The 57,671-nt window shown below is 40.3% G+C and carries 60 protein-coding genes, 1 tRNA gene and 1 pseudogene (2 of these 62 cut by a window edge); 54 read left to right on the forward strand and 8 right to left on the reverse strand.

The window, feature by feature from the left end:
* Positions 1-1,306, reverse strand: the 5' portion of a protein-coding gene (gene acsA, locus ERX40_RS02270; RefSeq protein ID WP_133416878.1) for an acetate--CoA ligase. The gene continues 407 nt to the left of window position 1, outside the view; only the first 1,306 of its 1,713 coding nucleotides appear in the window; it begins with the start codon at positions 1,304-1,306; its stop codon lies off the left edge, out of view.
* Positions 1,307-1,408: 102 nt separating this feature from the next.
* On the opposite strand from acsA, the gene ERX40_RS02275 reads away from it, so the two are divergent.
* From ERX40_RS02275 to ERX40_RS02330, 13 genes are all read left to right on the forward strand, one after another.
* Entirely contained in the window at positions 1,409-2,041 is a 633-nt protein-coding gene (locus tag ERX40_RS02275; protein ID WP_133416879.1) for a GNAT family N-acetyltransferase, read from the forward strand.
* Positions 2,042-2,051: 10 nt separating this feature from the next.
* Entirely contained in the window at positions 2,052-2,687 is a 636-nt protein-coding gene (locus tag ERX40_RS02280; protein WP_133416880.1) for a CBS and ACT domain-containing protein, read from the forward strand.
* Positions 2,684-3,823 (forward strand): acetoin utilization protein AcuC, encoded by a 1,140-nt coding sequence (locus tag ERX40_RS02285; RefSeq protein ID WP_133416881.1) that lies wholly within the window; start codon positions 2,684-2,686, stop codon positions 3,821-3,823. The genes ERX40_RS02280 and ERX40_RS02285 overlap by 4 nt, the downstream gene beginning before the upstream one ends.
* Before the next feature lie 414 nt (positions 3,824-4,237).
* Positions 4,238-4,320 (forward strand) — tRNA-Leu (locus ERX40_RS02290).
* A gap of 111 nt (positions 4,321-4,431) precedes the next feature.
* Positions 4,432-4,584 carry a hypothetical protein gene (locus tag ERX40_RS11165; protein WP_165980625.1) on the forward strand — a complete coding sequence of 51 codons (153 nt, stop codon included), beginning with the start codon at positions 4,432-4,434 and terminating at the stop codon, positions 4,582-4,584.
* 107 nt (positions 4,585-4,691) lie between these two features.
* On the forward strand, positions 4,692-5,219 hold the full coding sequence (locus ERX40_RS02295; protein ID WP_133416882.1) for a tyrosine-type recombinase/integrase: 528 nt from the start codon (positions 4,692-4,694) through the stop codon (positions 5,217-5,219).
* 11 nt (positions 5,220-5,230) lie between these two features.
* Entirely contained in the window at positions 5,231-7,567 is a 2,337-nt protein-coding gene (gene mbhE / locus ERX40_RS02300; RefSeq protein WP_133416883.1) for a hydrogen gas-evolving membrane-bound hydrogenase subunit E, read from the forward strand.
* Positions 7,554-7,979, forward strand: a complete 426-nt coding sequence (locus tag ERX40_RS02305; RefSeq protein ID WP_133416884.1) for a monovalent cation/H+ antiporter subunit B — start codon at positions 7,554-7,556, stop codon at positions 7,977-7,979. Before mbhE ends, ERX40_RS02305 begins: the two co-directional genes overlap by 14 nt.
* Positions 7,976-8,305 (forward strand): Na(+)/H(+) antiporter subunit C, encoded by a 330-nt coding sequence (locus tag ERX40_RS02310; protein ID WP_133416885.1) that lies wholly within the window; start codon positions 7,976-7,978, stop codon positions 8,303-8,305. Before ERX40_RS02305 ends, ERX40_RS02310 begins: the two co-directional genes overlap by 4 nt.
* Positions 8,298-9,743: a proton-conducting transporter transmembrane domain-containing protein gene (locus tag ERX40_RS02315; protein ID WP_165980626.1), complete on the forward strand. Its 1,446-nt coding sequence runs from the start codon at positions 8,298-8,300 to the stop codon at positions 9,741-9,743. Before ERX40_RS02310 ends, ERX40_RS02315 begins: the two co-directional genes overlap by 8 nt.
* A complete protein-coding gene (locus ERX40_RS02320; RefSeq protein ID WP_133416887.1) occupies positions 9,743-10,228 on the forward strand; it encodes a Na+/H+ antiporter subunit E in 486 nt (161 codons plus the stop codon). Before ERX40_RS02315 ends, ERX40_RS02320 begins: the two co-directional genes overlap by 1 nt.
* Positions 10,225-10,509, forward strand: a complete 285-nt coding sequence (locus tag ERX40_RS02325) for a Na(+)/H(+) antiporter subunit F1 (protein WP_133416888.1) — start codon at positions 10,225-10,227, stop codon at positions 10,507-10,509. Before ERX40_RS02320 ends, ERX40_RS02325 begins: the two co-directional genes overlap by 4 nt.
* Complete coding sequence (locus ERX40_RS02330) at positions 10,487-10,831, forward strand: Na+/H+ antiporter subunit G (protein ID WP_133416889.1); 345 nt, start codon at positions 10,487-10,489, stop codon at positions 10,829-10,831. The genes ERX40_RS02325 and ERX40_RS02330 overlap by 23 nt, the downstream gene beginning before the upstream one ends.
* Positions 10,832-10,894: 63 nt before the next feature.
* On the opposite strand, the gene nagA is transcribed toward ERX40_RS02330, so the two are convergent.
* Positions 10,895-12,043 carry an N-acetylglucosamine-6-phosphate deacetylase gene (nagA, locus tag ERX40_RS02335; protein WP_133416890.1) on the reverse strand — a complete coding sequence of 383 codons (1,149 nt, stop codon included), beginning with the start codon at positions 12,041-12,043 and terminating at the stop codon, positions 10,895-10,897.
* A 120-nt stretch (positions 12,044-12,163) separates the two neighbouring features.
* On the opposite strand from nagA, the gene nagE reads away from it, so the two are divergent.
* The 8 genes from nagE to ERX40_RS02375 all read left to right on the forward strand — a co-directional run bounded on the left by nagE (position 12,164) and on the right by ERX40_RS02375 (position 20,200).
* The gene (gene nagE, locus ERX40_RS02340) at positions 12,164-13,606 is read left to right on the forward strand and encodes an N-acetylglucosamine-specific PTS transporter subunit IIBC (protein ID WP_133416891.1); all 1,443 of its coding nucleotides are present in this window, start codon (positions 12,164-12,166) and stop codon (positions 13,604-13,606) included.
* Positions 13,607-13,800: 194 nt separating this feature from the next.
* Entirely contained in the window at positions 13,801-14,076 is a 276-nt protein-coding gene (gene rpsP, locus ERX40_RS02345; RefSeq protein ID WP_133416892.1) for a 30S ribosomal protein S16, read from the forward strand.
* Between the two features lie 5 nt (positions 14,077-14,081).
* The gene (locus tag ERX40_RS02350) at positions 14,082-14,309 is read left to right on the forward strand and encodes a KH domain-containing protein (protein ID WP_133416893.1); all 228 of its coding nucleotides are present in this window, start codon (positions 14,082-14,084) and stop codon (positions 14,307-14,309) included.
* A gap of 41 nt (positions 14,310-14,350) precedes the next feature.
* Entirely contained in the window at positions 14,351-14,851 is a 501-nt protein-coding gene (gene rimM, locus ERX40_RS02355; protein ID WP_133416894.1) for a ribosome maturation factor RimM, read from the forward strand.
* A complete protein-coding gene (gene trmD, locus ERX40_RS02360; RefSeq protein ID WP_133416895.1) occupies positions 14,848-15,573 on the forward strand; it encodes a tRNA (guanosine(37)-N1)-methyltransferase TrmD in 726 nt (241 codons plus the stop codon). Before rimM ends, trmD begins: the two co-directional genes overlap by 4 nt.
* A 133-nt stretch (positions 15,574-15,706) precedes the next feature.
* The gene (gene rplS, locus ERX40_RS02365) at positions 15,707-16,054 is read left to right on the forward strand and encodes a 50S ribosomal protein L19 (RefSeq protein ID WP_133416896.1); all 348 of its coding nucleotides are present in this window, start codon (positions 15,707-15,709) and stop codon (positions 16,052-16,054) included.
* A gap of 139 nt (positions 16,055-16,193) precedes the next feature.
* Positions 16,194-18,386 (forward strand): ABC transporter ATP-binding protein, encoded by a 2,193-nt coding sequence (locus ERX40_RS02370; protein ID WP_133416897.1) that lies wholly within the window; start codon positions 16,194-16,196, stop codon positions 18,384-18,386.
* Positions 18,383-20,200 carry an ABC transporter ATP-binding protein gene (locus ERX40_RS02375; protein WP_133416898.1) on the forward strand — a complete coding sequence of 606 codons (1,818 nt, stop codon included), beginning with the start codon at positions 18,383-18,385 and terminating at the stop codon, positions 20,198-20,200. Before ERX40_RS02370 ends, ERX40_RS02375 begins: the two co-directional genes overlap by 4 nt.
* A gap of 39 nt (positions 20,201-20,239) precedes the next feature.
* Here the strand turns inward: ERX40_RS02375 and ERX40_RS02380 are convergent, their stop codons facing one another.
* Genes ERX40_RS02380 through ERX40_RS02395 form a run of 4 tightly spaced genes read right to left on the reverse strand, consistent with a single transcriptional unit; the run spans position 20,240 to position 26,726 of the window.
* Entirely contained in the window at positions 20,240-22,843 is a 2,604-nt protein-coding gene (locus tag ERX40_RS02380) for a YfhO family protein (RefSeq protein ID WP_133416899.1), read from the reverse strand.
* Positions 22,840-25,425 carry a YfhO family protein gene (locus ERX40_RS02385; RefSeq protein WP_133416900.1) on the reverse strand — a complete coding sequence of 862 codons (2,586 nt, stop codon included), beginning with the start codon at positions 25,423-25,425 and terminating at the stop codon, positions 22,840-22,842. Before ERX40_RS02385 ends, ERX40_RS02380 begins: the two co-directional genes overlap by 4 nt.
* On the reverse strand, positions 25,412-25,798 hold the full coding sequence (locus tag ERX40_RS02390) for a GtrA family protein (protein ID WP_133416901.1): 387 nt from the start codon (positions 25,796-25,798) through the stop codon (positions 25,412-25,414). Before ERX40_RS02390 ends, ERX40_RS02385 begins: the two co-directional genes overlap by 14 nt.
* Positions 25,791-26,726 (reverse strand): glycosyltransferase family 2 protein, encoded by a 936-nt coding sequence (locus tag ERX40_RS02395; RefSeq protein ID WP_133416902.1) that lies wholly within the window; start codon positions 26,724-26,726, stop codon positions 25,791-25,793. The genes ERX40_RS02390 and ERX40_RS02395 overlap by 8 nt, the downstream gene beginning before the upstream one ends.
* Before the next feature lie 84 nt (positions 26,727-26,810).
* Here ERX40_RS02395 and ylqF point away from each other — a divergent pair, with 84 nt between their 5' ends.
* The 17 genes and pseudogenes from ylqF (at position 26,811) to ERX40_RS11535 (ending at position 38,898) form a co-directional block, all read left to right on the forward strand.
* On the forward strand, positions 26,811-27,686 hold the full coding sequence (gene ylqF / locus ERX40_RS02400; protein WP_133416903.1) for a ribosome biogenesis GTPase YlqF: 876 nt from the start codon (positions 26,811-26,813) through the stop codon (positions 27,684-27,686).
* Positions 27,673-28,428 carry a ribonuclease HII gene (locus tag ERX40_RS02405; protein ID WP_208001641.1) on the forward strand — a complete coding sequence of 252 codons (756 nt, stop codon included), beginning with the start codon at positions 27,673-27,675 and terminating at the stop codon, positions 28,426-28,428. The genes ylqF and ERX40_RS02405 overlap by 14 nt, the downstream gene beginning before the upstream one ends.
* An 82-nt stretch (positions 28,429-28,510) precedes the next feature.
* Positions 28,511-29,680, forward strand: a complete 1,170-nt coding sequence (gene sucC, locus ERX40_RS02410) for an ADP-forming succinate--CoA ligase subunit beta (protein WP_133416905.1) — start codon at positions 28,511-28,513, stop codon at positions 29,678-29,680.
* 17 nt (positions 29,681-29,697) lie between these two features.
* Positions 29,698-30,606 (forward strand): succinate--CoA ligase subunit alpha, encoded by a 909-nt coding sequence (gene sucD / locus ERX40_RS02415; protein ID WP_133416906.1) that lies wholly within the window; start codon positions 29,698-29,700, stop codon positions 30,604-30,606.
* A gap of 157 nt (positions 30,607-30,763) precedes the next feature.
* Positions 30,764-31,513: a DNA-processing protein DprA gene (locus ERX40_RS02420; protein WP_165980627.1), complete on the forward strand. Its 750-nt coding sequence runs from the start codon at positions 30,764-30,766 to the stop codon at positions 31,511-31,513.
* Positions 31,514-31,675: 162 nt separating this feature from the next.
* Positions 31,676-31,951: a hypothetical protein gene (locus ERX40_RS02425; RefSeq protein WP_133416908.1), complete on the forward strand. Its 276-nt coding sequence runs from the start codon at positions 31,676-31,678 to the stop codon at positions 31,949-31,951.
* Positions 31,951-32,181 (forward strand): hypothetical protein, encoded by a 231-nt coding sequence (locus ERX40_RS11170; RefSeq protein ID WP_165980628.1) that lies wholly within the window; start codon positions 31,951-31,953, stop codon positions 32,179-32,181. The genes ERX40_RS02425 and ERX40_RS11170 overlap by 1 nt, the downstream gene beginning before the upstream one ends.
* 339 nt (positions 32,182-32,520) lie before the next feature.
* A pseudogene (locus ERX40_RS11620) lies at positions 32,521-32,655 on the forward strand (hypothetical protein); the annotation flags it as partial.
* Positions 32,656-33,109: 454 nt separating this feature from the next.
* A complete protein-coding gene (locus ERX40_RS02435; protein ID WP_133416909.1) occupies positions 33,110-33,406 on the forward strand; it encodes a DUF2726 domain-containing protein in 297 nt (98 codons plus the stop codon).
* Positions 33,407-33,689: 283 nt separating this feature from the next.
* On the forward strand, positions 33,690-33,893 hold the full coding sequence (locus tag ERX40_RS02440; protein ID WP_133416910.1) for a hypothetical protein: 204 nt from the start codon (positions 33,690-33,692) through the stop codon (positions 33,891-33,893).
* A 17-nt stretch (positions 33,894-33,910) separates the two neighbouring features.
* Positions 33,911-34,102, forward strand: coding sequence for a hypothetical protein (locus ERX40_RS02445; protein ID WP_133416911.1), 192 nt, complete (start codon positions 33,911-33,913; stop codon positions 34,100-34,102).
* A gap of 404 nt (positions 34,103-34,506) precedes the next feature.
* Complete coding sequence (locus ERX40_RS02450) at positions 34,507-35,961, forward strand: hypothetical protein (protein WP_133416912.1); 1,455 nt, start codon at positions 34,507-34,509, stop codon at positions 35,959-35,961.
* A gap of 171 nt (positions 35,962-36,132) precedes the next feature.
* Positions 36,133-36,729 carry a hypothetical protein gene (locus ERX40_RS02455; RefSeq protein WP_133416913.1) on the forward strand — a complete coding sequence of 199 codons (597 nt, stop codon included), beginning with the start codon at positions 36,133-36,135 and terminating at the stop codon, positions 36,727-36,729.
* Positions 36,730-36,789: 60 nt separating this feature from the next.
* Positions 36,790-38,208, forward strand: coding sequence for a hypothetical protein (locus ERX40_RS02460; RefSeq protein WP_133416914.1), 1,419 nt, complete (start codon positions 36,790-36,792; stop codon positions 38,206-38,208).
* Positions 38,186-38,566 carry an HNH endonuclease gene (locus tag ERX40_RS02465; protein ID WP_133416915.1) on the forward strand — a complete coding sequence of 127 codons (381 nt, stop codon included), beginning with the start codon at positions 38,186-38,188 and terminating at the stop codon, positions 38,564-38,566. The genes ERX40_RS02460 and ERX40_RS02465 overlap by 23 nt, the downstream gene beginning before the upstream one ends.
* Positions 38,567-38,588: 22 nt before the next feature.
* Positions 38,589-38,747, forward strand: a complete 159-nt coding sequence (locus ERX40_RS11175) for a hypothetical protein (protein ID WP_165980629.1) — start codon at positions 38,589-38,591, stop codon at positions 38,745-38,747.
* A gap of 16 nt (positions 38,748-38,763) precedes the next feature.
* On the forward strand, positions 38,764-38,898 hold the full coding sequence (locus ERX40_RS11535; RefSeq protein WP_279487830.1) for a hypothetical protein: 135 nt from the start codon (positions 38,764-38,766) through the stop codon (positions 38,896-38,898).
* Positions 38,899-38,961: 63 nt separating this feature from the next.
* On the opposite strand, the gene ERX40_RS02470 is transcribed toward ERX40_RS11535, so the two are convergent.
* Both ERX40_RS02470 and ERX40_RS02475 read right to left on the reverse strand, forming a co-directional pair.
* A complete protein-coding gene (locus tag ERX40_RS02470) occupies positions 38,962-39,609 on the reverse strand; it encodes a hypothetical protein (RefSeq protein WP_133416916.1) in 648 nt (215 codons plus the stop codon).
* A complete protein-coding gene (locus ERX40_RS02475; RefSeq protein WP_133416917.1) occupies positions 39,610-40,032 on the reverse strand; it encodes a hypothetical protein in 423 nt (140 codons plus the stop codon). It lies immediately after the preceding gene.
* A 326-nt stretch (positions 40,033-40,358) separates the two neighbouring features.
* On the opposite strand from ERX40_RS02475, the gene ERX40_RS02480 reads away from it, so the two are divergent.
* The 16 genes from ERX40_RS02480 to ERX40_RS02550 all read left to right on the forward strand — a co-directional run.
* Positions 40,359-40,862, forward strand: coding sequence for a P27 family phage terminase small subunit (locus ERX40_RS02480; protein ID WP_133416918.1), 504 nt, complete (start codon positions 40,359-40,361; stop codon positions 40,860-40,862).
* Positions 40,859-42,601, forward strand: a complete 1,743-nt coding sequence (locus tag ERX40_RS02485; RefSeq protein ID WP_243712896.1) for a terminase large subunit — start codon at positions 40,859-40,861, stop codon at positions 42,599-42,601. The genes ERX40_RS02480 and ERX40_RS02485 overlap by 4 nt, the downstream gene beginning before the upstream one ends.
* Positions 42,602-42,949: 348 nt before the next feature.
* Complete coding sequence (locus tag ERX40_RS02490; RefSeq protein ID WP_133416919.1) at positions 42,950-44,182, forward strand: phage portal protein; 1,233 nt, start codon at positions 42,950-42,952, stop codon at positions 44,180-44,182.
* Positions 44,175-44,762 carry an HK97 family phage prohead protease gene (locus ERX40_RS02495; protein ID WP_133416920.1) on the forward strand — a complete coding sequence of 196 codons (588 nt, stop codon included), beginning with the start codon at positions 44,175-44,177 and terminating at the stop codon, positions 44,760-44,762. The genes ERX40_RS02490 and ERX40_RS02495 overlap by 8 nt, the downstream gene beginning before the upstream one ends.
* A gap of 36 nt (positions 44,763-44,798) precedes the next feature.
* On the forward strand, positions 44,799-46,073 hold the full coding sequence (locus tag ERX40_RS02500; RefSeq protein WP_133416921.1) for a phage major capsid protein: 1,275 nt from the start codon (positions 44,799-44,801) through the stop codon (positions 46,071-46,073).
* A gap of 47 nt (positions 46,074-46,120) precedes the next feature.
* Positions 46,121-46,345 (forward strand): hypothetical protein, encoded by a 225-nt coding sequence (locus ERX40_RS02505; protein WP_133416922.1) that lies wholly within the window; start codon positions 46,121-46,123, stop codon positions 46,343-46,345.
* Between the two features lie 2 nt (positions 46,346-46,347).
* Positions 46,348-46,659, forward strand: a complete 312-nt coding sequence (locus ERX40_RS02510; RefSeq protein WP_133416923.1) for a head-tail connector protein — start codon at positions 46,348-46,350, stop codon at positions 46,657-46,659.
* Complete coding sequence (locus ERX40_RS02515; protein WP_133416924.1) at positions 46,649-46,975, forward strand: phage head completion protein; 327 nt, start codon at positions 46,649-46,651, stop codon at positions 46,973-46,975. Before ERX40_RS02510 ends, ERX40_RS02515 begins: the two co-directional genes overlap by 11 nt.
* Positions 46,976-46,977: 2 nt before the next feature.
* Entirely contained in the window at positions 46,978-47,373 is a 396-nt protein-coding gene (locus ERX40_RS02520) for an HK97-gp10 family putative phage morphogenesis protein (protein WP_133416925.1), read from the forward strand.
* On the forward strand, positions 47,374-47,763 hold the full coding sequence (locus tag ERX40_RS02525) for a DUF3168 domain-containing protein (protein ID WP_133416926.1): 390 nt from the start codon (positions 47,374-47,376) through the stop codon (positions 47,761-47,763).
* Positions 47,764-47,787: 24 nt separating this feature from the next.
* Entirely contained in the window at positions 47,788-48,372 is a 585-nt protein-coding gene (locus ERX40_RS02530; protein ID WP_133416927.1) for a major tail protein, read from the forward strand.
* Between the two features lie 111 nt (positions 48,373-48,483).
* Entirely contained in the window at positions 48,484-48,816 is a 333-nt protein-coding gene (gene gpG, locus ERX40_RS02535; RefSeq protein WP_133416928.1) for a phage tail assembly chaperone G, read from the forward strand.
* Positions 48,817-48,875: 59 nt separating this feature from the next.
* A complete protein-coding gene (locus ERX40_RS11180) occupies positions 48,876-49,028 on the forward strand; it encodes a hypothetical protein (protein WP_165980631.1) in 153 nt (50 codons plus the stop codon).
* Between the two features lie 59 nt (positions 49,029-49,087).
* Positions 49,088-53,539: a peptidoglycan DD-metalloendopeptidase family protein gene (locus tag ERX40_RS11540; RefSeq protein WP_133416929.1), complete on the forward strand. Its 4,452-nt coding sequence runs from the start codon at positions 49,088-49,090 to the stop codon at positions 53,537-53,539.
* A gap of 34 nt (positions 53,540-53,573) precedes the next feature.
* Positions 53,574-55,112 (forward strand): distal tail protein Dit, encoded by a 1,539-nt coding sequence (locus ERX40_RS02545; protein ID WP_133416930.1) that lies wholly within the window; start codon positions 53,574-53,576, stop codon positions 55,110-55,112.
* 17 nt (positions 55,113-55,129) lie between these two features.
* Positions 55,130-57,671 carry the 5' portion of a phage tail spike protein gene (locus ERX40_RS02550; RefSeq protein WP_133416931.1) on the forward strand. The gene runs 1,130 nt beyond the window's last position, so 2,542 of the gene's 3,672 nt are visible here — the first part of the coding sequence; it begins with the start codon at positions 55,130-55,132; its stop codon lies beyond the right edge, outside the window.

The raw sequence follows: 57,671 nt of genomic DNA on the forward strand, positions 1-57,671 counted from the left end.
AGATATACCAGTCACCGGGCAGGAAGTATGACTCATATTTCGCCTCGTTATTCCAGATGGTGCGCATCATAGACGGCCATCCTTTTTTCATCGCCAGGTTACCCATGCGGTTCGGGGGCAGCTCGTTGCCGTCATTGTCGACGATAGCAGCGACAACGCCCGGCAATGGTTTGCCCATTGAACCTGACTTGATCTTCATGCTCGGGAAGTTGACAATCATATGAGCGCCTGTCTCAGTCATCCACCAGGTATCATGAATCCGTTTGCCGAAGACTTTGTAGCCCCATTTGATGACTTCAGGATTCAGTGGCTCACCGACTGACAGAATATGACGGAGACTGGATAGATCATGGTTCTTGATCATCTCATCACCGGCACTCATCAGCATCCGGAAAGCGGTAGGGGCAGAGTACCAGATGGTCACCTTGAAGTCTTCGATCGTCTTGTACCAGCTCTCAGGTGAGAAGCGGCCGCCTGCGATGACGTTAGTCACCCCGTTCAGCCACGGCGCAAAGACACCGTAACTTGTGCCTGTGACCCAGCCTGGATCAGCCGTGCACCAGTAGACGTCATCTTCTTGCAGGTCAAGTACGTAACGGCCGGAAATATAGTGCTGGATCATGGCGTTCTGTACATGCAGCACTCCTTTAGGCTGTCCTGTAGAGCCTGATGTATAATGCAGGATCAGTCCGTCTTCACGGTCCAGCCATTCGATATCGAACTGTTCGTCTGCTTTATCATATAAAGCATGGAAGTCGATATGACCTTCTTCGACATCCTCATCAACGATAAAGATATGCCTTAAGTGCGGCAGTTCATCGACCGGGATCCGTCCGACCAGGCTCTTTGTCGTCACGATGACGCTTGCTTCACTGTTCTCAAGTCGGTCCTTCACTGCCTTTTCCATGAAGGCTTCAAATAATGGGCCGACGATTGCACCGATTTTAAGCGTGCCCAGCAGCACGAAGTAAAGCTCCGGTGAACGTGGCATGAAGATGAAGACACGGTCCCCTTTTTTGACGTCCGCCGCTTCTTTCAGCACGTTCGCTGCTTTATTCGAATTTATTTTCATGTCATGGAAAGTGTACTGTTCATTACGGTCCTTGTCCTTATAGTAGAGTGCGACTCTATCCCCTTTGCCGTCATCCACATGACGGTCGATGCATTCATAAGCCATGTTGACCCGGCCTGTCTGATGCCACGAAAATGCCTGTTCAACTTCTTCCCAGTTGAAATCTGCATAAGTCTGGTCATAATCCTCAAGATGATATTGCCCCGGTTCCACTTCATAGATTTCAGTTTTCATTCAAACATCCCCTTTGTATGCGTTTTCATATTTCATTGACTATTATATAATAAAAAAGAGTGAGTTTTCAAAAAAATTAAAAAATTGATGAAGGAGTTGTATATGGAACATAAAAAAAGGTATTTCAGACATGACTATCATCAAAATGACAGACATATTATTGTTGAGGGACCTCTGAATGGAGAAACACTGGCTGCGTTTACGTTTGACGAGGGGCTCACTGCTTTCAGACGGCCTGATGAACAATTTGAAGCGATCAAGGAGATCGCCGACCTGCCGGAGGGACGCATCATCATCTGTCGTGACGGCCAGCACATCATCGGCTACGTGACATTCCTTTATCCTGACCCGCTGGAGAGATGGAGCGCAGGAAACCTGCCTTTTCTGATCGAGCTCGGTGCGATAGAGGTCTCGCTCGACTACAGAAGTCTCGGACTCGGCAAGGAGATGCTGAAGCTTGCGATGCTGGATGACCAGGTGGAAGACTACATCATTATCACGACAGAATATTACTGGCACTGGGATCTGAAGAACAGCGGGCTTAATGTCTATGAGTATAAGGAGATCATGAAGAAGATGATGGAAGCAGGGGGGATGGAGGAGTTTCAGACCAATGACCCTGAGATCACGAGCCATCCGGCCAACAGCCTGATGGCGCGCATCGGCAGCCGTATCACGAATGAACAGATTGATCAGTTTGATAAGATCAGATTTATGAACCGATTCTTTATATAGGGGTGAATGTATGTTAGTTGAACGTATTATGACCAGTCCTTGCATTACTATACACGAAGAAAAGACGATTGATGACGCCTTTACATTGATGACAGAGGAAGACATCCGACATCTGCCGGTGGTGGACGACAGAATGGTCGTGAAAGGTATCATCTCTGACCGTGACGTCAATCTGGCGCTGCCGTCCATGCTGGGGGAGAACGCGGTGAAGCTGAACGCATCGGTGACTGAGATTATGAGCCGGAATGTCATGACCTGTCATCCGCTTGATTTCGTGGAGGATATCGCCGTGGATTTCTATGAACTTGCGATCGGCTCCATTCCTGTTGTCAGAAACGGCCGGTGTGTCGGCATCGTCACGCAGAAAGATATGCTGAACACATTCCTTGAGCTGACAGGGGTGATGACACCGGGCTCGGTTATTGAGGTTGCCGTTCCTGATGTGGCAGGAATCATGCATGAAGTCACGAAAGTCTTCCAGGTGCACCAGACCAGTATTGAAAGTATTCTGGTCTACCGTGACAAGGAGAATAAGGATCAGAAACTCGTCCTGGTCCGCATGCAGTCCATGAATCCCGGTCCAATCATCGATGCCCTGGATGCGGCAGGATACAAAGTCAGAACACCCCTGGATATGCGCCTATGAGCGGTTATGTCTATTCAGGCGAATTACTGAAATACCGGTTCTCAGATCAGCATCCATTCAACCAGATGCGCTTTCTGCTGACGACGGATCTGCTGAAGAAAATGGGTGTGCTGACCGAAGATGAGATAGTACCGGGAAGAAAGGCGACAGATGAGGAGCTGGCACTCATCCATCATCAGGATTATATAGAAGCGGTCAAGCTCGCAGGACAGAATCAGCTCCCTACGGATAAATGTGAAAGTTATGGACTGAACTCTCCGGACACACCGAACTTCAGCGGGATGCATGACAGTGCCGCCTGGCTGGTCGGCAGTACACTGACGGCCTGTGATATCGTGATGACAGGCGCAGCTGCGCGTGCCTGCAATATCGGCGGCGGACTCCATCACGGATTCAGGGGTCGTGCTTCCGGCTTCTGTATTTATAATGACAGTGCGGTCGCCATCCAGTATATGAAGCAGAAATACGGTGCACGTGTCCTATATGTCGATACGGATGCCCATCACGGGGACGGTGTCCAGTTCTCCTTCTATGATGATCAGGATGTCTTTACCTATTCTATTCACGAGACTGGCCGCTATCTGTTCCCGGGAACGGGCAATATCAATGAGAAGGGTGAGGGTGAGGGTTATCTCTGCAGTATGAATCTGCCGGTTGATGCCTATACAGAAGACGAATCATTTCTCGAATGTTTTCAGCAGAGTCTCGCAGTCGCGTGCAGGTTCTTCAAACCTGACGTGATTCTCAGCCAGAACGGCGCAGATGCGCATTACCTGGATCCACTGACGCATCTGCACTGCACGCATCGCATCTTTGAGCAGATTCCGCGCATCGTCAAATCTCTGGCCGATGAATACTGCGGCGGCAGGTGGGTGGCAGTCGGGGGAGGGGGCTACAATATCTTTCAGGTTGCACCGCTTGCCTGGAGTCAGGTCTGGCTTGCGATGAAAGAAATTGATATACCGACAGGTGAACTGCCGGCTGACTGGATTGAAAAGTGGCAGCCCGAGACGAAACTCGAACTGCCACTGACATGGGATGCTGATTTAAGGGGTTATCAGGAGATCCCGAGAAGAGCAGAGATCACGGAGAAGAATCAGGTGATGCTTGAGCGGGTGATTCAGCATTATGAATAGGATGATTCCGCTGTCGGCTGTGTGATCTGAAGGTTTCTGACAAAGAGAGGGCCTGATAGAGACCGTTTATATCCTGCGACCATCGGAATCGCCTGCAGCGGCAGGGCGCCGAAACTGATAGCTGCTTTTTATTCTGCCCATCCATGTTTTCAGACGGAATGTTCAGCATGAAATGCTTCAGCGCTCGATTCAGCCCTGTCAGATTCGGTTCCTTGAGTTGATAGTGCCTTCTATCTTCTCTTGTCTTGATCAAAGTCATCACGATTCTTTCAGTTGACGCCATTACAGATGATACTTTCCTGAAAGAAAACGAAGCCTCTTTAATGTTGATTTGGTAATTTACAAATTTAATATAACTTTTACACAAAGGCTTTTCTTTTCTGAAATTACTGTTATAATTAATTTATTGCTTGAGCGGTCGTGGCGGAATGGCAGACGCGCTAGCTTCAGGCGCTAGTGCCCGCAAGGGCGTGGAGGTTCAACTCCTCTCGGCCGCATACCAGAGCTTCTGATTTTTCAGAAGCTCTTTTTTTATTACTGATTCCTGATGAGCCGACCCGCTATCTTGATGTTGAGATGCAGCTCTGAAGGCACTCGCTATTGTGATGATGGTGCTGCCTGAAATCGTGCTGAATCGTATATCAATACTGGCTCTTTTCGGGCTGCTCTTCTGCTCAGCGGGCTACCTGCTGAAGCCGCACTTTGAACTGGTCAAGCTGAGAATGATTCGAATATCAGGGGAGAGCACTATCGTAGATTAGGAGAAACCGGACTACACGGCGTAGTCCGGTTTTTTTGATGAGCAGAACGATAGAATGTGACTCAAATATATATTACTATGAATAAGTAAAGTCGAAAGGAGGCGCCTATGCTTAAGGTGGAACCGCTTAAGGATGTGCTTGTGATCGAGCGGCTGAAGGTACATCTGAGGCGACGTCACATCAAATACTATCTTCTCTTTGCGGTCGGTATCAATGCGCCGCTGAAGACTGAGGAGCTTGTCCGGCTGACGGTCCGGGATGTCAAGCCGCCGGTCTTTCGTGCTGTCAATGGTTTTCAGATTGTGCTCCCGGATTATCTGAGGGCGGAACTGGATGCATTTATTCAGTCGGAGAACCTGCAGCAGGGTGACCATCTGTTCACATCGGACCGTACAGGCAAGCCCTATACCCGTCAGCAGCTGCACCGCACGTTATCTGAGGCTGCTCAGGCGCTGGATATTCGGCTGAATATCGGCATGCAGTCCCTGAAGAAAACTTTTGCTTATCATCTCTATGAAAGTGGTATGGATATAACTGATCTGCAGCACCTCCTCGGTCATCAGTCCAAAAAGATGACCTATCATTTCATTGATGTACCGCAGCTGCCATCATCTTGCATTACATTGAATCTATAAGGAAGTGAATTATGTTAGCTTTATTTCTGCTGACCGGATTTGTCATCATGGGACTTATCTGGCTGCATCATCATTCTGTGAAACGGGTGCCGCTCGGCGTGACAGCCGCTCTCTATCCCTTGATGGGGTCAGCACTCAGTCTCTATGCTCTTGCAACCAGGCAGACGTTCAGGCAGACTGTGCCGTGGATTCCTGCCCTCGATGTCAATTTTTCGTTCAGGCTCGACAGCCTGAGCCTGATTTTCTTTGCATTGATCTCGTTCATCGGTGTTCTTGTCGTTATCTATTCCGTCTTCTATTTGTCGAAGCACGAGAATCTCCCTAAGTTCTACAGTTACCTGCTGCTCTTCATGACGGCGATGTACGGGGTGGTCCTGTCGACAAACTCCATTGTTCTCTACGTCTTCTGGGAACTGACTAGTATCTCCTCATTTTTACTCATCAGTTTCTGGTATAAGAAGAAGGCGGCCCGTTCAGGTGCCCTGAAGTCCTTTCTGATCACAGTCTTCGGCGGTATGATGATGCTGATGGGCTTTATTGCGCTCTATATCATCACAGGGACCAACGACATCATGCAGATTGCCGCCCGGCTCGACGGGCAGGGGAAATCCTCCCTCTATTATTTCGCAATGGGGGCCATTCTGCTTGGTGCATTGACAAAATCAGCGCAGTTCCCGTTCCATATCTGGCTGCCGGATGCGATGGAGGCGCCGACGCCGGTCAGTGCCTATCTCCACTCGGCGACGATGGTTAAAGCGGGAATCTATCTTCTTTTGAGATTGTTTCCTATCTTCAGCGGTGAACCGGTCTTTCAGTGGATTCTCATCATTGACGGCCTGCTCACAATGCTGGTCGGCAGTCTCTTCGCAGTCAGACAGAGTGATCTGAAAGGCCTGCTTGCCTATTCCACGATCAGTCAGCTCGGCATGATTGTCTCCATGATCGGTCTCTCTGCCTTTGACGGGTCCCGTGAGGCGCTGAGACCTTTCATAGTCATCACGCTGACCGGTGCACTGCTGCACATCATCAATCACGCGCTTTTTAAGGCGGCTCTTTTCATGGGAGCGGGCATTGTCGATCACATCACTCATACACGCGACCTTTCAAAGCTCGGAGGTCTGAGGCAGCTGCTGCCTGTCACATTCACGGTCATGACCATCGGTGCGCTGTCGATGGCGGGGCTGCCTTTCTTGAACGGCTTCCTCACTAAGGAGATGTTCCTGACCGCGCTCGTTGACTTCGAAGGGCGTTACGCAGTGTGGCTGACTTCAGCGGGTGTCATCGCCAGTATCGGGACCTTTGTCTACAGTCTGATTGCCATTGTCCGGACCTTCTTCGGTGAGCGTTCAGTTGAAGTGGATCACGAGGAGTCGCGGGGCATCCTGATTTCACCGGTCATTCTGGCGGCGCTTGTGATCCTGTTCTTCTTTGTGCCGAATGTGCTGCTCTATGCCCTTATCGCACCGGCCCTCGGTGTCGTGCTGATGTTTGATCCGGCGGCCTACATAAAGCCGGTCCATGCCTGGCACGGCTTCAATGTGACGCTTCTTCTGACCGTCATCATCGTCGGCAGCGGTGGGCTGATCGTCGCAAGTGGCGTCTACCGCAGGCTCTTTCCGAAATATAAGGAGATGCCGCTGAATATACTCTACCATAAGAGTATGAAAGGGCTGGATGCCGTCAGCCAGAAAGTCATCAGACGGATTATGACGGACCGCTTGAACCACTATCTGATGTTTCTGTTCGCGTTCATCCTGCTGACCAGCCTGCCGCTCAGTCTCGCGGTCATGTACGATGTCTATCCGGCATTCGAACTGTCCGAGATGGATTACTATACGACATTACTGGCAGGCTTCATTGTCGCTGCTTCCTATGCCATGATGAAGGTGCAGTCGAGGATGACGGCCACCTTGCTCACCGGTGCAATCGGCTACGGCACCTCAATGATCTATATCCTGATGTTTGCGCCTGACCTCGCGCTGACTCAGTTCGTCATTGAGACGATCACGACTGTACTCTTTCTCAGCTGTTTCTATCATCTGCCTAACCTTGAGCGGGAGAATAAAAGCAGGCTGAACAGAGTCGTCAGCATGACGATTGCAGGGGGGATGACCTTGCTCGTCCTCTCGATGATGGTCATCTCGCAGTCAGCGGAACTCTACAGCTCAATCTCTGAATACTACGAGAAGGCCTATGATCTGACAGGCGGAAAAAATATCGTCAATGCGATACTCGGTGACTTCCGGGCATTTGATACCTTGCTGGAAGGGGTTGTCCTTATGATCACGGGACTCGGTATCTACGCATTGATCACACGAAAAGGAGGGGCGGAGCATGAGAGAAAATGACGTCATGCTTGAGACGATCTCAAAGATCGTCATCCTGATTATTCTGACGTTCGGTTTCTATATCTTCTTCAGCGGTCATAACGGGCCGGGCGGAGGCTTCATCGGCGGTCTGGTGTTCGCCTCCGCCTTCATTCTGATGTTCCTGACATTCGATGCCGAGAAAATCAGGCAGATATTGCCGTTTGACTTCACTTATCTCATTGTCGGCGGTATCCTGATCTCACTATCGACACTCTTTCTGCCGCTTTTCTTCGGTGATGACTGGCTGACGCAGTACGATCAATATTTCAGGCTGCCCTTGATCGGCAAACTGCATATAACAACGGTCACGATTTTTGAGTTCGGCATTCTTCTGACCGTCCTCGGCGTCGTGATGACGATACTTCTAACGATTAGTGGTGATACGAAGTGAATTTACTGATAATGATAATAACAGGGACGCTGACTTTCACAGGTGTCTATCTCGTCCTGTCAAAGAACCTGATACGGATTGTACTCGGCACAAGTCTTCTCAGCCATGCTTCGAATCTGTTCCTTCTCTCCATGAGCCGGGCAGGACAGAACGTGCCGATCATCGGTAACGGCGATGAGTATGTGGATGCGGTACCGCAGGCGCTGATACTGACGGCGATCGTCATCAGTTTCGCAATCACTGCTTTCCTGCTCGTCATCGTCTACCGCACATACCGTCATACGAAGCACAATCATATCGATGCACTGGGAGGTCATGATGAGTAATTTAATTATTCTTCCTATGCTTCTGCCGCTGCTTGCGGGTGTACTGACGGTCATCATCAGGCAGTATAGAAGGGAGATTGCGATCAGCGCGACCGCTGTTGCGTCTGTCATCGCTTTCACACTTGCCTATTTCTCGACGGAGCAGATCTTCGTCATCAACTTCGGCGGCTGGCGCCCACCTTACGGCATACAGTTCGCCGGTGATTTTCTGAGTCTCTCGTTATCGGGCATCAGTCTCATGCTGACCTCGCTGATTCTTCTATTCGGTCTGCACCGGCCGGCCGCTGAGAGTATCAAGCTGCCATTTGTGCTTTTTCTGCTCGTCGGTGTCAACGGCTCATTTCTGACGGCTGATGTCTTCAATCTCTTCGTCCAGTTCGAAGTCATGCTCCTTGCTTCCTTCGTTCTGATGGCTATCGGCAACAGGGCAGTGCAGTTCAAGGCTACTGTGCCGTATGTTGTCATCAATGTAGTCGGCTCCTGGCTTTTCCTCGTGGCGATTGCGATGACCTACAGCCTGTACGGCACACTCAACTTTGCGCATCTTTCGCTCAGAGTGCAGGATCACGGGATGACGAGTCATGCACTGCTCATTGCGGTGCTCTATCTGCTCGTCTTCGCCTTGAAGTCAGCGCTGATTCTGTTTATGTGGCTGCCGAAGTCCTATGCTGTACTCTCGACAGAGAACTCGGCTATCTTCAGCGCCTTACTGACGAAAGTCGGCGTCTATGCGATGATCCGCTTTGCGACGGTCATCTTTTCTGTTCATGCGCCCATCACCCACAATCTGATCATCTCAGGCAGTATCTTCACGATGCTGATCGGCTGTATCGGGGTTGTCGCTTACCGCAGTATCAAATATATGATCTGCTATCAGATCATTCTTTCAATCGGCATCGTCATCTTCGGCCTGGCGACAGATACACAGGCAGGGCTGCAGGGTGCAGTGCTCTATCTGATGAATGATATGGTCATCAAGAGTCTGCTCTTCCTGCTGTCAGGTGTCATCATCCGTGAGCTCCATATCCGTTCCATCAATCAGAACCATGGTCTGATCAAGCATTATCCGGCACTTGGCATCCTTTTTCTGCTGGTCACGCTGACCATCGGAGGTGTACCGCCGTTCGGTGGGTTCGCAGGGAAGCTGATGATCATCAAGGGCGGACTGCAGGACGAGGCGTATATCGGTACGGTTATTCTGGTGCTGTCCAGTCTCGTCGCCATGTATGCTTTGCTTCGCATGTTCCTCCGGGTCTTCTTCGGTGAACCGTTGTCTGAGAAGCGGAAGCAGGTCCATATGCATCAGTACCTGGCGATGACGTTGCTCTTTGTGCTGTCACTTCTTGTCTCACTGGCTGCACAGCCGCTTCTTGACATGATTTCTCATCTGAATGTCGCTGATTATATCGAGACATTGATGAACGGGGGTGAACGTTAATGGCACAGTTCCTGCTGAATATTGTCATCGCCTTTCTCTGGATGCTCTTCGGTGATCAAGAACGTTTCTATTTTTCGACATTTATCAGAGGTTATATCATCGGTCTCATCATCGTCTGGCTCGTCCATCAATTTTTCGGCGGCAAGTTCTATCTTTATAAGCTCTGGGCCATCTTCAAGCTCTTCGTGGTCTTTAATGTGGAGCTCGTGACGTCCAGTTTCACGACGAGTGACTATATTCTGTTCAGACCGGAGGAGGTCAACCCGGGTGTGGTCTGCTACGAGACGAACCTGCAGGTGGGCTGGCAGGTCACATTGCTGACCATGCTGATCATACTGACACCAGGTTCAGTCGTGCTGAAGATTTCAGACGACAACCGGCTGCTCTTTATTCATGCGCTTAACCAGACGGAGAATGAGAATATGAAGCTGCTCAAATCGATAGAGAACTATGAACGACTGATCAAGGAGGTTGTGTATTCATGAGTATGCTGATCATTAAACTGGCACTGATTATATACGGCATCGCGATGAGTCTCGCACTCTACCGTCTGCTGAGCGGTCCGTCTCTACCGGACCGGGTCGTCGCCTTCGATACCATCGGCGTCATCATCATGTCATCGGTCGCTATTATCGGCGTCCTCTTTCACACACAGGTCTATCTAGAGGCTGTGATCATCATCGGGGTCCTTGCCTTCATCAGCACGATAGCGACTTCGCGCTTCATTGAGAGGGGGATCATCTTTGAACGTAAGCGAAATAAGTAACCTGATTGCGGCTCTTATCATTCTGCTCGGCAGCCTGATGGCACTCATCAGCTCAATCGGTCTCGTCAGGTTTCAGGATGTCTACACGAGAAGTCATGCGGCGACCAAGAGCTCGACGCTCGGTGTCCTATTGACGTTGACAGGCGTCTTCATCTTCTTTTTTGTCAATGATAATTATTTTAGTGTCAGGGTCATACTCGGCATTGTGTTCCTCTATATCACAAGTCCTGTCGCAGGTCACTTGATTACACGTGCCGCCTATAATTCAGGCGTCAAGATGTATACAAAACAGAAGGGGAAAAAAGGGAAACGATTGAACTGACAGAAAAAGGTTCTCCGTCTTTAGACGGGGAACCTTTTTTCGTCTGTTCAGCTGTACCCGTTCCTAGTTAAAGCGGTGCATCACGCCATGCTTAATAGTCATGATGACGTTGCAGTCATCATCAAGGACCACCAGATCTGCATCCTTACCTTCAGTAATGCTGCCTTTTCTATCCTCTATCCCTAGTGCCTCGGCCTGGTTGAGGCTGGTGACCGGCCATAATTCTTCAAGCGTACGACCTGTATACTGCATCATATTTCTCAGGCCCTGATTCATCCTGAGAATACTGCCGGCAAGTGTCCCGTCCTTCAGGCGGGCTGTGTTATGGGTGACAGTGACATCCTGACCGCCTAAATCATAGATGCCGCTTCTCATGCCCTTAGCACGCATCGCATCCGTTATCAGGAATAAACGGTCACGTCCTTTGATGCGGTAAGCAATATCAACGGCTGCGGGATGTGAATGGATACCATCGACAATGATCTCAGCAGCCAGGTCATCATTCGTCCAGGCAGCCCCGAACGCACCGGGCTGACGATGTTCAAATGGCGTCGCTGCATTATAGAGGTGGGTGATGTGCTTCGCGCCTCTTGCTGCCGCCTCGTTGATATCGTCAAACGTGGCCCCTGTATGTCCCATTGAGAAGATGATGGAGTCATGTAACTGGTCCAGCACTTCATCTGCACCGTCGACTTCGGGGGCGAAGGTAATGATTTTGATCAGATGATCTGCTTGCGCCTGAAACTTCTCAATACGTGCGCGACTAGGTCGCTCCACAAACATCGGATTTTGGGCACCGACCTTATGTTCAGAGATAAAGGGACCTTCAAGGTGGATACCGAGCATCTCAGCACCTTCAGAGGATTGATGGTGATGATAGTCCCTTAAAGTCGATAGTGCGGTCATGATAGCGGATTCTGACTGTGTCATGGTTGTGGCGAGGTAACTCGTCGTCCCTTCCGTCAGCAATGACCGGGAAAGGTGCTGCAGGCCGGTTAGATCGGCATCCATAAAGTCCTGACCGTAACCGCCGTGTATATGGATATCGATAAAGCCGGGGAGGATATGCTGCTTGTGCATATCATGGCATTCGAGCGCGCCGCGGTAATGACCGGCTTCGACACATTTGATTTTTTGATTCTCTACTATTATATAGCCGTGCTCAACTTTGTCCTCCGTATAAATCAGACAGTTGGTCAATACATATTCCATTTTGTCACACCCTTATCAGAATGAGGCTATTATAGCATAGAAAAGCATTGATAAAGACGATGAAAACGGTTAAAGTGATTAAGTAAAATGATTAACAATATTTTCAGAGGAGGTTTTTATATGCTGAATTTCTTTCAGCGACTCGGTCGCTCGCTCATGCTGCCGGTTGCCATATTACCTGCAGCGGCTATTATAGTGGGGGTGGCCAACGCACTTGAGGCGATGACGGGGGAAAAGACGATCGTCAGCCAGTTCTTTTTTACAGCAGGCATGAGCATCCTGTCATTGATGGGACTGCTCTTTGCAATCGGGACTGCGCTCGGGATGTCGAAGAAAAATGACGGTGCAGCGGCACTGTCAGCTGTCGTCGGCTTCTTTATGGTGACGACTATCCTGAAGCCGGAGAATGTTGCAGTCTTCAGTGGTGTCCCTCTTGAGACGGTTAATGCCGGCTTCGCCAAAATCGACAATTCCAACGTGTTCATCGGAATTATAGTCGGTCTGATCGCCGCTTATTTGTTCAACCGCTTCTCAGAGACAGAGTTACCGATGGCGCTTTCCTTCTTCAGCGGCAAACGCCTGGTGCCGATCATGACAGCCTTCGCTGCGATGCTGCTGGCACTGATTCTGCTCTTCATGTGGCCCTTCATCTATTCGGGTCTGGTGACATTTGGTGAGTGGATTTTAGGGATGGGGCCTGTCGGAGCCGGTCTATACGGTTTCTTCAACCGTCTGTTGATACCGCTCGGCCTTCATCACGCGCTCAATTCAGTCTTCTGGTTCGATGTCGCCAACGTGAACGATGTCGTCAACTTCCAGCAGGGCACCGGTCAGCAAGGCATCACCGGGCGTTATATGGCCGGCTTCTTCCCGGTCATGATGTTCGGTATGCCGGCTGCAGCACTTGCCATGTATCACACTGCTGAACCCAGACATAAGAAACGTGTCGCAGGTCTCATGCTGGCCGGTGCGATATCCGCATTCTTCGTCGGTATCACTGAACCCATTGAATTTGCCTTTATGTTCGCGGCACCGGGCCTGTTCCTGATCCATGCCGTTCTGACCGGCTTATCATTATTGATTGCAGCGCTCTTCCAGTGGACAGCAGGTTTCGCCTTCAGTGCAGGTCTTATCGATTTTGCCCTTTCATTATTTAATCCGATGGCCAATCATCCGCTCATGCTGATGGTGCAGGGGCTCGTCTTCTTTGCTCTCTATTATGTCGTGTTCAGAGTGGCGATCAAGACATTTGATATGAAGACGCCGGGGCGCGGCGATGAAGCCGTGCAGGAATCCTCAGCTGCTGAAGGCGAAAGGAAATACAGTGCTATGGCAAGCCAGGTGATCGCTGGACTGGGCGGCCGCAGTAATATCGTCAGTCTGGCCCACTGCGCGACGAGACTCCGTCTAGAAGTCAAGGATAATACGTTGATCGATGACACCACGATCAAAAAGGCCGGTGCAGTAGGTGTCGCAAGAAGCGGCCGTACGCAGGCACAAGTGATCATCGGCACACACGTTCAGCAGGTCGCAGACGAAGTCGAAAAACAGCTTGAAGATTAGAGGGATCTCTCTCACCTTTCCCTGATTCCGGGAAGCTCAATCGACCGCAACGAAAGACAAGAATCCTGGGCTGTCACCCTATCGCACAGACCTCAGAAATAAATGATAAACTGTAAAGAAAAAATACTTTACAGTGAATTTATTATCTGTTATAGTAAGTACTTGAGAAAAGAACTAAAGGAGAGAATTAAATTATGGCAGTTAAAATTCGTTTAACACGTATGGGTTCTAAAAGAAACCCTTTCTATCGTATCGTTGTAGCTGACGCTCGTGCGCCACGTGATGGTCGTATCATCGAATCGATCGGGACTTACAACCCAGTTGCGAAACCAGCAGCAGAAATCAAGGTTGACGAAGCGTTAGCTTTAAAATGGTTAGCTGACGGTGCGAAACCGACTGATACAGTACGTAATATCTTGTCTGCACAAGGTATCATGGAGAAATTCCATAACCAAAAAATCGCGAAGTAATTGCGATGGAACAATTATTACAAACGATTATTGAACCACTCGTTGATTTTCCGGAAGATATCAGTATATCGAAAGAAGACCATCATTCAAGTGTCACTTATCATATAAGCGTCAACAAAGAAGATGCGGGTAAGGTGATCGGTAAGCAGGGCCGCCTGATCAAGGCGATTCGTACGCTGACGGTTGCTGGCCAGCACGAGTCAGGTAAGAAAGTGTTTGTAGAAATTGATTAAGGGTGCCTGCCGGTGCCCTTTTTTTATTAGGAGGCGATTAAATGTCAGTCAATGTAGGTAAGATTGTCAATATGCATGGGATTAAAGGTGAGGTGCGCGTGCTGTCGGCTTCAGATTTTACTGAGGAACGCTTCAAGCCGGGGAATGAAGTCATCATCAAGCAGGGCAGCACTGAAACGCCTGTCAAGATAAAAAGCTACCGTACGCATAAGAACTTCCATCTACTGCAGTTTGAGGGCATGGAGAATATCAACTTTGTCGAGAAGTTCAAGGGTGCTGATGTCCATCAGGAAGTGGATGAAATTGCGATACCGCTTGAGGAGAATGAATATTACTATCACGATATCATCGGCTGTACGGTCTTTAACGACGGTAAACCGCTCGGGCGCGTTAAAGACATCTTTGAGACGGGTGCGAATGATGTCTGGGTGGTCAAAGGGGACAAGGAGTATCTGATTCCCTATATCGAGGACGTCGTCAAGAAAGTGGACGTCGCAAACAAGACGATTGAGATTGAAGCGATGGATGGTCTCTTATCGTGAGAATCGACTATCTGACACTATTTCCGGAGATGTTTGAATCGCTCAATCATTCCATCATGAAGCGCTCGCAGGATAAAGGGATTGTGACGGTGAACACCGTGAACTTCAGAGTGTTCTCGAATAACAAGCACAGTCAGGTGGATGATTATCCGTACGGCGGCGGCCAGGGGATGGTGCTGAAGCCTGAACCGGTCTTCAATGCGATCGACTCGCTTGAGACGACGCCTGACACACGGGTTATTCTGATGTGCCCGCAAGGTGCGACGTTCAATCAGGCGAAAGCTGAGGAACTCGCGCACGCAGAACATCTCGTCTTTATCTGCGGCCATTACGAAGGCTATGATGAACGGATCCGTACGGAACTTGTGACGGACGAGATTTCAATCGGCGACTTTGTCCTGACAGGCGGGGAGCTTGCGGCCATGACGATGACCGATGCGATTGTCCGGCTCATTCCTGATGTGCTTGGTAATGAAGTGTCCCATGAGGATGATTCATTCTCATCAGGACTCCTGGAGCATCCGCAGTATACAAGACCTGCTGATTATAACGGCTTGCAGGTGCCGGATGTGCTGCTCAGCGGCAATCACAAGAGAATCGAGGAATGGCGTCATCAGGAGAGCCTGAAGCGCACATATGAACGACGACCGGACCTGCTTGAGCGTTATCCGCTGACAGAAGCGGATATCAACTATCTGAAGACACTCGGCTATACCGAATAAGTTTTTAAACTGTCAAGATTTTTTCTTGTCAGAGGGACTTATATGTGATACTATACTAAGAGTGTGAAAACACATAATCACTATGGTCCGCTGAAACAACCTTTCAAGAACATAGGAAGAAGGAGAAGAAAACATGAATAATATTTTAATCGATGCAATTACAAAAGAACAATTGCGTACAGATTTACCATCATTTCGTCCTGGTGACACATTGAAAGTACACGTACGTATCGTTGAGGGAACTCGCGAACGTATCCAGGTATTTGAAGGTGTTGTCATCAAACGTCGTGGCGGCGGTATCTCTGAGACTTTCACGGTTCGTAAGATCTCTTACGGTGTGGGTGTAGAACGTACTTTCCCGTTACACACGCCAAAAATCGAGAAAATCGAAGTGTTACGTCGTGGTAAAGTACGTCGTGCGAAACTTTACTACTTACGTAGCTTACGTGGTAAAGCTGCGCGTATTAAAGAAATTCGCTAATAGAAGCGTGAAGCATCCTGAGTATTCAGGATGCTTTTTTTGTTATCCAACATTTCCGGCAGGATTGTTCATTGACTCAACCAGACGTACACTATATGATTTACCAAGTAATGAAAAAGAAATGAATAGGAGTGAAAAAATGCTATATATTTTCAGATATTTAAAAGCCTTCATGCTTCCGCTCTTACTAGCCGTCGTCTTTCTATTTGTACAGGCATTCAGTGATCTGAGTCTGCCGAACTATATGTCAGACATTGTTGATAACGGTATACAGCAGCATGGTGTGACGGATGAGGCACCAGAAGCCATCAGTCAGGACGGCATGAAACTGATGCAGACCTTTATGACAGATAGTCAGAAAGAAAAGGTCAAAGCTTCGTACAAACTCGTCGACGCTGATCAGTACAAAGATACATACAAAAAAGCAGAAGGGCAGTTTTATCTCAGACAGGATGTATCAAGTAGTAAGCTGAAAGATTTAAACAGCACATTCCACAAATCAAGTCTTGGACTGTTCAATGCTCTCAGCGATGCTCCAAAATCCCAGAAACAATCTTCGCAACCAGCTGGGAAGAAGCTGGATGTGACTCAGCTCTACAAGATTCAGCCAGTTCTTGATCAATTGCCTGAAACGAAAAAAGCAGCATATCGCAACCAGCAAGCAGATAATGATATCATGACGAAACAGCTAGGTGTCAGTCTGACGCAGTCTTTTTATCATGAACTGGGTCTTGATCTTACCAAAATACAGACCGCTTACATCATTAAAATGGGTCTTGTAATGCTCGGGGCTGCGCTGATCGGGGGTCTCGCAACGATCCTTGTGAGCTTACTCTCGTCGCGAATTGCGGCCGGTCTTACGCGTGACCTGCGCCGTGACGTCTTCAGAAAAATCGAAAGTTTTTCATTCAAAGAGATTGATAACTTCTCAACAGCTTCGTTGATCACACGTTCTACAAATGATATGACGCAGATTCAGCAGTTCTTTATGATAGGCATCCGTATGATCTGTTATGCACCGATCATGGGGGCAGGCGGTGTCATTATGGCGATCAACAAATCAAACTCTATGAGCTGGATTATCGTGATTGCTGTTGTCATTTTGCTGGCCTTTATCGGCATTATCATGGCGCTTGCCATTCCAAAGTTTAAAATCATTCAGCAACTGGTGGATAAGGTCAACCTCGTATCCCGTGAATTTTTAAGTGGTTTAATGGTGGTCCGGGCATTCGGGACAGGAGAGCACGAGAAAAAACGTTTTAATGTTGCCAACAAAGATCTGACAGACACTAACCTGTTTATCGGTAGAGTGATGTCACTCATGTCGCCTGTAATGACACTCATTATGAATGGTGTCTCACTTGTTATTGTCTGGGTAGGTGCACACCGTATTGCCGATGCTTCTATGCAGGTCGGTGATATGATGGCTTTTATTCAGTATACGACACAGATCATCATGGCTTTTCTGATGTTATCATTTACCTTTATCCTGATTCCGCGTGCTGCTGTCTCAGCTGGGCGTATCAAGGAAATACTGGAGACAGATTTATCAATAGCAGACCACCAGAACACGAAAGAATTTATCAATCACTCTGGTCTGGTTGAATTCAGAAACGTCAGCTTTAAGCATGACGGCGCGAAGGAATATGCGCTGAAAGATATCGATATAGTGGCAAGACCAGGAGAGATGACTGCGGTCATCGGCTCAACAGGCGCTGGAAAATCGACCCTGATTAATCTGCTGCTCAGATTCTATGATACGACGCACGGGGAAGTGCTGTTAGACGGCGTCAATGTCAGGGATGTCAAGCTGCAGAGCCTGCGAGATCGTATTGCACTTGTTCCGCAGAAAGCAGCACTCCTGAAAGGCACTGTTCGTTCTAATCTACGGGTCGGTAAAGAAGACGCCACTGATGAAGAGATGCTTGAAGCGCTTGAGATCGCTCAGGCAACGGAATTTATTGCACAGATGGACGGACTTGATACAGAAATCTCACAGAACGGCAGTAACTTATCCGGTGGTCAGAAGCAGCGTCTCGCCATCGCACGTGCCGTACTCCGTGATGCTGAAGTTCTGATCTTTGATGACAGTTTCAGCGCACTGGATGCAAGAACAGAGAAACAGCTCAGACTGGCCCTCTTTAATCAGCATAAAAGGAAGACGATTATTGTGATCGGCCAGCGTGTCACATCTATCATGGGGGCTGAACAGATCATTGTTCTGGATAAAGGCGAAGTGGTTGGCAGAGGGACACACGATGAACTGCTGAGAACAAACGAGGAATATTTTGAGATTGCATCATCACAATTATCTGAGGAGGAGCTGGCATGAAACAGGACAAACCGACTAATATGAAGCAAGCGCTTATGCGACTCTTCAGCTATATCGCCACCTATCGTCTGATGATTCTGCTGGTGATTGTTTTAGCGATGGTCTCAACAGTCTTTATGATTTTTGGACCGAAGATTCTCGGTAACGGAATTGATATCCTCTTTAAAGGCGTCATCGCTCAGACAAACGGCACCGGCAGGATTGATTTCGGTGAGATAGAGCGCGTCTTACTTTTACTGACAGTATTTTATCTGGTCAGTGCACTCTTCAATTATCTGCAAGGATATGTTATGTCTGGTGTCACCGCTAAAATAACCTATTCTTTAAGAGAGGATATCAATAAGAAACTCCATAAGCTGCCGCTGAGATTCTATGATAAAACTTCACAAGGTGATGTCTTGAGTCGTATTACCAATGACATCGATACTATCAGCCAGACGTTAAATCAAAGTCTAGCGCAGATTATTACGTCCATCACGATGCTGGTCGGTATCTCTATTATGATGTTCACCATCAGCTGGCAGCTGACTCTGGTTGCCCTGTTGACACTGCCGCTGTCGATGATTGCAGTTGTCATGATTATGAAGAATTCACAGATTCATTTTAAGAATCAGCAGGAGTCACTCGGACTGGTCAATGGGCATGTTGAGGAAATGCTTGGCAATCATACCGTGATTAAAGCATTCAACCGCGAGACAGAATCAGGCAGCACATTTGAGGCATACAATGATACGCTTTACAAATCAGCCTGGAAAGCGAACTTCCTGTCCAGTCTGATCATGCCGATTACGATGTTTATCGGAAATATTACTTATGTCGTCATCTGTATACTCGGCGGCTACTTTGCGGTCAAAGGGACGATGACTGTCGGCGGTATCCAGGCCTTTATCCAGTATATCCGTCAGTTCAATCAGCCGATCTCTCAGATTGCGAGTATCAGTAATACGCTACAGCTGACTGCAGCTGCGACAGAACGGGTCTTTGCGATTATCGATGGGCCAGAAGAAGTGAAAGATGATGAGCATGCATTATCAGTCGTTGATAGCCGGACAGATGTAGACAGAGATCATGTCTATATCGAAGGGGCAGTTGACTTTGAAGGCGTGTACTTCGGTTATAACGCAGATAAAACAATCATCAATGATTTTTCAACACACGTGAAACCGGGGCAGAAAGTCGCCATTGTCGGGCCGACAGGCGCCGGAAAATCAACCATCGTCAAGCTCTTGATGCGTTTTTATGATGTGAACAGCGGTGCGATTAAAATAGATGGCATCAATATCCAGGACTTTAAACGAGATGAGCTGCGTAAACTGTTCGGCATTGTCCTGCAGGATACATGGCTATTCAACGGCACGATTCGTGAAAACATCCGCTACGGGAAACTGGACGCCACAGATTTAGAAGTAGAGCAGGCAGCACGTGACGCGCAGGTCGATCACTTCATCAGGACATGGCCGCATGCGTACGACATGATCTTAAATGAGGAGACGAGCAATGTCTCACAAGGTCAGAAACAATTATTGACCATTGCCCGAGCGATTCTCTCGGACCCTAAGATTCTGATTCTCGACGAGGCAACAAGTAACGTCGACACCCGGACGGAAGTCCTGATCCAGAAAGCGATGGATAAGCTGATGGAAGGACGGACCAGCTTTGTCATCGCGCACCGTCTCTCAACTATCCGGAATGCGGACCTGATACTCGTCATGAAGAACGGGGACATCATCGAGCAGGGTACACATGATGAACTGCTGAAGCAGGACGGCTTCTATAAAGGCTTATATGACAGCCAGTTTGACGAGGCAGTTTAAAAAATCCCGTTATATCTTTTGAGATATAACGGGATTTTTCTATTCCGCAGGCGGTGCAATGGTGTCGATTTCTTCTTGATTAGTGACGGTACTGCGTTTTCCGCGGCTCACTTTTTGTATATACCAGATAGCGGTGGCTAAACCGATAAGGCTGATGAGCTGCATCAGATGGAAGTAGGGCGGTGTGTAGGTGAGTTCTATTTTTCTGGCATTTTTGTCTACTTTGACAGCGGTCATTAAGTAGTTGCCTTCAGAAACTTCAGCTTTCTTGCCGTCCACTTTAGCAGACATCCCGTTTAAATAAGGCGTCGGGATTACAGCGTAACCTGTATCATGCGGACTCAGTGTCGCGACGAGTTTACCACCTGCCTGAGTCAGCTGATGCTTCTGCTGCTGTGTAGCTGATTCAAGTGTCGTATAATCTTCACCGTAGATGCCGTTGATGTGATACGTATAAGTACCCGACATAAGCTTCAGCTGAATCAAATCACTCGCTTTGATCCGCAACGTGATAGTCGGATTGAAACGGCGGTAGTCATCATCGAGCGGTTTCCGGGACTGATAGATCTCATTGATCCAGACGTAATGATAGCGGCTCGGCGTTTTCAGTTCGATACTTAAATCCACATATAAATCTTTATAGCGGTCAGCCAGACGTTTAGGGAGACGATAGGTGATGCCGCCCTGATCCTGACTGACGATGAGCTGTTGACCGTCATATGTCGCATTATTCAGTGACATCGTAGTCTGAGGCAGGAGATTTTCAGCTGGCGTCACTTTTGAGTTGGATGGACTGTCCAGCACAACACCCTCAAGCATCGCGTGCTCGCGGTCAATCGGTGTTTTCAGCTCTTGTGGATTGAACACTTTATCCGTGACTCTGACCAGCGGCAGTTCATGGGTATTGCGGTAGACAGAGTAGCGTTTCTCCTTGCCCTGTCTCTGATCGGTCAGTTCAAAACCATAGGGCAGTGTCGCGATATTATCGGTCCGGATGGAATGGTTGACATTAAAGAGACTATAGAGATTCGCCCGTTCACCCAGCCGGTAGTAGATACTGTTGCTGTCTGTGTCCATCGTGATATTCAGTTCCTTATCATAGAACTGATAGATATCTTTGTCAAAGATACTTGAGTAAAGCTTGATGCCGTTGAAATGCTGATAAAGCGGTGTGTTATGTGTGGCCGAAGTCTGCCAGTCAATCCGGGCTGCAGGTGATTCTATTGTGATATTCTTGATGATTGACCGCTGCGTCTCACTGTTATATTTATCCGACTGGACAAATGCCAGGTCATGTTCATAGAAGGGGTGGAGTGTATCCATCTGTTCACGGATGTAGTCATAAACAAAATAGAGATTCATGATGACAACCGTCACAGTGAGGAACTGAAAAGTGATCACTTGTGGTCTGTATACATAAAGCATGATAATAACAGCTACAACCGGAATGAAGATCAGCCAGGTGAGCGATTTGCCACTGCCGATAACCGACAGGCTATAGATGATTGAGACAGGTAGCAAGGAAATGACGATATCCTTCAAGGTCAGGTTCTTCAGATGATGCAGGTAGACCGCGATCAGACCGGCCGCAGAGAATGCGAGCATATAGACCCAGCGTCTCTGATCGACAGAGAAGCCGTTGAAGAAACTATCAAATAAGGGGGACAATGAACCCGCCATGAAGAGCCAGGTAATGACGGCGAACAGTCTGAAGGTATAGTTTCTGTATAGCTTGAACGTAAAAAGTGCCATCACCGCAACAAATGGTATAACGATATAGTAGCCGTCATAGAAGAGGTTATAATGGCTGATAAAATCAATGAACGGCTTCAGCTTGAGCGGCGGGAGCGTCCGGTCATTCAGCAGATAACTGGTGACACCTGTAGAGAAACCGACTGCACTGATGAGTAAGCTGATCACTGCAGCTGATACGATTACCCATAGTTTTGTCTGCCATCCCACCACGTCACTCTTCTTCGGATAAACAGTGCGGTAAATAAAGTAGAACAGCACGAAGATGAACTGATAGTAGCTGAAATAAAAGTTCGAGTGTAGCGTCAGGGCGATTCCCAGGATGAAGATACCGATCTTTCTTTCCGAGAAGAAACGTTCCATCCCGAGTATCGTGAGCGGCAAGTAGAACATGACGTCACTGAAGAAACTCCATGTGAATGTGAAAAAGAAATAGACCGTCGAATAGCCGTACAGAAATGCACTTGCCATACTGGCATACTGATTGATGCCAAGCAGCCGGAATAAGCGGTACGTCACATACAGAATCGCCGTCAGCTTGAAGAATGAGACGATGAACTGATTGACGAACCAGAAATCCGGACTGCCCGTGTTCAGCGGCACGAACAGGTCAAGAATATAGATGATACCGAAATTAACATAGGCAATCGGTGAGGTGGAATAGTAGTAGGCGAGACTTCTGAAGAAATCGCCTCCGATGCCGAAACCCATATCATAGAAGAAGTTGAATTTCGAGAACTGTTCATATAAATAGAGCTGGAAAGGGACCATCTGCGCGAGGCTGTCTCCTTTGCCGGAGAAAAGGATGCCTTGTGTGATGAATCTGTAGATGACGACACTATGAGCAGCAAGTGCAAGTAACAGACAGGTCGCCCATGTTTTTAGTTTCATTTTCTATGCTTCCTTTTCACAGGTTTTAGGTAAATAATTGTCAATAAGAGAGACAGGATGGATATCGCAGTGACCGGATAGAAGTAAGGCGGCATATATTTGAACTGCACTTCTTCAGCGCCTGCCGGCACTTTAACGGCGGCCATCAGGTAGTTGCCGCGTTCCACTTCTGCCTTCTGACCATCTACCTTAGCAGTGAGTCCATCGCGATAGATAATCGGCGTGACCAGGTAGCCGGCCTGGTTGTCACTGAGCCTGACGGTCATCCGGTTGCCGTCTTCCGAGAATCTAATGTCGTTTTGGCGGGCTGCCTCTCTCAGTGTCTGGTGGTCTTCACCGTAGATGCCTTTGATCTTGAAGCGGTAGGTGCCCTGGGTCAGTCCGATGAGGATTTTGCCGTTCTTGGGTTTAGCGACCCGGTAGAGCAAGTCATCCTGATGTGTCCGGTACTTACTGGATCTGAACAATCTGTTATTGGCGTAGCCGTTGACATTGATCTGAATGTTGCTTTCCTGTGAGATCAGCTCAGCATGAAGCTCAACGTAAAAATCATTATATTGACTAAGCGCCTCTTCTGGCAGATTGATGATGACACCGCCGCTCGGTGGGTTGACGACTAATGTGTCATTGTGCTGCTCAAATTCGGCACCTGAGGCGATGATCTGGCTGTCAGGCAGAAGGTTCTGAACCTGCGGCACCTGTGCGGTCGGCTGATGACGCTCCGTGACCATCCCCGTGATCATCGCCTGTTCACGCTGCAGTGGATTCAGCAGGTCCTTCTTCTGATAGAGGGTATCGGTGACTTTTGCCACGGGAAGCGGCAGCATGTTCTCATAGATGCGGTACTTGCCTTTTGAGTCAATCAGTCTGAAATTCGCCGGAATATCAGTCTGGTAATCTTTTCTGACCAGGTAACGCACATTGAAGAGTGACTCCAGATTGCTTCTTGACTGGAAGGTGGAATACCGGCTGATGGATTCCTCCTTCAGATTGATCATCAGGTCATTGTAATAGAAATCAATCAGCGAGCCGTCAAAGATACTGGAATACAGACTCACACCCGGAAAGTTCTGATAGAGCGGTGTATTGTCCTGTTCAAGGACGCGCCAGTCGATCCGTTCGCCGGGTTTCAGTTTCTTCTTCAGTTCATCGATGATCTGCTGCTGGAGTTCTGAATTATAGACACTCGATTCTATATAGGACATCTTCGCACGTTCTTCTATCCCGGGGTTATAGTTATCGTAAAGATTATGTTCCTTGACGACATGCCAGTTGAGCAGCAGGATGGCAGCAATCTGTGCATAATAGAAATACTGATGAAGCGGTCTGTTCTTAGTCAGCAGGACAAGCAGTCCGATCAGAGCGATGAGCGGCAGATACCAGATCCACTCGACCTTTTTGTCGATATAACGATAGCTTAAGCCGACGATAATAAAGCCTGGAAGCAGTGAATACAGGTAATTCTGAATAGAGATCTGTCTGAATCTGGTGATGTACATCGCAATCAGCCCGCTTGAGAAGAACGTCAGCAGATAATGCCAGCGTTTCTGTGGTGCTGAGAAACCATTGAAGACCGAGTCGATGAACGGCATGAAGCTCAAGTAGATCAGAGCGATGGTCATCAGGGCAAAGAAACGGTAGAAATACTGTTGATAGAATTTAAAGGTGAAGAGTGCCTGCAGGGTGATATACAGGACAATCACCAGATAATTATCATAGAAGATATTGGCATGCTGATCAAACGTATTGAAGAGCTTCATACTATCTTCATAAGGGGCGCGGTCATTCTCCATGAATCCTTTGACCCCGTAGAAGAAACTGAAGAATGATATGCCGGTCCCGAGGAGCGTCATCGTCAAAAAGGCCTGCCACTGTTCCTTTCTTGCTGCACGGTCAGACTCAGAACGAAAGGCCATACGGAGCACGAAATAGATGACGCCGAAAAGCATCTGGTAATAGGCGAAATAAAAGTTGTTGATAAGTGATAAGGTGACAGCAGAAATGAACCAGATTTTTTTCTTATCCTGAATGTACTTCTCTATACCGAGCAGCAGCAGCGGCAGGAAGATAAAGACATCCGAGAAGAACGACCAGTAAAGCGTAAAGCGGAAATAGATGGCTGATGTCAGGAACAAAAAGGCACCGAGCATCGCCGGAATCCGCTTCACCTTCAGATAAGTCAGATAGCGATAGGTGATATACATCGCGACAGCTGACTTGGCGATGGAGATATAGAAGGCGTTGACTGCCCAGAACTGGATGGTATCTGTCTTAAAATGAAACAGCAGGTTCAGCCACCAGACCGCTACCATATTCACATAAAAGACGACGGATGTTGAATAATAGTAGGCGAGATCGGTATAGTAATCACCGCCAAGGCCGAAGTTCATATCATAGAAGAACTGACCATGCGACCATTTTTCGTATAGGAACAGCTGGAAGGGCAGCATCTGTTCAAGACCGTCGTTCGGTCCTGTGAAGAGGGTACCATCCTTCATAAAGCGGTAAATATAGAAACTATGACCGAGCGCAGCGAGCAATATAAAGATGAGGGGATAGAATAATTTTTTATGATTTTTCATGGTTCTCCTCGACAAAAATATATTTGGCGATCACATATGTAATGGGCACCGTGATGAGCAGCGCCGGAAAGGGGGCCAGCTGCTCATTGATGCCTATCCTGACAAACAGCATGAGCAGCAACGTCTGCAGCCCCATGTTGATGACCTGGGTGAGCGGAAATTTCAGAAACGTTGAAATCTTCGGTTTGACGTGATAGACGAAATAACAGTTTAAATAGTAGGAACAGATAAAAGACCATAGGAATGCAGTGATATGACTGACCATGTAGGGTGCGATGTTCAGCAGCAGCAGATACATGATATAATAGTTGATTGTGTTGATGACACCGACGATGACAAAGCGGATGAACGGAGAACTGAACAGTTTAGTCATGCTTCAGTCCCTCCACATTCGTCTGCTCAACGATGAAGTGCGGACGTCTCTTGCTTTCGTAGTAGATGCGGCCGATGTATTCACCGATGACGCCCAGGCTGAATAACTGCACGCCCCCTAAAAAGAGGATGGACGAGATGATAGTGAAATAACCCGGTTCGTCGATACCTTGAAAGATGATCTGGATGAGTGTCGTCAGTATATAGAGCAGACAGATGAATAAGGTCAGCGCGCCGAAATAGAAGCAGACACGGAGCGGCTTATTGTTATAGCTTAAGATACCGTCGATGGCATAGTCGAGCAGCGACAGGAAGTTGAAGGAAGACTGGCCCGCCTTCCGCTGCACATTCTTGAAGGGAATGGTCTTCTTGCTGTAGCCGACCCAGTCAAATATCCCTTTTGAGAAGCGGTTATATTCATCAAGAGAGAGGATGGAATCGATGACGACTCTCGAGATCAGTCTGAAGTCGCCTTCACCGTCGACCAGTTCGACATCGACTGCCCGGTTGATGAGCCTGTAAAAAAGCTGACTCGGAATTTTCCGTATCATATTTTCACCGTCCCGGTCGCGACGGGCGACTACCTGATCGTAACCCTCGTAGTAAGCCTCAACAAACTGCGGAATCAGTTCAGGCGGATGCTGAAGGTCCGCATCCAGAATGATGGCTGCCTCCCCCCGTGCAGATTTAAGGCCGGCAAGCATCGCTGACTCCTTGCCGAAGTTACGGGAGAATGAGACATAACGGATATGTGCGTCCTGTTTACTGAGCGCTTCAATCATCTGGATGGAACGGTCACTTGAGCCGTCATTGATCAGAATCAGCTCATAATCATAATGATTTTCTGTCATGATTTGTGTGATAGAATGATGAAGACGACTGATATTTTTTTCTTCATTATATATAGGAATGATAAGTGATAATTTCATGTTGACTCCTTTGAATGCTGAATATAGTACCATTCATAATCATAACACGAAACAATAAAAGAATAATGAAAGAAGGTAAACAGAATGACGATACAATGGTTCCCCGGCCATATGGCCAAAGCAAGAAGAGAAGTAACAGAGCAGCTGAAGATGGTGGACTGTGTGTTTGAGCTGCTGGACGCACGAATTCCTTATTCATCGAGCAATCCGATGATCAGTGATATCATCAAGGATAAACCCCGCGTCGTGCTGCTGAACAAGATGGATATGGCAGATCCGGGAGAGACGAAGAAGTGGCTGCAGCACTTCGAGGCAGAAGGCGTCTATCCCGTTATGCTGGATGCGAAAAATGGCAAGAACCTGAATATGGTGGTCAAGGCAGCGGAAGCAGTGACGAAGGAGAAGTTCGAACGACTTGCCGCGAAAGGACTCCGTCCAAGAGCCATCCGCGCGATGATCGTCGGGATTCCGAACGTCGGCAAATCCACGCTGATCAATCGCTTAGCGAAGAAATCAATCGCCAAGACAGGTAATACACCGGGTGTGACCAAAAAACAGCAGTGGATCAAGGTCGGCAAGACACTTGAACTGCTGGATACACCGGGGATTCTCTGGCCGAAATTCGAGGACCAGGTCGTCGGCAAGAAACTGAGTCTGACCGGTGCCATCAAGGACAGCATCATTCATCTTGATGAAGTGGCGATATACGGTCTTGAGTTTATTCAGCAGTATGAGCTTGAGACACTGAACAAGCATTACAATATCCAGGTGGAAGCGGACAGCCCCTATATTGATATCTTCGACGCGATCGGTATGAGCCGCGGCATGAAGAATAAGGGGAACGAAATCGACTATGAATCCGTTGTGGAACTCGTGGTCAGAGAAATCCGTAATGCTAAGGTCGGCCGCTATACATTCGACAGAGTCAAGGAGCTTGAATCTACAGATGAAGCTGAGTGAGCTGAAGTCTCTTCTTGAGACGTATACTGATGCTGAAGATATCAGGCTCGACTTCGGCGGAGATGCCAGAACGGGTGCCCAGAAAATGGTGGCCGCCCGACTCAGGCAGCTGGAACTGGAAGCGAAGCTGAAAGAGAATTATCTTGTCGCTTCTGAATTCGAAATACGTTATCCGGGAGAAGTCATATGCGGGATCGACGAAGTGGGGCGTGGACCGCTTGCCGGTCCTGTTGTCGCCTGTGCAGTCATTCTGGAAGAAGACCATTATTATCCGGGTCTGACCGATTCAAAGAAACTGTCAGCCAAGAAGCGGCAGAGTCTGGAGGCGCTGCTGCTTGAACGGGTACGCGATTATTCTATCGGCGTGGCGACGGTCGAAGAGATTGATGCTATCAATATATATGAGGCGTCAAAACGTGCGATGTTAAGAGCGGTGCAGGGACTGACAGTAAAGCCGACCGTGCTCTTGATCGATGCGATGACGCTGAATACCGGACTGATTGAAGAAGCCATCATCAAGGGCGATATGCGCAGCGTTTCCATCGGTGCTGCCAGTATACTCGCAAAAGAATATCGGGACCGGCTCATGGCAGAGTATGATCAGAAGTATCCGGGCTATGACTTTAAGCAGAATGCCGGTTACGGAACGAAGAAACATCTTGAGGGACTGGAAGCACACGGCATCACACCGATTCACCGCCGGACTTTTGAGCCGGTGAAGTCCATTATCAGAAATGTATAACAATTTTCGTTTACAATAACGCTTACATTTCCTATAATTGAACCGTAAGCAGAATTTAACCCGTAATTTAGGAGGATGGAAAATGAATATCCATGAGTATCAAGGAAAAGAAATTTTTCGCTCAATGGGTGTAGCTGTACCTGATGGTTCAGTTGCTTATACACCTGAAGAAGCAGTAGAAGTGGCAAAGGGGCTCAAAGAAGGCGTCTATGTCGTCAAGGCACAGATTCATGCCGGAGGCCGTGGTAAGGCCGGCGGTGTTAAAATTGCTAAAAACTTGGATGAAGTTAAAGCTTACGCTGAAGAACTTCTAGGGAAAATTCTGGTGACTCATCAGACAGGTCCTGAAGGGAAAGAAGTGAAGCGTCTACTCATCGAAGAAGGCTGCGATATTCAGAAGGAATACTACCTCGGCTTCGTACTTGACCGCGCGACAGATTCAGTTGTCTTAATGGGGTCTGAAGAAGGCGGTACTGAAATTGAGGAAGTAGCGGAATCAAATCCTGAGAAAATCTTCAAAGAAGTCATTGACCCTGTGACCGGCTTGATGCCATTCCAGGCAAGGCGTCTTGCGTTCAATATCAACATCCCGAAAGAATCCGTGAACAAAGCCGTTAAAATCATGATGGGTCTGTATGATGTCTTTATCCAGAAAGATGCTTCTATCATTGAGATCAACCCGCTTGTCACTACAGGTGCTGGCGATGTATTAGCACTTGATGCGAAAATCAACTTTGATGCGAACGCATTATTCCGTCATAAAGATATCGTTGAACTGCGCGACTTGGAAGAAGAAGATCCAAAAGAGATCGAAGCTTCTAAATATGACCTTGCTTATATCGCGCTTGACGGCAATATCGGCTGTATGGTCAACGGAGCAGGTCTTGCGATGGCAACGATGGATACCATCAACCACTTCGGCGGCAATCCCGCGAACTTCCTGGACGTAGGGGGCGGTGCAACGAAAGAGAAAGTAACAGAAGCGTTCAAGATCATCTTAGGCGATGACAAAGTTGAAGGGATCTTCGTCAATATTTTCGGCGGCATCATGAAATGTGACGTAATCGCTGAAGGTGTCGTTGCAGCTGCGAAAGAACTTGAACTGACGATTCCGCTCGTTGTACGTTTAGAAGGTACGAACGTCGACCAGGGTAAAGAGATCTTAGGTAATTCTGGATTAGCCATCACGCCAGCAGGAACGATGGCTGAAGGCGCTCAGAAAATCGTTGAATTAGTCAAACAAGCTAAATAGGAAGCGGGGAGAAATTCGTGGGAGTATTTATTGATAAAGATACGAAAGTATTAGTACAGGGAATCACGGGCTCAACAGCTCTTTTCCATACAAAACAGATGATTGAATACGGCACACAGATTGTTGCCGGTGTGACACCTGGTAAAGGTGGCATGGAAGTCGAAGGCGTTCCTGTCTTCAATACAGTGGAAGAAGCGGTTCAGGCGACAGGCGCTACTGTGTCAGTTATCTATGTGCCGGCACCTTTTGCAGCTGATGCGATCGTAGAATGTGTCGATGCTGAACTGGACCTTGCGATCTGTATCACTGAGCATATTCCTGTGCTTGATATGGTCAAAGTGAAACGCTATATGAAAGGCAAGAAGACACGTCTCGTCGGACCTAACTGTCCAGGTGTCATCACTGCTGACGAATGTAAGATCGGCATCATGCCGGGCTACATCCATAAAAAAGGGCATGTCGGCGTCGTATCACGTTCCGGCACATTGACTTACGAAGCGGTTCATCAGCTGACTCAGCTCGGTATTGGTCAGACAACAGCTGTCGGTATCGGCGGGGACCCGGTCAATGGTACTGACTTCATCGACTGTCTGGAAGCATTCAATAATGATCCTGAAACTTTAGCAGTAGTTATGATCGGTGAAATCGGTGGTACAGCTGAAGAAGAAGCGGCTGAATGGGTGAAAGCGAACATGACGAAGCCTGTTGTCGGCTTTATCGGCGGACAGACTGCCCCTCCAGGCAAGCGTATGGGCCATGCGGGTGCAATTATCTCCGGTGGTAAAGGAACGGCTGCGGAGAAAATCAAAGCGATGAACGCTGCAGGCATCAAAACGGCTGCGACACCTTCTGATATCGGTTCTACATTAGTGGAACGGATCAAAGAGGAAGACGGACTATACGAGAAATGTCTGACAGTGAAGTAACGGATTTTAAGGTAGACTGCGGTCTACCTTTTTTTGGTATAAAGAGATTTAAAACTGAGATATTTCTACGATATATTTACATTGTCAAGCTGAAAACTTACAGAATATCCAATTCTATTTCATAAATGCGCTTTATGATGAGATAGAGGTGATGATAATGAAAGAACAGATCTTAAAACTGATATTCGCCGGTTTCTCCACCAGACAGCTGCATCAGTATTACAGACAGTTCGGCTGTTTTGATTTTGTATCGGCCAAATACGAGATGCTCTTACGTGATAAGCAGCATAATAGTCTGAATACCAAGCTGAATCGACTGAAGGACATCGATAGCAGTCAGATCAGATATAACCTGGAAAGAGATCTCATTAAAACAATGTTCTATGATGAGGAAGACTATCCTGCATTACTCAAAGAAATATATGATTTCCCTTTTGTTCTCTTCTACCGGGGTGACAGCCGGCTGTTTAAGCAGCCGGCTCTTGCTGTGGTGGGGGGGCGCGAACGCACCAGCTATACGACTGCTGTCCTTGAGCGCCTTATGCCAGAACTCGTTCCAGACTTAACCGTTGTCAGCGGCCTGGCAAAGGGGACTGATGCAGATGCACATCTCGCTGCTATGAAGCACGGGGGTTCAACAATCGGTGTCCTCGGCTTCGGTCATCTGCACCATTACCCGGAGGAGACGGCCTTACTCAGACGACATATGGAGACGCATCAGCTTGTCGTCAGCGAATATCCGCCCTATGCAGGCCCGAAGTCCTGGCAGTTTCCTGAACGGAACAGACTGATCAGCGGACTTGCGCAGGGTGTTCTTGTTATAGAATCGAAAAAGAGAAGCGGCAGTCTCATCACGCTTGACCAGGCACTCGATGTCGGAAAATTTATTACTATACAAAACTCTTGATAATCTCAATGTTATCAAGGGTTTTCTTATATATTGAAATATGCTGAATAATGTGAGAAAAGAAATATGCTGTTATGAGTATAGTATAAAAGTTGTCTATGATTGTAATTATTAATATAATTTAGTTATATTATAATTTCGATTACAAAGGGGATAGAGATTATGTTTTCACAAGATGATACTACATATGAATTAAAACTAAATAGTTCTTATACTGTTAATCAATTAAGAGATTACTTTAATAGAAATAAAAACTTATTGTACTTATCTGATGATTTTGAAACATTGAATGAACTTTATCAGAAGAATATTAATGATGAAATTATTGTTGCAGATATACTTAAAGCCTTCAATGATAGTATGGTAAGTAATATTGTATCTTATGGAGTTGTATCTAATAATTCTACTGACATTTATATTTTGAAATTGAAAAAATAATGAACAACGACAACAAACTCATCATTTTAAATTGTATCAAGAATAATATCAATCCTAGAGATTATAATCTTAAAGATAATGAAACAAGAAAAGTTATTAAGCTGCTTTTAGAATGTGGATTCATCATTAAGAATAGTGATGATAAATCTGTGCTATTTCAAAATGGATCATTAAAAAAATTTAAATTAACTGAAGCTGGTGAAGAATATCTGAATGAGAAAAGGGGATAAAGATATGTTCTATAGCAATCTTAAAGTTGATAGAAGATTAAAATCAATTCTATCACTCATAGCAACACAGTAATATCACATTTCAGAACAACTTTTGTTCAGATGACTCATTCTTCACATTTATAATTAGCGTTCGTTCTGTACAGTCTATTGCGTAAATACAGATTAATAATCAGATGTAATCAGATGATCTATATGATTTTTTGTTTTAAAAATTTAGAAAACGCAGATTTGCGTTCTCTAGTAATATCAAGCACAAATTTTAATATCCTCAAATGTGAGTGCATTAATTTTTGAGAATGAATATAAGGACTCAAAAGTTGGCGAACAGTTGCCAAAGATGTAGCTGACATTTTAGGATACAAAGATTCCAACAGAGCTATTAACCAATTAATTGATAATGAAGACCGTAAACCGTTGAGCTTCAAGGCTTCGGGCGATACATACGTAAGCTCTAACTTAAAGCACATTTGAAGAGCCACTATTTTTAGCGAAGGATGTGGCTCGTATGGGTGTTAATGCAGTCTCGCAAACTGATAGCTATTTCACTCACAATTAATATGAGGGATCTTTTTTTAATAATAATATTTTAAAAATGATTTGAATATTATCACTTGTTTCGACAATCTAATTAGAAGCGTTAAAATGTAGTAAGTGTGGAGAAGTTAAATTAGCTGTGGATGATAGATATTTTAGAAAGAATTCCAGTAGTAAAGATGGATTGCGTTCCATTTGTAAAGCATGCCAATCGGAAAAATAAGTGTATTTTGGTCGAGTATTCAATAATTCCTTTGGTTAAACCGTAATCTATATAGAACAACTTAATGTAGAAAATGTGAAAATAGTTAAATCCGCACTTTTGTTGGTATTTCAAAGGTTAAAAATGCAATTCTATATGAGACACCTTGTATGTCGAAATAAATAAAATGTGCAATCTATTGGTATTTTAAGACCCCCAAAAACTAACAAGAGGTTGAAATTTGATTTTGCTATTTTTAATAAAAATAAAGAATTAATTTTATTGATTGAATATGATGGAATACAACACTTTCAAGAAGTTGGTTTTTTTGGTGGGCAAGATGAATTAAAAATAAGACAGTATAGAGATGAAATTAAAAATAATTATTGTTTAAACAACCAAATTCCTTTAGTAAGAATTCCTTATTATGAAGAAGATAACATAGAAAGTATATTAAAAAACAATGATATTTTAAAAACTCTTTGATTTTTAAGTCCTTCATCCGTAATCTATTTAGAAGGATATAAAATATCGCTTTTACATCAAAAAAAGGACTACTCACATTCATATAGTATATGAGTAGGTTATTTCTTTCCTTCATTTTTATAATTTGTTTTTCGATTTCATATTTACAAAACCTCCTTATATTTTATTTTTCATTTGAAGCACTGTTATATGTGCTTCTTTTTTTTGAATTATAAAAGTGTAAAGGAGTACTTACATATCAAGCATAACAAAAGATATATAAATTTCAGAAAGGAGATTCAGAATGATTAAATTAGATTACAATGCAGCAGTTAGAAAGCAGATGAATCAATTTATTAAAGACAACTTTAGTCCATCACTGAAAGTTATTGCAAAGGAGATATCAATTAACTATACAATGTTTGCTGATTGGTATCGAGGTGATCGTAATGTTGGAGATGCTACATTAAAGAAAATTGAAAAGTTTTTAAGAAATCACACAAAATAAAACAGGAGTTGTTCTAAATGAAAAGTAAAAAATATGAAATGACAAATAAAGCATTAGAATCATTTGAGAGAATGAAGCAAGAAATGAATAAAGTAGAAAGTATTTCAAACGAGATGTTAGTTCAACTAGAAGAAATGAGAAGTAGTTTTAAAAGTTCACAAAACTGTCACAAATATGACGTTTATTTAGAGTCAACAAATACATACTAGCAAATTATAAGAATATCGGCACAAGCAAAGCAAAGAACGCTTTGTTGCACCTCTTATTGATTCACAAGTGAGCAAAGGACGCTCATTGTTCATCAAGAAAACAAATAAAAATTTTTCATTGAAACTGACAGCTTGCTGGAAGTTGAAATGCAGAGTTAGTTTGTGAGCGGTCTTTGCGAACAAATCTAACGATATAAGGAAAAAATGATTCCCACCCCTAGTTTACCTAATAATATCTATATTTAAAAAGGTTTTATTAGGTAGAAGGGGGGTGGGAATTAAAACATTAAAATATAAGGAAGATATGCAATAGGGTACGAAGTTGGTTTTATAGTTATATATATATTATTAATAAAGCCAACTTTGTACCCTATTAAAAACATTAAAATATAAGGAGTTTTTATATGACAATTGTAATTATTAAAATCAAACGTAGAGAAGTACTAGTAGATATAGAAAAGGTAAAAGAGTTAGAAGGTCAAAAGGATGTCACTTTTAATGAAATTTGTAGAGTGTTCGATAATCATACATATGAAACGAAAGTAGTATTAAATAAAAAAGTTAATACAAACATCAGAGCTTCTATTTGGACAACTTATTATCAATTTTTTGAGAGTGTTGAAGAGTATAAGAATCCAAAGAATAAAAAGCAGTTATTATATAAAATAGGTAAGTTACATAATCCAGATGGGCAACCGTTGGTTAGAATTGAAAACAAAAATGGACAACCACTCAGCGATTTTACAGCTCACTTAGAAGCATTAGTGTTATTGAGTCTAGAATACAACTTGTTACCCGCTGAAGAAAAAACAATCAACAAATGGGTTGAGCATTTTGGATTAGTTAACGAGAATCAAATTAAGAATTATAATACATTAAAGTACAATGGTAACGAATATACAATTCTTAAAGCTGTAAGAAAAAATGTGGATACAATGATTGAAGTGATTGATTTTGATGGTGAATTAATTAAAAGACAATTATCAGACGATGAAATTTTAGCTAAGGTTAGTGAGATGTTTTACTCAATTGATACAGTAGCAGCAAGATTATCTGGTGTTTTAGATCGTTTAGATAAACATAAGTTGATAGAACATCATAAAGGTTACACATACGCTGTGATTAAAGCTAAGACTGAAAAAAAGAAAAAGTTAACTAAGGAAGAGCAAGAATTAGAACAATACTATAAAGAAGAAAAAGAAAAATGGTTAGCTGATTTGAGTTCTGATGAAAGATATGAAATTGAACAACAAGAGTTGAAGAAAAATAAGAATCAAATATTTAAATTAGATTCAACTGAAAAATCAAACTTAACAGCTTTGAAATTGGACGTTAAAAAAGAAATTGAATTAATGAAAGAACACGAACAAAAAGTTAATAGATTCACAAGTGTTCAATTAACATCCAATAAATTAAAAGTAGAAGGGTTAGTAAATGAAAAAGGTGAAACGAATTATTATGATTATACTTTCGAGACAAGTACTATTAATAGATTCTTCACTAATAAAGAGTTAAACAGATATTTAGACAAGCATAAAGATGTTAAACAAGTTTATGAGCAAGGAGTAGAAGAAGTAGTCAACAAGTATAATGATTTGAGGTTAGAACATCTAGTCAAGTGGTTTGAAAAGAAGTGTTTAAATAATTTGAGTAATATTGAAGAGTTAAAATTTAATGAATCAACAGCATTTGGAAGTCAAGAAGCGATTGAATTATTGAAATTAAATCATGAATTCAACAAGATGAAGATCATAAAATTGCAAGAAGAATACTTAGAATTCGGTAAAAGATTAGCAGAAGTAATGTTGCTTGATAAGTATCGAGTTAGCGTTAATATAAATAAAATAGCTACAAATTAATCTATACATACTGAGCAGATTATAAAACGTCTGCTTATAATTTTTTGAGTATAACTTATAAAGAACATCATACTTACGCCATTATTATTTAATACTATTATAACATTAGACACATGATTTATCAATTATTAAGTACAAATATAAAAATAAATTTAAGGACGGTAATTAATTATGAAAAACAATACAGAAATCAAATCACAAGCACAGAAAGAATTAGAAATGTTAGTAAGCAGAAATGAAGCAACTATCTATCATCGAGCAAAGATGACTGATATTTATATCACAATGTATGGAGCTGTATATAGTCATCATCGAGGTACAGGAAGAGTAAAGAAACGAGCATTAACGCTGCATAAAAAGTCAGGATATTACAGAATTACGATTGATAACAAGCCGATTGAAATTCACCGCATGGTTGCTGAGAAGTTCGTACTTAATACAAATCCTGAAAAATTTAATGTGGTCGATCATATTAGTGCTAACTATGCTGAAACATCTGAAGAAGCTTTTGAATGTAGAAAAAATAATGATTACAGAAATTTACGCTGGACAGACGCCACAGGGAACATGAAATTTGCACATGAGAATGGACTGACAGATAAGCTTGTGAACATTAATAGATTATTAACAATTGAGCAAGCATTAGAAGTTAGAGCTAAATATGCGACAGGAGATTATACTCAAGCAGAGTTAGCAAAAGAATATGGTGTACGCAGTAATGTGATGAGTAATCTTTTGAATAACAAAACATACCAAAATATAGGTTGATTTAATAATACTAAATTAAATACTTAAAAATAAAAAATAAAATATAAGGACGGAATAACATTGAATACAAATCATAAAAATATTGAAGAATTAGTTGAATATCATTTTGAAATAGTGAAGAAACCTTTCAAAGCTGGCAAGACAGGGGAAGAATCAGTAGCTGGTGTACTGGAGCTGAAAGGTGAAAAATTATTAAAAGAAGATAGAAATAGCAAAGATAGAAGAGCAAGTTTAGCTAAGTTTTATTTAAAGTTAAAAAAGAAGTATGCTTTTAAGATGGACTATCCAGAAGACTTCATTCAAGTATTTAGTATGCTGTTTGTTGAAGCATGTTATCAACTTGATAAGCTAGAAGCATTAGATGAGCTATTAGCTGATGATATATTGTATAACACGAGAATGAAGTATATTAGAGATCACATTGAACGTTATGTGATTGTTGAAGTCAATCCTCATGCTAAGAGAGTTATGATTGGTACTGATGATAATAATAAAGCAATAGTTAAAACGATTGAAATAGAGTACGCTAGTGTTAATAGTTTAGTACAGAATGAAGAAGGTCATAAGAGTGAGCTAGTTGATAGTTTGAACGAAGAGAATCAATTATTTAAAAGTGGAAGACAAGCTACATACAATCATTTTCTTCAGTACTTTTTAGAGAATAAAGAAGATGTACTGACTCAGAAACAATTAGATAAGTATGATAGCTTGAAGAATATTTACACACCACTTTACGATAATAGTAATCAAAGTAGAGCAGAAAAAGCTGAAATGTATGAGCAAGCTGATATTAGTAAATCTGACTTCAATAAATTCAAGAATAATGTAAAAAGACGTGTCACTAAAAAGTATGAAGAAGAATTTGGTACTAATAACAAATGTGGATTTAATACAAAGAATAGAGAGACTACGAGAAGTATATTTGAAGAGTATATTCGATTAGCAGATGATACAGAATGGACTTCAGCAAATGAAAGACAGGTTGCTATGAGTCGATATGTTACTCAATATTATGATAGCAGAGAAGAGTTTGAAGTCGTTATTACTGCTAATCTTAGCTTAGATGAGAAAAAGGAAGTAGTAAGAGCTGTAAAAGGTAAAGACTTATTGAGTCATCGTGTTATCAGACTGATTAAAAGTAATATAGTTGAACATTTAGAAGCATTTAAGGATATGGAGATTACACCAGCTAAACAAATTTGGGAAGGTTATACTGAATCAACATATGCTGGACTGAAAGATAGTAATGCTAAAGCGTTCAATCTGAATACGCATGGAGAACTGATTGCAAAAGAATCGGAAGATAAGAAGTTAATGAGAGAACAGAAAGCTAAATATATGGAAGACAGCAAAGGCAGTGAGTGTAAAACTTACTGTCTTCTTTGTTATCAAGAAAAAGGTGAGCTGAATCTGAAGGTTGATAAAGTATGTACAGTATGTAATAGGAGCGTTAAAAATGGCATTATACAAGAAATGTAGTAAAGCTGGATGTAGAGAGTATATAGAGAAGCATTTAGATTATTGTAGTAATCATCAAAATGATAAGACAAGTGACATATATAATCGTGACAGATATAAATATAACAAGGAATATGTAAATTTTTATTCAAGTAGTCAATGGAGAAAGTTAAGGAAACGAGCATTGATTAGAGATGATTATTGTTGCGTTAGTTGTAAACGACAAGGGATTATTCAAGTTGGTGAGGTAGCCGATCATATTCTTCCGACCGAATTTTTCTGGGATAAAAGGTTGGACATTAATAATATCCAGATTCTTTGTAAAGCTTGTCATAATGTTAAGACACGAGAAGATGAGAAAAAATATAAAAAGAAATAACCTACTAATTTATTTGAAGTAGGTGAACAAGTTGCAAGAATTAAATAAAGAACAGATACAACGCATTAAACATTTGATAGAAGAGCTACATAGTGATGAAGCTATATCAGATGAAGAGTATGATGAACTGTTTGAATATTACAAGAAAGAAATGCTGAATGGATATTTGGATCAGTATTAATAAGGAGAATGATTAGATGAAATATAATATTGAAGAGTTGAGTAAAGAATATGATAAAGCAGTTGCTAATGATTATGTGATTGATACAAGTGAAGGATTACTATTAAGAGTAGTGTTAGATGATAGAGTATATTTAGTAGATAGAGTTTAAGGATAGAGTGAGCAAGATGAAAACTTATGCTGATTATTTAGCAAAATAAAAAAGAGCTAATTGTTAGCTCTCGATAATTTTAGTAATTGGTTTTGGTAAACTGTGATTATCTATAGGTTCATCTAATATTTCATCAACACTAAATGTGTAATTAAATTCTTTTATCTTTGATGAAGTAACTTTGAAATGTAATGTAACTTTATCTTCAAGAACGTTAAATAGTGGATTTTTAAATAACGGATCAATAGGAACAGCGACTGATAAGGTGTTTTTAGAGTTTGCCTTGACTATAAAAACTTTTTCAAATTTGTTATCTTTATACAAGGTTGTATATGGTTTTGTATAAATTTCATTATATGAATAAGCATAATCATCATAAAAAGCTGATCTTGAAACTTGAGAAAGTGTTTTATCATTTATTTTTAAATCAATATCTGAAAGTGTTAAGTCAGTGCTAGAAGTATTATGAATATCAAACTCTGAAATGAAAAATATTCCATATGTAGATGAAAGATCTGGTAGAGTATTTTTTATTCCGAAAACTTCTTTTGTTAAATATGGTTTATTTTTAATTATAACTATTAATTTCTTTTGCTCGTTTTTTAATTTTAAAAGATATTTAATGAGTCCGACTATACCTGTAACTATTAGTGGAATTATTATTCCTAATAAAGAGAGCCAATCAGATATAGTGAAGTTAGAAAAGAACATTTAATCATCTGCTTTCTCTTTTGATTTTGAGTTAACTAAATTCAAAAAACGAGTAATTAATTGTAAGTACATGAAACTTCCAAACATTAACCACATTAATATAATAAAGAGTTTTTTGAAATTGATATCTAAACCTAAATTAAAGAATGAATATATTATAGATGCAAGTATAATCAGAACATTTATAAGTTTAATATCATTTTGTTCTTTAAGGATAATTTCATTAGATAATCTAAATCTAAACGAAAGAAAAGAATATAAATTATCAGCAGCATAAGTAACTATTAGTGGAATAGCAAAGATTGCAAAAGAGTTAATAGCTTTAACTTCAAACGAAATCGTAAGTACTATATAGCTAAGAGCTTGTACAAAAGCAGTGATAAGGAATGGAATGGTAAAGCCATTTAAATGTTTAATATTCATGTATGCTCCAAATAATGTTATTAATTAATTATATAACAAATAACACTATAAATGTATATATCAATTAGAGAAGCGAACAAACGTTTCTCTTTTTTATTATGAGAAAATTAAAATTAAAAATTTATTTGTAAATAATTGTAAAAATAAATAATAATTTGTTTCACATGAAACCCCCCGATGAGTTTTAGCCTTAATATATTTTGAATGGATTTGACGATGCCCCGTCTTCTTTTTCAAATGTCCCTATATAAAACGAAATTTCAATTATTGCCAACAATTACCATATTATTCCCAAAATATTATAAAACGAAAGGAGTCCTATTTACATGACAGCAGGACGTAAAGCACAACCACTATCAAATACTTCAAAGAACTGGACTAAAGCAGAAATAGAAGCGAAAGAAGCGGCAGAGAAAAAGTTAGATTCATTTGAATCACTATCTGCTACACCTCCTTCTTCACTCACAAAAGAAGGCAAAAAAGAATATAAAAGAGTCTATAAATTACTCGAAACATTACCACTATCAAATTTGGATCAACAGGTATTTGTACAATATTGTGACTTGGTAGCGACATCACAGCAACTTAAATATGAGATTAATCTATTGCAGACAGAAGTAACTGAATCACTTGAATCTAAGAATTTGAATATTGCATTAGATAAACAGTTAACCACCAAACGGAATCAGCTATCAAACTATTATAAAGAGATTAAATCACATGCTTCACTCATAGGCTTAACAATGGAATCAAGAATGAGACTTGTACCTGATAAAGCAGTTGATGACGAAGATGAATTCTTGAAAGCATTTGGAAGTGATGATGTTTGATTAAATATGATATAGATGAATTGATTAAAACTGATAAAGCTACATTATATGCTTATAAAGTCGTTAGCGGTGAGATACTAGCTAGTAAGAAGAATATAGCTAGCTGTAAGCGACACTTAAATGATTTAGAGAATGGTATTGAAGGCTATGAGTATAGACAAGACTTAGCAGATAAAGTAGCACGTTATTTAGGTACACTACCAGATATTAAAAGTGGTGTACCTTTACCTTTGCTACTATTTCAATATTTTGTGTATGGGTCACTATATGGCTGGGTACACGAAGGTACAAACATGAGAAGATTCACTAAAGCATATATAAGCACAGCAAGGAAACAATCGAAAAGTATGACTTCAGCAGGCATAGCACAATATGAAATGTTATTTGGTACATCACCTGAGCGACAGCGTGAAATATACATAAGTAGTAATGCTTATAAGCAATCGAGAATTATATTTGAAATGGCTACCAGTCAGATTAATCTATTGAAGAAATCAAGTAAGTATCTAGCTAAGAATATTAAGACGTTAGATAAAGAAATTAAATATCTCAAGGATGAATCAATCATCAAAGCTCTCACAAATTCGCCAGACAGTGCAGATGGTACTAATCCATCTTGTATTATTCTTGATGAGTTTGGTGAAATGAAAGATACAGTTATGTATGAACGATTGAAAACAGGTATGAGTCAACAGTCTAATCCATTGACATTGATTGTTTCCACTGCTGGATCAAACCTCAATAATCCTATGTATGCAGAAGAATATCAATATATCACTAAGCTATTAAACGGTGAAATACAAGATGATAACTATTTTGTATATTGTGCTGAATTAGATAATGAACGTGAGATGGAAGATGAGAGTAAATGGATTAAAGCTATGCCATTACTTGAATCTGAATCAAAGCGTGATATTATTCTTAGGAATATCAAGACAGATATTAAAGAGCAACGTGAAAAAGGTAAGATGACTGCTATCAAGATTAAAAACTTTAATCTATGGCAGAACAATTCTGATTTAGATGATGCATTTGTAAGTATTAAGAAGTGGGAACAGAATGTAATAAACAAGCCTGATATTACAGGAACAGATACATGGATTGGTGTAGATTTGAGTAGATTACATGATATATCAGCAGTAAGTATGGCTCATGCTATTGATAATAATAAGGTTTGGGTAGATACTCATGGATTCTTTGGGTATGAAGGATCAATAGAGTTGAAAAGTACTAGAGATAAGATTGATTATAATAAACTGATTGATTTAGGTTATGGTACATTAACTAACTCAGATTCAGGTGTAATTGACTATCAACAGATTACAGACTTCATTATCAAATATGCTACTGATAATCAGTTAAATATTAAAGGTGTCTTCTATGATAGAAACTTAGCTAATGAATGGATTACAGATATGAATAAACGTTGTCCTCATTTTAAGTTAATTGAAGTAGCACAGAGTATGATGGGACTGTCTGAAACGATTAAACAGTTTAGATATGATGTATTACAATCTAAAGTCGTTCATAGCAATAATGAGCTACTTAATATAGCTGTAAGAAACGCTGTAATCAAGACAGTGAATGATAATATATTAATAAATAAGACTAAGGCACGTAATAAGATTGATTCTATTGTAGCGTTGATGAACGCTTATACTGAAGCACAATATTATAAATCTCCTAAACAATCGTTATCAGAAAAAATTAAGAATGGAAGAGGTATTCAAATACTATGACAACATTTAATACAATTAAATCAATAGTTCAATTGATATGGTTTCAGACGGTTAGCATAGTAAATATGTTAATCGTTTTTTTATTGATTGATTTTAGGCACGTAACACTATTTTTACTAGGCTCACTACTGTTATTTGGAGCATTATCAACGTTTGGAATACAAATATTTATTTTAGGCAGTGGATTATATCTAATTTTACTAGCATTTCTAGTGAAAAATTAGTACTAGGTACTAATAGTAAGTAATAAAATAGAATATTTGTAAATATATAGTATAGAAAAGAGATGGATGACTGTCTCTTTTTTTGTCTTTTTTAGGCTTTCAATAATGAAGGAAGGAGGCAAACATGAGTTTTTTCAAGAGAAATATTACAGTTGAGCAACCATTTATTCCTGATTCGACAGAGCATGTAGTTAATATGCTTAATTTAGCATCTGTTAATGACTGGAATGACACATATTTTAGCGGATTAGATGTATTAACTAATGCTGATGTAATGAGTGCAGTTAATATGATTGCATCTGATGTAGCCGGACTTAGACTAACTAGTAAAGATATTGAAGCAGATAAAGACTTGCTTAAACTATTGAATGTAAGACCTAATGCGACTATGACAGCTTACAATTTAAAATTTGCTATTATATTGAATTTGATTATTTACGGTAACAGTTATGTAGAAATTGTTAGGAATGAAGCAGGTAGAGCGATTGAGCTTTACTTTATTCGGAATAGCGATGTAACAATCAAGAAGATGAGAGATAGCTTTAGAGTCAAAGAGATTATTTATGAAGTGAAAAGCTTAGATAGTAAATCAATCAAAAAAGTTAAATCAAACGACATGCTTCATTATAAGTTGATGAGTACCGATGGAATCGTAGGACAGTCATTATTAAAAGCATTACAGAATGAGTTAAGCGTCAGTAAGAATAGTAAACAATTTTTAGATTCATTTTTCAGACATGGTACACATTCTGGTGGCATGATTAAGACAGATGAAGATTTATCTCCTGAAGATGTGAAGATTCTTCAAGATCAGTTTCAACAAGTTAATGCTGGTATGAGTAATGCTAACAAAGTAATGATACTACCAAATGGCTTAGATTATGATGCTATTAAAGTTGATACAGAGCTTATCAAGATGATTAACAGCAACAATAGTTCTAAAGCAACAATTGCTTCAGTGCTAGGGATTCCACTGCACAAGATGGGATTATCTACTAGCAATATGGACTTAGCACAATTAAATCAAGATTATCTAATTAGTACATTAAAAGCTTATTTAGATATTATTCTGTCTGAATTATACAAACTGGATGAACAGATTGAAGTAGAGTTTGATTTTAATACAGATGATTATACCAATATTGATACTAAGCAGCTTCATGAGAATTTGAAGATTGAACGTGAACTAGGCTTCATTAATGTTGATGAAGGTAGAGCAAGACTTGGACTTAAACCACTTGGTAATGAAATTGGTACTCAATATATTACTAATCTAAATTATGTAGACAGTGAAATTGCTAATGAGTATCAGCTAAATAAAGCTACCTCTAAAGGTGGTGAAATGACTAATGAGTAAAGAAATTAGAACACTTGGTACAGGACTAGAAGTTAGAAAGCTAGAAGATGTAAATGAGATGATCGTTGAAGGCTATGCTTTAAGATTTAACACTTGGAGCGAGGATTTAGGACGATTTATTGAAACGATTACACCTGAAGCTTTGAAGAATACTGAATTAGATGATGTACGCTTACTTTTCAATCATGATTGGTCAAACGTATTAGGCAGACAATCAGCACAGACATTAGACCTAGAAGTAGATGAAGTAGGACTTAGATTTAAAGCTAAATTACCTAACACTACTTTAGGACGTGATGTATATGAGCAGATTAAAGCTAATAATATCAATCAATGTAGTTTTGAATTTACATTAGCTGAAAATGGCGAAGAGATGAGATATGACAGCAAGGATAGTATATACAAACGTACTATTAAAGCTATCAAACGTATCAGAGAAATCAGTATTGTTTCACTTCCAGCATATAAATCAAGTGATGTAAGTATTGCACTTAGAAGTTTAGAAGAGACAAAGCAGAAGAGACAACTAGATTTAGTTCAAGTAGAACTAGATTTATTAAATTTAAAGAATCATAAGTAATACTTTATTTAATAGTATTACAGAAAGGATTGAATTATGACGCAAGAAGAAATCAAACAAGCAATCGAAGCTAAACAAGCTGAATTAGAAGCTAAGACTGCTGAAGTTGAACAAGCTGTAGCAGATGAAAATGTAGAGTTATCTCAGTCTTTAATGAATGAAGCTAAAGCTATTCAAGCTGAGATTGATGAATTGAAAGCACAAATTGAAGTTGAAACTAAAAATGAATCTAATAACTTTGTTGCTAATGAAGAACGATCTGAAGTAGAAGCTGATTCAACAACAGTAGAAGCTACAGATGTTAAACCAGAAGATGAGGTTGTTGAAGAAGCGGCCGACAACAAAGATGTAATTATTGCAGATTTAGAAGCTCAAATTGAAGAGCTTAAAAATAAAAATACTCAAAATGAGAACGGAGAAAAAAGATCAATGACAAACTTAGTAGAAGAAGTAGTTTTAGATAATCAATCAGAAGTACGTGATGCGTTTACTCACTATATTCAAACAGGTGAAAAACGTGTTGGACTTACAACAGAATCAGGTGCAGTAGTTGTACCAACTGAAGTAGCTAAAGAAGTTGTAGATTATACAAATGATGTGACAGCACTTGCTAACTTAGTACAAGTTAAGAAAGTTTCAAATGGTCAAGGTGAAATTGCTTTCTTTGATGGGACAGCAGTACCAGCTCTACCAGCAGTTGCAGAATTAGAACAAAACCCAATGCTTGGTATTCAACCAATCAAAAAGAAACAATTTAAAGTTGAAACATATCGTGGTTACTTCCCAGTCTCTAAAGAAGCTATTGAAGATGGTATTGGTGCTATCGAATTAGTTAAGTCATTACTTAATGAATCAGTAGTAGCTACTCAAAATAAATTGATTCTTGATATTATGAACGCTAAGGAAGCAGTATCAGTAACAGATGCGGACGGACTTAAAAAGATTCTTAATGTCGATTTAGCTCCTAAATATCGTAAACATTTAGTAGTATCACAATCAGCTTACAACAATCTTGATACACTTAAAGATGGTAATGGTCGTTACTTACTTCAAGATTCAATTACAGCTCAGTCAGGTAAACAATTATTTGGTATGCAGGTAACCGTAGTAGAAGATGCAATCATCGGTGAGAATACTATGTATGTTGGAGATTTGGCAGCAGCAGTAGGTTTAGTAGATCGTTCACGCTATGAAGCTCAATGGACAAGCTACATGCAGTTTGCAGAATGTTTAATGGTAGCAGTACGCTTAGATGCGATTGAACTGAATCCTAAAGCAGCGGTAAAAGTTACATTTGCTCCAACTGTATAAAGTAATACTTTAGTATTAAATATAATTGAATAGGAGTTGGATAGTACATGGCTAAAGTTAAGATTAATGTACTTCAAAATTTCAATGGTAAAAAAGAGAACATGTTGTTTGAAAAAGATAAACAATATGATATGGATCAAGCTAGGGTCAATGAGATTCTAGCTTTTTCTAAATCTCTCATTGAAGTTATTGAAGACAATAAAGAAGATAAACCAGTACGTAAACCTAGAGCTAAAAAGGTAGTTAAAGAAACAGCTAAAGATGGTGAATAAGTATGAACTTAGACACTATCAAGAAGCACATGAAAGTTACATTTGATTTTGATGACGAGATTATTAATGAATATTTAAAGTGGGCTGAAGCTGAGATTAAAGACAGTGTATCAACTGATCCTAAGAGAGATGAATCATTCTTTTATGATAATTCTATTTATGATAGAGCAGTGGTACTCCTAGTGACTCATTTCTATGAGAATAGAAAAGCGATTACTGATAAACCTCAATTTAATCTTATTTATGGCGTTAAGAGTGCTGTATTAAAGCTTAGATTAGCATATCAAAGAGAGATGAATACTAATGAAGTTTGATTTAAATAGAATGAATCAGCTTATTCGTATAGTAGAAACAACTACTAAGAATGTCGGTGGACGTGCTACTAAAGAAGAGACAACACTTTATACGTTATATGCTTTTTTTGATACAGTTTGGGCGAAGGATTATCAGACAGCAGTATCTAATAATACTCAATATCAAATCAGAATTGTAACACGTCAAGTACCTACTGAAATTGATACGAACAAGTGTTCTATTATTCATGATGATAAGCAGTATAAGATTAAGCAGATTATGCCTGATTTTCAGGATTCAGCGTATATGACTATTATTGCTGAAAAGATTGGTTAATTATGGCTAATAGATCAGGTGTAGAAGTAAATGGTACTGATGAGATACTACAAAAGATTGAGCTACTAGGGTTAAATGTTAAAAAGGTTACAGCACAAGCATTAAAGAATGGTGCTGAAATAGTTGTTGAAGAATTGGAAAAACAATCACCTTATGATTCTGAAGGTAACATACACATGAAAGAGCATGTTGTAATGTCTAGTGTTAAAACAGATAAAGAGACAGATGCTAAGTATATTACAGTTGGATATCCAAAAGGGATTAAGCATAGGGTACACGTTGTTGAATTTGGAACAATTAATCAATCACCTCAGCATTTTATGAAAGATACAATTGAAATTACTAAAGATAAAGTTAAAGACGAGATAATGAAGACATTGAAAGGGGCACTGAAGTAAATGAGTGAAATCTTTACTAGAGATATATTAAATGAAGTTTATGAAGCATTAGTAAATGATGAACGGTTCAATGCTTTAGTACCAACTGAAAATGTTTGGACTACTTTCATTCCTGAAGGTGAAAGAAGTAAATCACCAGTAGTAAGAATCAATCAGATTGACTGGAGACCTTCAGAATATTCATCTGATAAGCAGATACAATATCAATGTGAATTCCAGATTGATGTATGGATGAAACAGGAAGATGGCAGTCCTTTTATTATTGGTCAAACGATACAACAGATAATGGCTGAGAACTTATTACAGCAAACTACACCAGCATTTGACTATGATCCTGATACAGAGATGTTAAGGGATGGTAGAAGATACGCTGGTTATATAAATTTTTAATTAAAACTAAAGGAGCAATTTATAATGGCAACTACAAATACAGTAAAATTACCAACAGGGGTACGTGCATTACGTTTAGCTAAAATTACAGCAGATAATCGTGATACTTTAACAGTTGGTACAGTAATTGATTCGGCACAAGATGCTTTGCAGAAATTCAGTATTCAACCTGAATCTAGCTCAGAGCGAGTATATGCTTCAAATAAAACAATCGCTACAATCAATTCTAAAAATGGTGGTAAGTGTTCAATTGAATTGGCTTATCTTCCGAAAGATTTAGAAAAAGAATTGCAAGGTGTAACGGTTGGTGAAGATGGTATTTTAGTTTTCACTGAAGAAGATCGTACTTATGACTTTGCAGTTTCAGCAGAAATTACTTATGAAGATGGCACATATGCTTTAGTCGGTTTAGGTAAAGTTAACTTCCAATTAGTAGATGAAGATGCTGACACTAAAGAAGATAAAGCTAAACCTCAGTCCATTAAACTTGAAGGTGAAATTCTTTCACGTATTAATGATAATTTCTACAAACTTAAATCTTATTCAGATGATGCTGGATTTGATAAAGCTAAGTTTGATACTAAATTATTTAAAGCAGCGACAGTTTAATAACACATGAAGAGTAGAGGGTTAGTAGCCTTTACTCTTTTTATTTTATATTATTCAACGATTATTCAGACACGTAACAACAAATATTATTCAGATAGGATTGAATTTAAAATGGCAAAAACAATTAAATTATATACAGACTTAGAGAACGGTAAAACTAAAGAATATAAAGCGAAGAAATTAAGCTCATTATATATCATGCAAGCTATGCGTCTAGGTGCTAAGTTAGAAAAAGCTGGTGAAGACTTTGATATTTCTATGATTGAAGATTTATTAGATTTAATTGTAGATGTATATAACGAACAGTTCACTAAAGATGAATTACTAGCTGGTATTGCTTCAGAAGATTTTATGACAGTATTAGAACAACAATTAGTTATGATCGCTTCTCCTGAAGTTGATAGTGCGGAAACTAAAGATTTTTTAGCGAAGAAGGAGAACTAAGTAATACTTCATTCTCCTTTGTTCAACAATATGAATATCTTCTTGAATTCTATGATTTCATGTTAAGCAGAGAAGACGGTAAACATTACAAAAAGAATGAGTTAGATGAGCTTAATATCTTTGAACTGATGGAGCATGAATACAGAATCATAGCTAGAAAAGAAAAAGAAGAGAAGCAAAAAGAATTGAATCAATTGGAGGGATGGTTTTAGTTAACCGTTTCTCCAATTTTTTTTGATTTTTCATATATAGAAGGAGATGAAATTTATTTATGGCAATAGGTTCAACACCTCTAGGTAGTATGGCAATAGAAGTTAACATTGATGATTCAAGACTGAGACCAACAGCAAACAATATGAAAGCCTTAATGAAATCTGTTAATGCTGAATTTGTAGCTAATATGTCAGCAGTTAAACGTACTGGATCAGAAATGGATATTCTAGCTACACGTACTGAAGGGTTAAACAAGAAGTTTGAAGTACAGAAAAAGACTGTACAAAGTTTAGAAGAAGCTTATGAGAAAGCACGTAAAGAAGCTGAGAAACAGGGTGCTAGTCAACAACAGATTAGAGCTGCTGAAGCTAAACGTACTGCACTGAATAGAGAAAAAGCTAGTTTAAATGATTTAGAAGGTGCTTTACAACAGGCACAAAAAGAACAGAATGAAATGATTGCTAATAATAAACGTTTAGAATCTTCATTCGGAAAATTAGACAGTCAGATTAAGAATACTGGAGATAAATTAAAAGGTATTGGTGGTAGCTTAACAGGTATTGGTCAGAACATGACTATGGCAGTATCTGCTCCAATATTAGGTTTAGGTGCTGCTTCAGTTAAAGCGGCTGGAGATGCTCAGGCTGCTAATGCACAGTTTAAAACAGTATTCGGTGATTTAGAAAGTCAAGCTGATAGTTCATTAAATAGTATTGCTGAACAGACAGGATTATTACCTAACAGTTTAAAAGGTGCTTATACACAAATTGCAGCTTTTGCTAAAACAAGTGGATCAGACACTAAACAAGCTTTAGATATTACAAGCAGAGCAACAATGGCAGCGGCTGATAGTGCAGCTTTCTATGATAAGTCTATAGAAGAAGTAACAGAATCACTTCAATCATATCTTAAAGGTAACTTTGAAAATGATGCAGCTTTAGGTATAAGTTCAACTGAAACAACACGTAATGCTAAAGCAAATGAATTGTATAAGAAATCATTTAATGATTTATCTGAATCACAGAAGCAATTAACATTATTGGCAATGGTTGAAGATGGTAATAAATTAGCTGGTGCATTAGGTCAAGCAGCTAGAGAATCAGATACCTTATCAACTCAGACCTCAAATGTCAAAACAGCATTTAAAGACTTTATGGCTGAAATTGGTAAACCTTTACTTCCTATTGCAGTTAATCTACTTAAATCTATGTCAGGTGTAGCTAAAGACTTGAGCAGTAGATTTAGTAATATGAGTGGATTTGGACAGAAATTAGTTCTAGGATTGGGAGCTTTAGTTGCAGTATTACCACCTATCTTAGTTGGTATTGGACTAATGGCAACAGGGTTAGGATCAATTATGGCTTTAGGCGCTCCTTTAAGTTTAACTGTATTAGGTGTAGTTGGTGGATTAGCATTATTAGCTACAGGATTAACACTAGCATATAAAAACAGTGAAACCTTCAGGAGTGTAGTGAATGGTGCGTTTAACGGTATAGCTAACACAGCAAAAAAAGTAATTGGCACTATTAAAGGTGTTTTTCAGCTATTTAAAGGTAACGGTACTCAAGGTGTTATTACATTAAGTAAATTTTTACCATCTAGTTTAGTAGTTGGAATCACTAAAACAGTTGATACTATTAAATCTACTTTTAAATCAATGGCTACAGCAGTTATTAAAGTTTTTAAGGATATTGGAAAATATTTAACTACTTTCTGGAATGAAAATGGAAAAATGATTGTTCAAGCCTTAAAAAATGTGATGAAAATAGTAAGTCCAATATTAAAAGTATTGGGTGCAATTTTTAAGGGTGGCTTTGGTGCTATTAAAATTATTGTATCTGAAGTATTTAAATCAGTAGTTGGTGTGATCAAAGGTGCAATAAAGATTATCACTGGTATTATGAAAGTCTTTGCTGGTTTATTTACTGGCAACTGGAAGAAGATGTTTAGTGGTATTTGGGACATTACTAAAGGTTTAATTCAAGTTATCTGGAATGGAATTAACTTGACTTTCTTTGGAAAAGCAATCAAAGGTGGATTAGCCTTTGCTAAGTCGTTTACTAAAATTTTTCCTGCTTTATGGAAGGGAATAACTGAAGTATTTTCTAAAAGTATAAAGGCTATTATAAAATTTGTATCTGAAAAATGGACTTCTTTAAATACAAACACATCTAAAACACTTAGTTCTTTATTAAAGCAAATTGGTGAAATTTTAAAGAAAGTATCTAAAGTATTCACCGATATTTTTAAGGCTGTATATAAAAAAGTTAAAGATACATTTGACGATATTCTGGAATCTGCTCCAAAATTACTTGAAAAAGCTAGAGCAGCAGTTGCTAAGATATTGTCTAACTTATATAAAAATTTCAAATCAATCATGAAGGACACCTACGACAAAATAAAAGATACTTTTTCTGATATTTTAAAATATGCTCCTGAATCATTTGAGAAAGCTAGAGTGGCAATAGCAAAAGTTTTATCTAACTTGTACAAAGGCTTTAAAACAGTTATGAAAGATACATACGATAAAGTCAAAGACACATTTTCTGACATGTTAGATTATGCTCCTAAAACAATTGGGAAAACTAAAGATGGTGTCATAAAAGGTTTAGAAAAAATGCGTGATGGTTTATCTAGTCTAATGAAAGATATGCGTAAAAATATATCTGAGGGCTTTGATGATATGGTCGACGGAGCAAAAGCTTTACCTAAGCGTTTAGGAGACGGTATTTCTAATGGTAAAGATAAAGCAGTTCAAGGTGTTAAAACTCTTGGTAATTCTTTAATTGGAAAACTTGGTGGTGTCGTAAATGGTACTATCGGTGGTATCAATACTGTTACAAGTAAATTAGGTATTGATAAGAAAATATCTGATTGGAAAATTCCTAAATTCAGTACTGGTACTAAAAATGGTGCATTAGCCCAGAATTCATTAATCACAGTCGGAGATAAAGGTAAAGGCAACTGGAAAGGTACTAGAGAGTTAGTTCAATTTCCTAACGGGAAGATGAGCTTATTCAACAAAGAAACTACATTCCATGCACCAAAAGGGACTAAAGTATTCAGTAACTATGAGACTGAACATATGATAGGCACAGCTTACAAGTTTAGTACAGGTACAGGTGTTGGTGGATTCTTTGGTAGCTTAGGTAAAAATATTATTAATGGCTTTGGCGATGTTATGGATTGGATTGCTAAACCGACTGAATTTGTTAATAAAATGATAAAAGGTGTTATAGATAAAACTGGATTTGGCAATCTAAAAGGATTTGGCTTAGATTTAGCTAAAGGTGGATTTGGACTTATTAAGAACGCTGTAATGGAATTTATTACAGGAGCTTTTAATGAATCAGGCACAGGTGATGGTGGTGTCTTGGATATTTCTAAGCTTTCCTATCACTATGGTAAAGATCCAGCTTATATTGCTGAAACAGGTCGCTCATCACATGAAGGTGTCGATTTTAGTTATGTATATGACAAAGTAGGTTCTACACATAGCGGTATTGCTCATGTACCACCTTTTATGGCTAACGGCTACGGTAAATGGATTAAGATTGTTCAAGGTGCTTTAAGTGTTATTTATGGTCACATGAGTAAAATCTTTGTAAAAGACGGACAAAAAGTTAAAGTTGGACAAGCACTTGGGATTACGGGTGATACTGGTTTTAGTACTGGTCCTCACTTACACTATGAAATGAGAAAAAACGGTCAACACTTTGATCCAGAGCCATTCCTTAGAAAACAAGCCACTACCGCTGGAGCAAGTGGGGGTAACTGGTCAGGTACTGTTATGAAAGCATTAGCTTTAGCAGGGTTACCTACTACAAGCGCTTATAAAAATGCTTGGTTAAGTCAGATTCAATCTGAATCAGGTGGTAATCCTAAAGCTGTACAACATGGATATGTCGATGTTAATACAGGTGGCAATGAAGCTAGAGGTTTGGTACAGGTCATTCCACCTACATTCAATGCGTTTAAATTAGCTGGTCACAATAATATTATGAATCCATTAGATAATTTAATAGCTGGTATGAGATATGCTAAATCACGTTACGGCTCAAGTCTATTGTCAGTTATTGGTAAGGGACATGGCTATAGAACAGGTGGCTTAGTGTTTGGTAAACAGTTAGCTTGGCTTGATGAAGATAATAAAGGTGAAGCAGTTATACCATTTGACCCAGCTAGAAGAGCAGATGCTATGAAGTTATTAGCTTATACAGCTATGAAAATTATGCCTAGAGAAAAAGGTGGTCAAGGTTATAGACCTAATTCTTTACCTAATGTAAATCTTGGAAAGAATAATAATGATTCAGAATTAATGAAAATGATGATGACAATGATTGAGAATCAAGATAAACAACTCAAACTTCAGCAACAACAAATTGAAGCGATTCAAGAAGATAGATATACAGTTGTTGAAGCTAATGGTCGAGCTATTGCTGAAGTGACTCATTCACATCATGAGAATATGAAGCAAAGAAAACAACAGTTTAAGCCTTCACTGGCTTAGACTGTTTTATTTATTGATGAGGTGATTACAGTTCATGAGAACTATTATTATAAATGAAAAAAAACTAGACCATTTGTATCTAGGTAAAGATTTTGATATTCCTTCTTTTCCGATTGATATTGAGAGTGTAGAAGTATCTGGAAGAGCTGGAGCAGTATTTACCAATAGGAAAATAAAAACCATTGATTTAGAAATACCAGTTGTCTATCAAAATGTTCATAACTTACCTTCAAAAGAAGTAAACGATTTAATGATTAACTTCTTTAATTATGATGATGAAATTTCAATACAGATTGAAGATGAGGATTGGTATTGGCTAGGTTATATCACTGGAGAATTTAAAGTATCTATTGATACACAACCTTTCTATAACTTTAATATCAAAATAACACTTCTTAATCCTTATAAATACAGCATTGAAGAGTATTCTAATATTGCTGTAAAGGATCAAGTAGCAATTAATAATACTGGTACAGTTGAACTATATCCGATTATTGAAGCAAAGGCTTTAAAAGATACTTCATATTTCATGGTAGCTAAAAATAATGATGACTACATTATGTTAGGAGAAGCTCCTACAGCAAATAAGAAATCTAAGAAGATTAATCCATCTGTATTAAGAGATGATTTAGAAACAACTACTGGTTGGTCGTATGTATCAAATCCTAGTATGTCGTTTGCTGATAATGAAACAGGTGGTATGTTAGGCGCTCACATACATTCTACTGGTTATGGTTTTGGTGTTGATCCTAATACTTATCCTAACTATATTGATAGATGGAATGGTGGAGCGGTTAAGAAGCCTTTTTCACGCAACATACAAAATTTTGAACATAAATGTATTGTTAAGGTAACTGATATTAATCAGACGGTTAACAAGTTTGGGACAGGTAAAGTATTTACTCATTTGTGGGATGAAGCTGGTAATCTTGTTGCTGCTATAGGTTTAGTTGATGCTAGTTACACTACTAATGATTTAACGGTTATCGCAAAATTATTTGATGAGACTGGTAGCCCTTATAAAGTATTTTCATTTAAGCAGAAATATGATGCTTATTTAGATGACTTTGTTCATATGTCAATTAAGCGTGAGGGGAATAAGTGGGAGTTTAGAACGAATACTATTAAATATGTAAAAACAATTACTAAAGCTGAAAAAGCAAGATACGGATTGACAAGAGAATTGATGAATAATAGACATGTTGAACATTATACAGATAAGTCACGTAAGTACATGAAGCCTATTAGAACAGCGAGTATCTACATCGCTCAATTCAATTGGGAAAATAAAAGCGCTATTGAGTTTAAACAATTTAGAGCTAATGCTTATTTCATATCAACAAATGAATTATTTCCTAAGACTGATACTGAAGTAGATGAGTTTATTGAAAAAGGCGATAAAATCATTATTGATAATTATAATCAAAAAATGATTATGAATAAAAAAGATGTTACTAAATATAAAGATTTTGGTTCAAACTATTTCAGTCTGGAAAAAGGACAGCACGAACTACTTATCTACCCGACCAAAGCATTTAATGTAACAGTAAGGTGGGAGATAGTAGATTATTAAAAGAAGGTGTAAGGACATTGACAAACAAAGGTATTCATATTTTAGACAATGAAACTGAAGATATTCTGCTTTATCTAACAAATACTTCCAGAGAGCGAATGGTATTAGATAATAATCATACTAGAAATGCTGAAGATCATTCAGAAACATTTGATTTTTCTATTCCATATAAATACACAAAACATCTAGCTAATCAGAATCGTGTATTGATTCCAGATGATATTAATAACAAGTATCGAGAATTTGTAATTAAGACGGTTGAGACAGATAACAATATTATATTTGTTCAATCAGATGCGGCTTGGCTAGATGATTTAAGCAGAAATGTTAAACCTTTAGCTCCTATGAATCGTCAAAATATTACAGTAGATGAAGCAATTGATATCGCATTGATAGATACAGGTTATCTTAAAGGTAATGTTGATTTTGATGGATTTATAGACTTAGTAACGACTGAATATAAAACAGCTTATGAAATTCTGCTTATGATTGAAGAATTAACCGATTTACATTTTGACTGTACAGTAAATACTCAAGGCAATTCTATTACTGGTCGTTATGTACATATGACAGAACGTAAAGACTTTGAGGGGAAAGAATTAGTTAGAGGTCATAATGTTACTGGTATCAAAAAGAAAGAAAATACTAGAGAACTGGTAACAGCATTAATTCTTACTTCTACTGATGAAAAAGGAAAGCCATTAGTTACTGAAATTACTGATGATAAAGCAAGAGATCGTTGGGGTAATAATGGTAAATTCTCTTGGTCAATTTATAATATAGAAGCTAAAGAATCAGACAAAATGACTACAGCTAAGATGAAGATTAAAGGTGCTAAAGCACTGAAAAATATGATTGATTCAACTGTAGAATATGAAGTTACTGCTGTAGAAGTTAACAGACAACTAAAAGAACAGGTTAGATTTGGTGATAGAGTAAGAGTTAGAGATGTGATTTTTCAACCTCATTTTTACTTAGAAGCTACAGTAAAATCAGTTAGTAGAGATATATTTAGTGAAAGTTCTAAGCAATTTACATTAGGTTCAATTAAGCAATATTCTGAAGATCAGTTAAGAAGATACTTTAATTCACTAAAATCTGAATTAACGACTAAACTCAATGATAATATTAACAATCTTGATACTATTATTGCTAACATTTCTGAGACAGTAGCAGAAAATGATATTCATAAATCAGAAATTGCTCCTGAGTATTTAGATGGTGTAATTCCAGTTAATAAGCTCTGGCTTGATACTAGTACTCAACCTGCAATATTAAAACGTTGGAATGGAACACAATGGATTATTGATAGTCCTACAAAACCATCTGATATAGGAGCTGTTGCTAAAGAAAGTGCTATGATTGATAGCTTAGAAGCTGTGTATAAGAATATGGCTGGTCAACATCTAGCATTGAGTGCTGAAGTCACAATAATACTGCAAAATGAATTCTTAGTAGATCAAACAATTAAAGATAATCTTAATCAGAACTTAGCAGATGCAAGTTCTATTTTTATTGCTCTGGGTGAACTAATAATTGCTAAACAAGCTATTGAAAAACCTTCAATGACAGATGTTATTGAAGTTCAGACACTATTAGATAACTATGGTAAATCAGTAGAGCAACTAAGAATTGAATTAACTAATGCTAATACTGCTATAAATGAAAGAATCAATTTATTACAATCTCAATATACTGAAGAAAATGTCAAAAAAGTATTTCAAGAAGTAGCAGATATCACTGGACTCACTTATGATTCAATCAATAATACACTATCTGGAGATATCAATTTATCTGAAGCTAATGTTACTAAGGTGTACGATAAAGTAACTGCTGATATGGTTGGTCAGTATGTATCAAGTGCTACATATTCTACTGATAAAGACGGATTTGTTAATGATATCAGTGCAAATAAAACAGCTATTGAACAGACAAAGAAAGAAATTAACTTAGAAGTCAGTGAAAGTAAGATTAATACTCAGCTTAAAACCATGTCTGAAGCCATTAGTGTTATTAAATTAATTTCAAACGGAATTAATATTTCATCTAGCGAGAATGGATTAATATCAACAGTTGCTGTTAGTCCAAATGAATTATCACTAAAATCTAATCTTATCAATCTAAATGAAGGACAGATTGAAGTAACTAAAGGTGTCACTAAAATTAAGAACGCAGTCATAACTGATGCACATGTTAAAGACTTATCATTAAATAAACTTACTGGTGGAGAACTTAATGTAGGCGGCTATATAAATGACTATGCTACTGATTCTTCAGGAAACATAATTTATGAAACTACTACTGATGAAGACGGTTCTACAATTACTGTACCAGTCATTGATCCTAATAAGAAACAGTATTTAGGCTCAGGTGAGATTAATTTCAGAAATGATAACAATGAGATACTTTTTCAAATTTCTGCACAAAATAAGGGGGCAGATACATTCACAGTAACTGATTTAATAGTTGAGAATCCTATTCAGAATCCTTTTCTAGTCACCAGAAGTACTTCAAGTTTAACTTATTATGTTAGAGGTTCAGTATATGGCAACGATGATA

Source organism: Macrococcus carouselicus, from assembly GCF_004359515.1.
Classification (GTDB): Bacteria; Bacillota; Bacilli; order Staphylococcales; family Staphylococcaceae; genus Macrococcus; species Macrococcus carouselicus.

Excerpts from the sequence above, each read along its gene's own strand:
- ERX40_RS02275 (WP_133416879.1), top strand. The coding sequence starts at position 1,409 with ATGGAACATAAAAAAAGGTATTTCAGACATGACTATCATCAAAATGAC.
- ERX40_RS02280 (WP_133416880.1), top strand. The coding sequence starts at position 2,052 with ATGTTAGTTGAACGTATTATGACCAGTCCTTGCATTACTATACACGAA.
- ERX40_RS02285 (WP_133416881.1), top strand. The coding sequence starts at position 2,684 with ATGAGCGGTTATGTCTATTCAGGCGAATTACTGAAATACCGGTTCTCA.
- ERX40_RS11165 (WP_165980625.1), top strand. The coding sequence starts at position 4,432 with ATGGTGCTGCCTGAAATCGTGCTGAATCGTATATCAATACTGGCTCTT.
- ERX40_RS02295 (WP_133416882.1), top strand. The coding sequence starts at position 4,692 with ATGCTTAAGGTGGAACCGCTTAAGGATGTGCTTGTGATCGAGCGGCTG.
- mbhE (WP_133416883.1), top strand. The coding sequence starts at position 5,231 with ATGTTAGCTTTATTTCTGCTGACCGGATTTGTCATCATGGGACTTATC.
- ERX40_RS02305 (WP_133416884.1), top strand. The coding sequence starts at position 7,554 with ATGAGAGAAAATGACGTCATGCTTGAGACGATCTCAAAGATCGTCATC.
- ERX40_RS02315 (WP_165980626.1), top strand. The coding sequence starts at position 8,298 with ATGAGTAATTTAATTATTCTTCCTATGCTTCTGCCGCTGCTTGCGGGT.
- ERX40_RS02320 (WP_133416887.1), top strand. The coding sequence starts at position 9,743 with ATGGCACAGTTCCTGCTGAATATTGTCATCGCCTTTCTCTGGATGCTC.
- ERX40_RS02325 (WP_133416888.1), top strand. The coding sequence starts at position 10,225 with ATGAGTATGCTGATCATTAAACTGGCACTGATTATATACGGCATCGCG.
- nagA (WP_133416890.1), bottom strand. The coding sequence starts at position 12,043 with ATGGAATATGTATTGACCAACTGTCTGATTTATACGGAGGACAAAGTT.
- nagE (WP_133416891.1), top strand. The coding sequence starts at position 12,164 with ATGCTGAATTTCTTTCAGCGACTCGGTCGCTCGCTCATGCTGCCGGTT.
- rpsP (WP_133416892.1), top strand. The coding sequence starts at position 13,801 with ATGGCAGTTAAAATTCGTTTAACACGTATGGGTTCTAAAAGAAACCCT.
- ERX40_RS02350 (WP_133416893.1), top strand. The coding sequence starts at position 14,082 with ATGGAACAATTATTACAAACGATTATTGAACCACTCGTTGATTTTCCG.
- rimM (WP_133416894.1), top strand. The coding sequence starts at position 14,351 with ATGTCAGTCAATGTAGGTAAGATTGTCAATATGCATGGGATTAAAGGT.
- rplS (WP_133416896.1), top strand. The coding sequence starts at position 15,707 with ATGAATAATATTTTAATCGATGCAATTACAAAAGAACAATTGCGTACA.
- ERX40_RS02370 (WP_133416897.1), top strand. The coding sequence starts at position 16,194 with ATGCTATATATTTTCAGATATTTAAAAGCCTTCATGCTTCCGCTCTTA.
- ERX40_RS02375 (WP_133416898.1), top strand. The coding sequence starts at position 18,383 with ATGAAACAGGACAAACCGACTAATATGAAGCAAGCGCTTATGCGACTC.
- ERX40_RS02380 (WP_133416899.1), bottom strand. The coding sequence starts at position 22,843 with ATGAAACTAAAAACATGGGCGACCTGTCTGTTACTTGCACTTGCTGCT.
- ERX40_RS02385 (WP_133416900.1), bottom strand. The coding sequence starts at position 25,425 with ATGAAAAATCATAAAAAATTATTCTATCCCCTCATCTTTATATTGCTC.
- ERX40_RS02390 (WP_133416901.1), bottom strand. The coding sequence starts at position 25,798 with ATGACTAAACTGTTCAGTTCTCCGTTCATCCGCTTTGTCATCGTCGGT.
- ERX40_RS02395 (WP_133416902.1), bottom strand. The coding sequence starts at position 26,726 with ATGAAATTATCACTTATCATTCCTATATATAATGAAGAAAAAAATATC.
- ylqF (WP_133416903.1), top strand. The coding sequence starts at position 26,811 with ATGACGATACAATGGTTCCCCGGCCATATGGCCAAAGCAAGAAGAGAA.
- ERX40_RS02405 (WP_208001641.1), top strand. The coding sequence starts at position 27,673 with ATGAAGCTGAGTGAGCTGAAGTCTCTTCTTGAGACGTATACTGATGCT.
- sucC (WP_133416905.1), top strand. The coding sequence starts at position 28,511 with ATGAATATCCATGAGTATCAAGGAAAAGAAATTTTTCGCTCAATGGGT.
- ERX40_RS02420 (WP_165980627.1), top strand. The coding sequence starts at position 30,764 with ATGAAAGAACAGATCTTAAAACTGATATTCGCCGGTTTCTCCACCAGA.
- ERX40_RS02425 (WP_133416908.1), top strand. The coding sequence starts at position 31,676 with ATGTTTTCACAAGATGATACTACATATGAATTAAAACTAAATAGTTCT.
- ERX40_RS11170 (WP_165980628.1), top strand. The coding sequence starts at position 31,951 with ATGAACAACGACAACAAACTCATCATTTTAAATTGTATCAAGAATAAT.
- ERX40_RS02440 (WP_133416910.1), top strand. The coding sequence starts at position 33,690 with ATGATTAAATTAGATTACAATGCAGCAGTTAGAAAGCAGATGAATCAA.
- ERX40_RS02445 (WP_133416911.1), top strand. The coding sequence starts at position 33,911 with ATGAAAAGTAAAAAATATGAAATGACAAATAAAGCATTAGAATCATTT.
- ERX40_RS02450 (WP_133416912.1), top strand. The coding sequence starts at position 34,507 with ATGACAATTGTAATTATTAAAATCAAACGTAGAGAAGTACTAGTAGAT.
- ERX40_RS02455 (WP_133416913.1), top strand. The coding sequence starts at position 36,133 with ATGAAAAACAATACAGAAATCAAATCACAAGCACAGAAAGAATTAGAA.
- ERX40_RS02465 (WP_133416915.1), top strand. The coding sequence starts at position 38,186 with ATGGCATTATACAAGAAATGTAGTAAAGCTGGATGTAGAGAGTATATA.
- ERX40_RS11535 (WP_279487830.1), top strand. The coding sequence starts at position 38,764 with ATGAAATATAATATTGAAGAGTTGAGTAAAGAATATGATAAAGCAGTT.
- ERX40_RS02470 (WP_133416916.1), bottom strand. The coding sequence starts at position 39,609 with ATGTTCTTTTCTAACTTCACTATATCTGATTGGCTCTCTTTATTAGGA.
- ERX40_RS02475 (WP_133416917.1), bottom strand. The coding sequence starts at position 40,032 with ATGAATATTAAACATTTAAATGGCTTTACCATTCCATTCCTTATCACT.
- ERX40_RS02480 (WP_133416918.1), top strand. The coding sequence starts at position 40,359 with ATGACAGCAGGACGTAAAGCACAACCACTATCAAATACTTCAAAGAAC.
- ERX40_RS02490 (WP_133416919.1), top strand. The coding sequence starts at position 42,950 with ATGAGTTTTTTCAAGAGAAATATTACAGTTGAGCAACCATTTATTCCT.
- ERX40_RS02495 (WP_133416920.1), top strand. The coding sequence starts at position 44,175 with ATGAGTAAAGAAATTAGAACACTTGGTACAGGACTAGAAGTTAGAAAG.
- ERX40_RS02500 (WP_133416921.1), top strand. The coding sequence starts at position 44,799 with ATGACGCAAGAAGAAATCAAACAAGCAATCGAAGCTAAACAAGCTGAA.
- ERX40_RS02505 (WP_133416922.1), top strand. The coding sequence starts at position 46,121 with ATGGCTAAAGTTAAGATTAATGTACTTCAAAATTTCAATGGTAAAAAA.
- ERX40_RS02510 (WP_133416923.1), top strand. The coding sequence starts at position 46,348 with ATGAACTTAGACACTATCAAGAAGCACATGAAAGTTACATTTGATTTT.
- ERX40_RS02515 (WP_133416924.1), top strand. The coding sequence starts at position 46,649 with ATGAAGTTTGATTTAAATAGAATGAATCAGCTTATTCGTATAGTAGAA.
- ERX40_RS02520 (WP_133416925.1), top strand. The coding sequence starts at position 46,978 with ATGGCTAATAGATCAGGTGTAGAAGTAAATGGTACTGATGAGATACTA.
- ERX40_RS02525 (WP_133416926.1), top strand. The coding sequence starts at position 47,374 with ATGAGTGAAATCTTTACTAGAGATATATTAAATGAAGTTTATGAAGCA.
- ERX40_RS02530 (WP_133416927.1), top strand. The coding sequence starts at position 47,788 with ATGGCAACTACAAATACAGTAAAATTACCAACAGGGGTACGTGCATTA.
- gpG (WP_133416928.1), top strand. The coding sequence starts at position 48,484 with ATGGCAAAAACAATTAAATTATATACAGACTTAGAGAACGGTAAAACT.
- ERX40_RS11180 (WP_165980631.1), top strand. The coding sequence starts at position 48,876 with ATGTTAAGCAGAGAAGACGGTAAACATTACAAAAAGAATGAGTTAGAT.
- ERX40_RS11540 (WP_133416929.1), top strand. The coding sequence starts at position 49,088 with ATGGCAATAGGTTCAACACCTCTAGGTAGTATGGCAATAGAAGTTAAC.
- ERX40_RS02545 (WP_133416930.1), top strand. The coding sequence starts at position 53,574 with ATGAGAACTATTATTATAAATGAAAAAAAACTAGACCATTTGTATCTA.